A 57,671-nucleotide genomic window follows, 5' to 3' on the forward strand; every position below is an offset into this window, starting at 1 on the left:
AGATCCTGCCCGCACGGAAGGAACCGACGGCGTGTCACGGGGGAAGTGCGAAGCAGTGCAGCGTGCGCGGGAACACAGACCGACCGAGGGCGCCGGCGCCCCGGGCGAGCGGCCCGGGGAAGTCGGAACGGCCCTGGAACTCCTGGTCCACGGGGTGGGCGGCACCACCCCGGAGGAGATGCTGAACGATCCGCGCACGGTGCGGATCACGGGCGACGACGTCGCCGCCGTGTTCCGGCGCGCCGACGACGCCGACGCGGAGCGCCGGCCCGCCGACCGCCGGGACGGCCCGGTCCCCGAGGCGTACGTCTGGTGCAACCTCACCTCCGGCAACGGCACCCGCGCCCTGTGGCTGCTGCTGCTGCCCTTCATGGTGGTCAACCTCGCCCACTGGATGCGCCCGACGGCCCGGGGCCGCGGACGCCTCGTCCGGCTGTACGGACTGCTGGTGCGGCTGGCCGGACTGAGCCTGACGGTGCTGCTCGTCGCGGCCGCCTGCGAGGTCGCCCTGGACCTTGCGGCCTGGCAGTGCGCGGGCACGCACGCGTGCGCCGCGCGGCATTCCTGGCTCGGCTTCCTGTCACCCGAGGCCTCGGACGGCGGCTGGTGGAGCCAGCCGGGCCGCCGACTCGCCCTCGCCGCCCTGGTGCCCACAGCCCTGACCGGGCTGCTGTGGTACCTGTCCCTGCGTACCTGGAGCGCGTACGAGTCCCAGCAGCCGATGACCCACGAGAGCGAGCCCGAGGCCGACGGCGGCCCCACCGCCCTGGGCCGGCCCGGCTTCTGGTACGGCCGTCGCCTGGTTGCCCGGCTGCGCGCCGCACACACCGCCGCCGGACTGCTCACCGTCGCCGCCGCGGTCGGCAGCGCGGCCGCCCGCCACGACCGTGCTCCCGGTGGCCCCGCGGCGCTGGGTGTCCTCGGCCCGCTCCTCGAAGCGGCGCTGTTCGCCGGCGCGGCCGTCGTGGTGTGGGTGGTCTGCCGCCGCGGACGCACCGACCGCCGTCTGGACGGCGAACTCGACACACGCGTGGTGCGCCTGCTGCCCCTCGCCGCGCTCGCCCTGCTCCTCCTGACCCTGGTGTACGCCGGATGGCAGCGCCCCGGCTGGGAGTCGGCGGGCCGGCTGTCCGCCGACGCGACCTTCGGCACGATCGTCCTCGCCCAGGGCCTCCTCGTGATCGTGCTCGCCGGAGTCGCCCACGTCCTGCACCGAAGCATCCCCGACCGGCGTGCCGCCATGCGGGGCCTGGCCGGACCCGCGGTCGCGATGCTGGCCTGCGCACTGGGCGGCGTGATGTCCGGCGGCGTGGCCCAGCGGGTCTCCGACTGGCTGGACGGCACCGGGGCGTCGATTCCCGGACCACCGGTGGTGCTCACCTGGCAGGCGTCCGTGATCCCGCCGCTGCTCGTCCTGCTGCTGGGGCTCTGCGGCTGGCTGGCCCGGCAGGCCTGGCGCATCGCCCGCGACGAGCGCGTCACCGTGGCACACGAGTTCCCGGACGAGACCGGAGACCCCGCCCGTACCCGGCGGATCGCCTACGCCCGCGCCATGGCCACCCTCACCGACCGGGCCCCCCGCATCGTCGCCGTCACCTCCGCCGCGACCCTGCTGCTGGGCGCGGGCGCCCTCGTCGGCGCCCTGACCACGGCCCGAACGCCCGGCCAGGCCGCGCAGGGCACCTACGCCGTGGTGCACGGCGCAGCCGAGACGGCGCAGGCACTGGGCTCCTGGCTGATCGGACTCGGCTTCATCCTGTTCGTCACCTGGGGCCGGCGCGCCTACAAGGACGCCTCCGCGCGGCGCACGGTCGGCATCCTGTGGGACGTCGGCACCTTCTGGCCGCGCGCCGCCCATCCCTTCGCCCCACCCTGCTACGCCGAACGGGCGGTGCCGGACCTGACCTGGCGGATCGAGACCTGGACGCGGTCGACCGGCGGACGGCTGGTGCTCTCCGGACACTCCCAGGGCAGCGTCCTCGCCGCCGCCGCGGCCTGGCAGCTCACACCCGCCACCCGCAACCGCGTCGCACTGCTCACCTACGGGTCCCCGCTGGAACGGCTCTACGGCCGCTGGTTCCCGGCCCACTTCGGACCCGCCGCGCTCGGCGCCCTGCGTCAGGAGGTCGACTGCTGGCGCAACCTCCACCGGCTCACCGACCCCATCGGCGGCCCGATGCGGCTGCCCGGCGACTGCGGCCCCGAGGTGGACCGCCCTCCGCTGGGGGACCCCCTGGCGTACGGCCGCACCGAGGCCCACCCGCTGCCCGCGCCGATCCTCGGCCACTCCGACTACCAGGCGGACCCGGCCTTCGCCGAGGAACGCCGACGGCTGCTGGCCCGGCTGCGGCCGGACGTCCCGGCACCACGGCACACGGAAGAACCCGACGACGGCGTCCGCAGCGGCTCCGGCGCGCCCACCGCGTGAGGCGCGCGGCGCGCGGCGGCGGGATCAGGGCAGCTCGGGCAGGTCGTCGGCGTAGAGCAGGGTCAGGTCGTCCGTACTCGGCTCCGGCAGCTGGGCGACCCGGCTCGCGTGCCGCTCCACCATCGCCTCGAACGTCTGCCGCGCGGTGCGGCCGTTACCGAACGCGGGGCCCTTGGGGATCTCCGCGAAGTACTTCAGCAGTCCCTCCGAGGCACCCGCCGCCAGCCGGTACTCGTGTTCCTCGGCCTGCTGCTCCACGATGCGCAGCAGCTCCTCGGGCCCGTAGTCGCCGAAGGTGATGGTTCGTGAGAAACGGGACGCCACACCCGGGTTGACGGACAGGAACCGCTCCATCTCCGCCGTGTACCCCGCGACGATCACCACGACCGCGTCCCGATGATCCTCCATCAGCTTCACCAGCGTGTCGATGGCCTCCTTGCCGAAGTCCCGCCCGGAGTCCTCGGGGGAGAGCGCGTACGCCTCGTCGATGAACAGCACACCGCCGCGTGCCTTCTCGAACGCCTCCTGGGTGCGGATCGCCGTGGAACCGATGTGCTCGCCGACCAGATCGACCCGGGAGACCTCGACCAGATGACCCTTCTCCAACACGTCGAGGGAGGCGAGGATCTCGCCGTACAGGCGGGCGACCGTGGTCTTGCCGGTGCCGGGGGAGCCCGTGAACACCAGATGGCGCTTGACGGAGGCCGCCTTCAGCCCGGCCTGCTGCCAGCGCTGGCCCACCTCGATCATGTCGGTGAGGGCCCGCACCTCCCGTTTGACACTCTCCAGGCCCACCAGCGCGTCGAGTTCACCGAGCACGGTCTTCGACGGTCGCAGCTCCTTCTCCGGTTCAACGGCGGGGGCGGGCGGCGCCTGTCCGGCACGGGGCCCGGGAACGGCGCCCAGCAGACCGGGGAGGGGGGCACGGTCTGCACGGCCGGCTCCGGTGCCGCCGGTGACGCGAGGTGGCCGCTCTCGTCACTGGTGCAGTCCTCCACCACGGGACCACCCGCGCCGGCCGCTCCGCCGCTCTCGGCGAACTCGTAGCCACCGCGCGCGCAGCGCTCCGTGCGGCACTTCCGCAGCGTCGTACGGCTGCCGTCTATCACGTGGAAGCCGTACCCGCCGCTGCCCGTGACCCGGCAGCCCAGGAAGCTGCCGCGGCCACCGGCCGAGACATAGACACCGGCCTCGGCCGGGGAGCCGATGGTGCAGCGCTCGACGGTCGGATCGGCGCCCTTGGTGACGATCACGCCGGTCTGCATGCCGTCCAGGGTGCAGTTGCTGAGGGTGCCGCCACTGCCGTGGTCCCGGAACCAGGCCCCCGTGGCCGCCTCCCGGATCCGGCAGTCGTCGAGTTGCGCGGTGGCGCCGTCACTCACCGACACCGCGGTGTTGCGCACCTGCGACAGGTCGCTGTCGACCACGTCCGCGCGTGAACCGCGGTCGAGGACGAACAGGGCGTCCGGTACGTCGTGCACCCGGCAGGAGTCCAGTACGACGGTCGCGCCGTCACTCACCCACACCGCCGGATAGTCGCCGGTGCTGTCGAAGATCTCGCACTGGTTGACGTCCGCGCGGGTGCCCGGGTCCCACACCGACAGGCCGTTGCGGCCGAACTGCCGCACCGTGGTGCGGGTCATGGTGAGGACGGAGCGGGAACGCAGATCGACCGCGTTCTCCGGGATGTCGTGGATACGGCAGTCGGCCAGCGTCAGTACCGCGTCGGTGTCGAGAGTGACACCGTCGCCGGTGGTGCGGTGCACATCGCAGTCGGTGAGGTGCGCGGTCGCCCGGCCGGTCACCTGGACACCGCTGCCCCGCACCTCGTAGACCTCGCAACCCACCGCCTCCAGCGCCGAGTTCTCCCCGGTAGCGGTGAGTCCCGAGCCGGCCGCGTGGTGCACGCGGCAGCGCTCGAGCCGAGGGTGCGCGCCCCCGCGCACCGCGACGCCCGCCTGCCCGGCGGCGACGACCTCGCACTCCTCGAACACCCCTCCCCCGCCGTCGAGTACGGCGATGCCGACCCCCGCCGGGTTGTCGACCGTGCAGTGGCGGACCGTCGGCCGGGCGCTGCCGCGCACCTCTATGCCGACAGCCGACCGGGTGACCACCCGTACGTCCCGCAGTTCCGGGGCGCCCTCCTCTATCAGCAGGGCCGGCGCCGCGGAGTCCTGTCCCTCCACATGCAGGTCCTGGACCACCGCCGACGCGCGTACGGTCAGCGGGACCCCGTCCACGGGGGCGATGCGCACCGAGCCGGGCGAGCCCTCGGGGCCGCGCAGGGTCACCGCCCGCCCCACGACGAGGTTCTCCCGGTAGGTTCCGGGAGCGACGGTGAGGATGTCGCCCTCGGCCGCGGCCTCCAGGGCGGCGGCGAGCGACGCGTACTCGCCTGTGCGGCGCCGCCATCGCGATGTGCCGGTGTGCGTCACCTGGACCGTGCCCTGTGCCATGGCGTAGCTGTGCCCCCACCTTGTTGTACGCGGGTTTGTCGTCGAATGCTTCGGCCGGACCACCGTAGCGTGCGCACGGCTGCCGCATTCACCGGAGGCACGGGCCGTCAGCTTCCGGTGCCGGTCCTGCCCCAGTCGGGGCCCGCCCTCTCCCAGGCCTGGTCCAGGCGGACGTACCGGTGGTGGACCATGCGCCGGACGATCAGCCGTCTGACGCCCTCGATCAGAAAAGCCGTCAGCAGGGTCACACCGAAGCCGGCGAGCACGGCGTGCGTCGTCGCCGTCGCCGTGTCCATCGGCCGTGCTGTGATGCGGCCCTCGGCGTTGGTCCACAGGGAAAGCGGTCGTCCGGCCGCGGGTCCTTCAGGCGCGTCGACACCGGGCCGCTGCGCTCGGTGCCGTCAAAGGCGGTCCAGCGGGCGAGGACCCGGATGCGCAGATCCCCGCGGGAGGAGGCCTCCGGGTCGACGGCCGGCGGGGAGGGATCCAACTTGCGTACCACCGTGGCCCGCACCTGATGCCGGGCCTCGTGCTGTGCGCGCACGGAACGCTGGAGGACCTCCTCGGTGGCGCCCCCGACGAGGAACCCGGCGACCGGAGAGGCCAGGACGGCGAGCAGCAGCGCCACGAGCGCCACCCAGCCCTCGGCCAGATCGGTCGGGCGGCACAGCGGGTTGTGCCGCCAGTGCCGAAGTCCCCTGATCGCCCGCACCGGCCGCACCGCCTTCCCGCTTCCATGATTCCCGCTTCCGGGATAACCCCCGGCGGAGCCGTTCGTCCGAGGTTCCGTGGAAGAGAGAGGGACATCACCCTTCGCCCTCGGGTGCGGCCCACGCACGGGATCGGCCGGCGGGGAGGTCAGACGAGGACCGTGACCTGATCGCCGACCCGGATCGTGCCGGGGGAGAGGGGGACCAGGTTCTGCCCGAACACCAGCTTGTCGCCGAACCGGCGGTGCCGGCCGAGCGAGTGCAGGGGCTCCCGGCCGCGCTCGGCGGTGCGCTGGTCGGTGGTCGTCACCACGCACCGTCCGCTGGGCTTGGCGACACGGAAGGCGACCTCACCGACGGCGATGCGCGTCCAGGTGTCCTCGGCCCAGGCGGTGGTGCCCTCGACCACGAGGTTCGGCCGGAAGCGGCTCATGGGCAGGGGCCCCTCGCCCGCGTGGCCGCCCTCGGCGACGAGGACGTTGAGGGCGTCGAGGGACGCGGTGGTGGTGAGCAGCAGGGGGTAGCCGTCGGCGAGGCTGACGGTCTCGCCCGGCAGCGCGAACTCGGGATCGACCGGCCGCCGCGTGGCCGGGGCGTCCAGGTGCACCAGGCGTAGGCCGATGCCGAGGAAGGCGCTGCACCAGGCGTGCACGGCGCCGTCGGCGGCCGGGACCACCTCGACCTCGTCGCGGAAGAGCTGCACCCGCTCGGTGCGACCCGGTGGGGGACGGGCACCGTGACGGGGTCCGCTCCGGGCGCGGACAGCCGGAGACCGCCGCCGGGCAGGAGGTCGGCGGCGGCCAGGGCGAGGCGTGGATGCCTGCGCTGTGTGACGACCCTCCTCCCGTCGTCGATCAGCATCCAGCGCCGGTCCCCGGCCGGTCCCCAGGGCTCCACGGCGACCTCCCGGAGGGACAGGCTCCGGAAGGCCTTGACCGGATGTATGTGAATCGAGTGCAGCAGCGCTTTCCCCATGGAGTCATCGTGCCAGCCGGCGACGACTCCCCTGGGCCGGCGGCCCGCGGAACGGCTCCGTACCCGGAGCTCAGCACCCGGGACGGCTCAGTAGCCGCGGTAATACTGGTTGTTGTACGGGTCCTGGTACGGAGCGGGCGCCGGCCGCGGGGCCGCGGGGCGCATCGCCTCGTAGCCCGCTGCGGGAGCGGCCGGACGCGGCGGCTGCGGCTGGGGCCCGGGGTAGCCGCGCGGCGCGGTCGCCTGCTGCGGGATGTACGGCGAGTGCGCCTGCTGCAGCGGGGCCGGCTGCTGCGCCTGCGGGTAACCGTAGGCGGGCTGGGAGGGGGCCGCCGGGAGGGCGGGCAACGCCGAGGGAAGCGCCGGGAGATGGCTGCCCGGCACGTCGTAGGCGGAGGGGACCCGGATCGGGGCGATCTGCGGGGTGCCCCGCTCGGCCACGAGCGAGTCGTAGATCGGAGTGTCCGGGAAGGAGGCGGAGTGGTAGCCGCCGCCATAAGTGGAGCGGGGGGAGGTCATGGCCATAAGTTAAGCCCACGATGTGCTGGTTGGGGAGACCGATAAGAGGGTTGTTTTCCGTGTCCTCAGCGACCAGGGACCACTAAAACGGGCGAACTTGGAGGAAGTGGCTGTTATTTCGGATGGCTTTCTGGTAAAAGCCGAGTTCCGGGCGGGTTACCGGCTGGTCGTCACTTCTCCGCACATGCCCCGTGGGACTTCCCGCGCGCGGGCACTAGTAGGGCTTTGTTAGGTACCCCGATTGTTCGTGCGTAGGTAGTGTTGTGATCTTCTTTCGGGTGTGACACCGGAGGAGATGGAGACGGTCCGCCCGCGCCTGGAGGCGTTCGCGGCCGAGATGCTGGGCTCGCTGCCGCGGCGGGACCAGCGGGCCAAGGGTGAGCTGTACCTGCGTGGGCTGATGCTGGACGGCAAGCGCAAGTCGATGCAGCCGATGGCCGAACGCCTGGGCGTGGACCACCAGCAACTCCAGCAGTTCGTCTCCTCCTCCACCTGGGACTGGGTCAAGGTCCGTGAGCGGATGGCCCGTTGGGCCGCCGCCCACATCTCGCCGGAGGCGTACGCCATCGAACGACGTGGGCTTCCCCAAGGACGGCTACGACTCCCCGGGGGTGGCCCGGATGTACTGCGGCGCGCTGGGCAAGCGCGGCAACTGCCAGATCGGCGTCAGCGTCAACCTGGTGTCCGACCGCGCCTCGGCGGCCGTCGACTGGCGCCTGTTCCTGCCCGAGAGCTGGGACGACGCCCAGCACGCCGGCGATGTGCTGCTGGCGGAGGCGATCCGGCACCGACGTGCCAGGGCCGGCATCCCCGAGGCCGAGCGGCACCGGGAGAAGTGGCGCCTGGCCCTGGACATGCTCGACGAAGTGCGCGGGGACTGGGAACTGCCGGACCTGCCGGTCGTCGCCGACGCGGGATACGGGGATGCCACCGGCTTTCGCGAGGGGCTGACCGAGCGCGGCCTGGCCTACGCCGTGGCGGTCAAGGGCACCACCACCGCTTACCCGGGTGACGCGGTCCCCGAGCGCCCGCCGTACTCCGGTCGGGGTCGCCCACCCGTCCCGACCTACCCCCAGCCGCACACCACCTTGCGCCAACTCGCCCTGGATGCAGGAAGGTCGGTGGTGCGGACGGTGACCTGGCGCCAGGGCAGCAGGGTCGGCAAGCACAACCCCCGCGCCGAGATGCGCTCGCGCTTCCTGGCGCTGCGGGTCCGCCCCGCCAACCGCACCATCCGCCGCTTCGCCGACGGCTCCCTGCCCGAGTGCTGGCTGCTGGCCGAGTGGCCACCGGGCTCCGCCGAGCCCACCGACTACTGGCTGTCCACCCTGCCTGCCGACACCCCGCTGCGTGACCTGGTCCGGATCGCCAAGATCCGCTGGAGAGTTGAGCACGACTACCGCGAGCTCAAGGACGGCCTGGGCCTGGACCACTTCGAGGGCCGCAACTACTCCGGCTGGCACCGGCACACCACCCTCGCCTCCCTCGCCCAGGCGTTCTGTACCCTGCTGCGACTCGACCCAAAAGTCCCTGCGCCGGCCTGACCCTGTACGCGGTCCTCCGCGAACTCCAGGCCCTCCTGGCCACCTGGGCCGGCGCCTGCTCGATATGCGGCCGGCCCGCACCGACACCAGAACCACACCACAGGACCTAACAAAGCCCTACTAGGTTGGGCGGACGAAATCCGATGGACGCCGGGCGTGACCTGGCAAGGTGACACGTGATGGGGACTTACATGTCAATGTCGAAGGGATCGAACACACCGGTGCCGTCCGCGGCGCTCAGGGTGGAACTGGGGTGGCGCTCGGGCCCCGGCGTACCCGACGCGGACGCCTCCGCGCTGCTGCTGGTCGGCGGCAAGGTCCGCTCCGACAGCGACTTCGTCTTCTACAACCAGCCCGCCCACTCCTCCGGAGCCGTCCGGCACGAGGGCAAGCAGAATGCCGGCGGGCAGGTCACCGACACCCTTCTCGTCGATCTCACGCGGGTGGAGGCCGGCGTCGAGACCGTGCTCCTCGCGGCCTCCTCCGACGGTGGCACCTTCGGCCGGATCCCTGACTTGTACATCGAGGTCAAGGACGCCGCGCAGGGCACCGTCGCGGCCCGGTTCGACAGCATGGGCGCGACCAGCGAGAGCGCCTTCGTGCTCGGCGAGTTCTACCGCCGCCAGGGAGCCTGGAAGTTCCGCGCGGTAGGGCAGGGCTACAGCAGTGGACTCGAGGGCCTGGCCACCGACTACGGCATAACCGTGGACGAGCCGCAGCACGCCGCCCCCGCCGGCCCGGCCCCGGCAACCCCGCCCCAGCTCCCGCCCCCGGCACCCCCGGTCGCCCCGCCTCCGGCCCCCGCGGCCCGGCCGGTCGCCCCGCCCCCTCCCGTCGCGCCGCCGGTCCGGCTCACCAAGGTGACGCTCACCAAGGAGGCCCCGGCCGTCTCGCTGACCAAACAGGGCGGAACCTCGGGCGCCCTGCAGGTGAACCTCAACTGGCAGGTGCGCAAACAATTCTCCGGCTGGGCGGGCAAGCTGGGCCGCCCGGTCGCCATGCACTCCGACCTCGACCTCGACCTGTGCGCCCTGTACGAACTCACCGACGGCAGCAAGGGAGTCGTCCAGGCCCTGGGCAACGCCTTCGGATCGCTGCGGCGGCCCCCGTTCATTCACCTGGACGGCGACGACCGCACCGGCGCCGTCGCGTCCGGTGAGAACCTCACCGTCAACCTCGACCACATGCAGTACTTCCGGCGCATCCTCGTCTTCGTCACCCTCTATGAGGGCGCCCGCTCCTTCGCCGACCTGCACGCCACGGTCACCCTCCAACCACAGCACGGCGCCCCGATCGACTTCTCGCTCGACGAATGCACCGTCCCCTCCACGGTGTGCGCCCTCGCCCTCATCACCCACACCGGTGGCGACCTCGTCGTCCAGCGCGAGGCCCGCTACCTGGTGCCCGACCGGGGAGTGAGCCCCCAGCGCACCGTCGACCACGCCTACGGATGGGGCATGAACTGGACGCCGGGCCGCAAGTGACCCTTGACGGCCGGCGCTCAGCCCTCGTCGGGCAGGGTGCCCGGACGCGGGTAGGTGCGGCCCTTCCAGGCCGCACCGCGCCCGCGGTGGTGCCGCACCGCCGAATCGACCGTCATCAGGAGGTACAGGAACGCGGTGAACGGCAAAAGGGGAGCGAGCCACAGCGGTTGCCGGTAGTGGCGGAGCATCGGGACGTACGTTCCCGCCATCACCAGCCAGGCCGCCGCACCGACGGCCACGGCACCCTGATCCCCGGCTGCCAGTCCCGTGACGACGGCCACCGGCGGCACCACGTACACCAGCGCCAGCCCCACGACCGTCCCGGCCAGCAGCACCGGACTGTGCCGCAGTTGCGCGTACGCGCTGCGCGACACCATGCGCCACAGGTCGTCCAGCCGCGGGTACGGGCGCACACTGTCCACCCGGTCCGCCAGCCCCAGCCAGACCCGACCGCCGCCGGCCTTGACCGCCCGTGCGAGGGCCACGTCGTCGATGACGGCCTGCCGGATGGCGTCGGGGATCCGCGCCCGCTCGGCCGCCTCCGCGCGCAGCAGCACACAGCCCCCGGCCGCCGCGGCCGTCCGCGTTCCCTTCCGTCCGATCCGGCGGAACGGATACAACTGCGCGAAGAAGTACACGAACGCCGGTACGACCAACCGCTCCCAGACGCTCTCCACGCGCAGCCGCGCCATCTGCGAGACGACGTCGAACCCCCCGGTACGGGCCGCCGCGACGAGCCGGCGCAGGCTGTCGGGCGCGTGCGCGATGTCGGCGTCCGTCAGCAGCAGATACTCGGGCGCACGCGCGCGTGCCAGCTCGATGCCGTGTCGCACCGCCCAGAGCTTGCCGGTCCAGCCGTCCGGTGGCTCGCCGGGCGAGTCCACGGTCAGCGGCAGGCCCCCGGGCCGACCCGCCAGCTCACGCGCGAGCTCCCCGGTGCCGTCCGTACTTCCGTCGTCGACCAGGAAGACCTCCGCCCGCCCGGGATAGTCCTGGGCGAGCAGCGACGGCAGGCTCGCGGGCAGCACCGCCGCCTCGTCGCGCGCGGGGACGACCACGCACACCGACGGCCACGCCTCGGGCTCCCGCCCGGGCGGCAGCCGGACATCCGTACGCCAGAAGAAGCCCTGAAAGAGCAGCAGCCACAGCCAGGCGGCGAGGGACACGGCGGCGGTCCACACTACGGCGCTCACGTGCGCAGTCTCCCTCACGGGAGCGGCCGGAAGAGGCTCATCGTCTATCGTGGCCGGGTGAAGATCGCGCTCATGGACTCCGGAATCGGCCTGCTGGCGGCCACCGCAGCGGTACGACGCCTGCGCCCCGACGTCGATCTCGTCCTCTCTCTCGACCCCGACGGCATGCCCTGGGGCCCCAGGACTCCCCAGGACCTCACCGCCCGCGCCCTGGCCGTCGCCGAGGCGGCTGCCGCACGGCGGCCCGACGCCCTGATCGTCGGCTGCAACACCGCGACCGTGCATGCCCTCACCGCCCTGCGCGCCCGCCTCGAACCGGTCCTGCCCGTCATCGGCACCGTCCCGGCGATCAAGCCGGCGGCCGCCGGCGGCGGGCCGCTCGCCATCTGGGCCACCCCGGCGACGACCGGCAGCCCGTACCAGCGGAATCTGATCCAGGACTTCGCCGGCGGCGTGACCGTCACCGAGGTGCCCTGCTGGGGTCTCGCGGAGGCCGTGGAGCGCGCGGACGAGAACGCGATCGACGCGGCCGTCGTCGCCGCCGCCGAACTCACCCCGGAGGACGTGACGACCGTCGTCCTGGGCTGCACCCATTACGAACTGGTCGCCGAACGCATCCGGGCCGTCGTGCGGCGCCCCGACCGGCCGCCGCTCGTCCTGCACGGCTCCGCCGGAGCGGTCGCCGCCCAGGCCATGCGCCGCGTCGGTGAACGGCCGGCCCCGGGGCCCCGGCGACCGGCACCCTCACGGTGCTGTTGAGCGGACGCGAGGGCACGCTTCCGCCGGCCGCCCTCACCTACGCGGAAGGCCGGCTGCTGCAGGAGGTCACTCCCGCCGGGTGAGATCGGTGAGGGACCGGGCACACGCCCGGTCGGCGCAGTGACGCCGTGCGACCCCGTACCCGCCCGGCGAAACCAAAGTAACCTCGAGCGTATGAGGGACCACCCCCGCAGCGCCCACGCCCCGTACCCCTATGTCTGGACCGGTCGCGCGACCAACCGCATGCAGTGGCTCCTGGCACTTCTCGGTGCCGCCTGTATGACGCTCGGCATCGTGCTGGCCGTCGACTCGGCATGGACGACCGGCGTCGCACCACTGGCCATGGCCGTCGTCGGGTGCATCGCCGCCGGGCTGCTGGTCCTGTTCGGCACGCTCGCCTTCGTGCACGTCGCGCTGCGTGTCGACGAGGACCACCTCGAGGTGCGCTGCGGTCACATGGGCGTGCCGCGCCGCCGCATCCCGCTGTCGCACGTCGCCGGAGCCGAGTTCGCACCGCACGTCACCCCGCGGCACTGGGGCGGCTGGGGCTACCGCTGGCGGCCCGAGAAGGGCACGGCGGTCGTCGTACGCCGTGGTGAGGGCATCGTCCTGAGCCTGTGGGACGGACACACCTTCACGATCACCGTGGACGACGCGGAGGCAGCGGTGCGCGTCATCCGCGACCGCCTGCACCCGTACCGGCCGGGCCCGCTCCACTGACCTGCAGGGGGAGAGGAGTCACGGCGTGAGCCGGGTCCCGCGTGCGGGAGTGTCCGTCGGCCGCCCCGGTGTACCGGTGGTGTACCGGCGGGCCGTCGCGAGTCCCGCGAACAGTCCCGCTCGCACGGGGACCGCGGTGAAGCTCAGCGCGGTCCCCACCGCGGCGACGGCCGCGACGGCGTAGGACGAAGGCACCGGCACACGGTAACGGCTGGTGGCCGGTTTGGGGACGTGTGGTGACGAGTCCTCTCCGATGACACCGCTCCGTCCGGCCCAGCTCCCACGCCGGCGGGCCCCGTGCCGGCGGGCCCCGTGCCGCCCGGTGAGCCAGGCCCCGGGCCCCGGCCCCGGCCGGTCCTCCCTCCGCAGCCGGGCGCCCGTGCGGTTGGCGCCCAGGTCACGCGCCGTAGACTCTCCGAGTGACCGTCACCGCAACCTCCGTCGGCGAGTCGGACCCGATACCGCCGCAGACCGCGCCCAGGGCGTGGGGCAGGCGGCTCGCGCGCCTCGTTCCGGCCGCAGCGGCAGCACTCTCCGGACTGCTCCTCTACGTCAGCTTCCCGCCGCGCACCCTGTGGTGGCTGGCGCTGCCCGCCTTCGCCTTCCTCGGCTGGGTACTGCGCGGGCGCGGCTGGAAGGCCGGGCTCGGCCTCGGCTACCTCTTCGGGCTGGGCTTCCTCCTGCCGCTCCTGGTGTGGACCGGCGTGGAGGTCGGACCCGGTCCGTGGATCGCCCTCGCCGTGATCGAGGCGATCTTCGTCGCGCTGGTCGGCGCGGGTGTCGCCGCGGTGTCGAAGCTGCCCGGATGGCCGGTGTGGGCCGCCGCGCTGTGGATCGCCGGGGAGGCGGCACGCGCGCGTGTGCCGTTCCACGGATTCCCCTGGGGCAAGATCGCGTTCGGGCAGGCGGACGGTGCCTTCCTGCCGCTCGCCGCGCTGGGCGGGACCCCGGTGCTCGGCTTCGCGGTCGTGCTGTGCGGCTTCGGCCTGTACGAGATCGTGCGGGTGGCTGTGGACGCCCGCCGCACCGGGACCGCGCGGCGCGTCGCGGCGGCGGTCGGCGCGCTGAGCGTGGCGGTGCCGGCCGTGGCCGCGGTGGCCGCCCGGCCGCTGGTGAGCGACACGGCCGAGGCCGGTACGGCGACCGTCGCGGTCGTCCAGGGCAATGTGCCGCGGCTGGGGCTCGACTTCAACTCGCAGCGGCGGGCCGTTCTCGACTACCACGCGCGCGAGACGGAGCGCCTGGCCGCCGAGGTCGACGCGGGCCGGGTGGAGCGGCCCGACCTCGTGTTGTGGCCGGAGAACTCCTCCGACATCGACCCCTTCGCCAACGCCGACGCGCGCGCCGTGATCGACCGGGCGGCCAGGGCGATCGGCGCGCCCGTCTCCGTCGGCGCCGTGGTGCGCAAGGACGGCAAGCTGCTCAACGAGCAGGTCCTCTGGGATCCGGTGGAGGGTCCCGTCGACACCTACGACAAGCGGCAGATCCAGCCGTTCGGCGAATACCTCCCGCTGCGGTCCCTGGTCGGGGCGATCAACGACGACTGGACGTCGATGGTCCGCCAGGACTTCAGCCGGGGCACCGAACCCGGCGTGTTCACCATGGCCGGAACCGGGGTCGGCCTGGTCACCTGCTACGAGGCGGCCTTCGACTGGGCGGTGCGCGACACCGTCAAGCACGGTGCCCAGCTGATCTCCGTACCCAGCAACAACGCGACCTTCGGCCGCAGCGAGATGACCTACCAGCAGCTCGCCATGTCCCGGGTCCGCGCCGTCGAGCACAGCCGCACCGTCACCGTCCCGGTGACCAGCGGGGTGAGCGCGATCATCCTGCCGGACGGGACGGTCGGCCAGAGGACCGGCATGTTCGTCGCCGACTCCCTGGTGCAGGAGGTGCCGCTGCGCTCCTCGCAGACCCCCGCCACCCGCCTCGGCGTCCTCCCGGAGACCGCCCTCGTCCTGGTCGCAGCCGGCGGGCTGGGGTGGGCCGTCGCCGCCGGTGTGCGAGGGCGGCGCGCCGAGGACGCGTAGTCGTACGGCCGGCACACAGGCCCTGAAGCGTCGCGGACTTGTCCGACCTGCCCGTTAGGGTCGCAGAATGGCTACTCCCGACTTCATCAGCGCCCTGCGCGCCTCCGCCGGTCATCAGCTGCTCTGGCTCCCCGGGGTCACCGCCCTCGTCTTCAACGACGAGGGCAGAGTGCTGCTGAACCGCCGGTCCGACACCCGTAAGTGGTCGGTGATCGGCGGCATCCCCGACCCGGGGGAGCAGCCCGCGGCCTGTGCCGTGCGCGAGGTCGAGGAGGAGACGGCGGTGCACTGCGTCGTCGAGCGCGTCGTCCTGGTCCAGGCGCTGAACCCGGTGACCTACGAGAACGGCGACATCTGCCAGTACATGGACATCACGTTCCGCTGTCGGGCCGTCGGCGGTGAGGCACGGGTCAACGACGACGAGTCGCTGGACGTCGGCTGGTTCGCCGTGGACGCGCTGCCGGATCTCAACGAGTTCGGGCGTTTCCGGATCAAGCAAGCCATGGCCGACGCACCCACATGGTTCGACTCCACTAGTTCCGGCTGAACTGTGGGGCGCAACCATATGGGGTGGGGTAGGGGCGCTGACTAGGGTCGGGACATGACCGCGCCCCACGCCCGTTACGCCCCCCTGCTCGACCTCGGTGGCCGTACCGCTCTGGTCACCGGCGCCGCCGGCGGCATCGGCCGCGCCTGCGCGCTGCGGCTCGCGGCCGCCGGGGCCAGGGTGAGAGCCGTCGACCGGGATGCCGTCGGCCTGGAGGCGCTGGCCGAGCAGGCCCAGGGCCTCGGGGGCGGCGTCGAGCCCCAGGTGCTCGACCTCATGGACCTGGACGCCGCCGAACTCGCCGCCGTGGGCGCGGACGTGCTGGTCAACAATGCCGGACTGCAACTGGTACGGCCGATCGAGGACTTTCCGCCGGATGTGTTCCACACGGTGCTCACCGTGATGCTGGAGGCGCCGTTCCGGCTCATCCGCGGTGCCCTGCCCCATATGTACGGACAGGGCTGGGGCCGCATCGTCAATGTGTCCTCGGTCCATGGGCTGCGCGCCTCGGCCTACAAGTCCGCCTATGTAGCCGCCAAACACGGGCTCGAGGGGCTGTCCAAGACCACCGCCCTCGAAGGCGCACTCCACGGTGTCACCTCGAACTGTGTGAACCCCGGCTATGTGCGCACCCCACTGGTCGAACAGCAGATCGCCGGCCAGGCCCGTGCGCACGGCATCCCCGAGGAGCAGGTCGTGGCCACGGTCATGCTGCAGGGCAGCGCGGTCAAACGACTCATCGAACCGGAGGAGATCGCCGAGGCGGTGGCGTATCTGTGCGCTCCGCAGGCGTCCTTCGTGACCGGCACCTCGTTGGTACTGGACGGTGGCTGGACCGCGCACTGAGCCACCGCCCGGCTCACGCCGGCCGCCCCCGGACGTCACCACTGCCACCGCGTACCCGGTCGGCCATGTCGTCCACAGGCCCACGGCCCCATCGGTCGAGTTGTCCACAGGGCTGACGGGGCGGCCGTGGGATGAGGAATCCTGAGACCATGTCCCGCGATCACGTACAGTCCGCCGAACACCCGGCCCCCGGTTCCGCAGCGCCGGGCCGGGCCCGTCCCGCGTCCGGCAGTGCGGAGACGCCGTTCCTGGAACTGCTGGCCCGGGGCGCGTCCGCCGAGGCCTACGAGCAGCCGGTGCTCCTGGCCCGCGCCGAGGGACTGACCGCCGAGCGGATCGCCGCCCTCGAACAGGCCAGGCGGCTCGCCCTGCGCGTCCGCTCCGACCTGGAGGGACGGCGCCGCAGGGAGGCCGAGCTGTCCGCGCTCTTCGAGACCGCGCACGACCTGGCCGGACTGCGCGACCTGGACGCCGTGCTCCGGGCGATCGTGCAGCGCGCCCGCTCGCTGCTCGGCACCGACGTCGCCTACCTCAGTTTGAACGACCCGGCCCGGGGCGACACCTACATGCGGGTCACCGAGGGCTCGGTCGCGGCCCGCTTCCAGCAGCTGCGCCTCGGCATGGGCGAGGGGCTGGGCGGCCTGGTCGCCCAGACCGCCCGTCCCTATGTGACCGACGACTACTTCCGCGACGACCGCTTCGAGCACACCCTCACCATCGACACCGGCGTGCGGGACGAGGGGCTGGTGGCCATCCTCGGGGTGCCCCTCATGCTCGGGCACACCGTCATCGGCGTGCTGTTCGCCGCGGACCGGAGGGCCCGGGTCTTCGAGCGCGAACAGGTCGCCCTGGTCGGCTCCTTCGCCGCGCTCGCCGCGGCGGCCATCGACACGGCGAACCTGCTCGCCGAGACCCGCTCGGCCCTCGCCGACCTGGAAAGCGCCAACGAGATCATCCAGGACCGCAGCGGGGTCATCGAACGCGCCTCCGACGTGCACGACCGGCTCGCCGAACTCGTCCTGCGCGGCGGCGGGGTCCATGACGTGGCCGCCGCCGTCTCCCAAGTCCTGGACGGCACCGTCGAGTTCACCGAGGCCGCCACCGCACCGGCCCAGGCCCTCGAGGCGTCCCGCGCGGAAGGACACGCGGTACGGCACGGCCGCGACTGGGTCGCCGCCGTGGCCGCGGGCGGCGAACTCCTCGGTGCCCTCGTGCTGCGCGGCCACCCCGGACTGGACCCCGTCGACCAGCGCACTCTGGAACGCGCCGCCATGGTCACCTCGCTCCTGCTGCTCGCCCGCCGCTCCGCCGCCGAGGCGGAGCAGCGCGTCCGCGGCGAACTGCTCGACCACCTGCTCGACGCCCGCGACCGCGACCCGCGCCTGCTGCGCGAGCGCGCGGCCCGGCTGCACGCCGACCTCGACGCCACCCATGCCGTACTCAGCGCCCGCCTGGAGGGCGCCGCCGCCGACGCCGACCAGGAGGCGGACGCCCGTCGGCGCCTGTGGGCCGCGGCGTCGCACCTCGCGGCGACCCGCCACGGTCTCGCCTCCGCGCGTGACGGCGGCACCGTCCTGCTGCTGCCCCTCGCCCCCGGTGACACCGCCACCGACCTGGCCCGCCGTACCGCCCGGCACCTGGGAACGGCCGTACACGAGCCGGTCACCGTCGGTGCGTCCGCTCCGGTCGAGCACCTCACCGCCCGCCCCGACACCGTGGCGGCGGCCTACGCGGAGGCCCGGCGCTGTCTCGACGCCCTGCGCGTGCTGGGCCGCTCCGGCGACGGTGCCGCCGCCGAGGACTTCGGCTTCCTGGGTCTGCTCCTGGCCGGGGAGCGGGACATCGCGGGCTTCGTCGACCGCACCCTCGGCCCGGTCGTCGCGTACGACGAACGACGCGGCACCGAACTGCTGCGCACCCTCGACACGTACTTTGCCTGCGGCATGAGCCCGGCCCGTACCAAGGACGACCTGCACGTGCACGTGAACACGGTCGCCCAGCGCCTGGAGCGCGTCGGCCACCTCCTGGGCGACGACTGGCAGAGCCCGGCCCGCGCCCTGGAGATCCAGCTGGCCCTGCGCCTGTACCGGTTCTCGGCCCCGGCAGACCCATCGACGCCCGGACGGAGCTGACCACCGTACGCGCCGTGCGGGCGTAGGGGAGTCGGTGACAGCCGCAACCGGTTCACGGCCCGCCGGGGACGGCGCGCGGACACCGACAGGATCGGAAACCGGGCGGTGGCGACGGGTGGGCCTCTCGCGTGTTACTTGACAGTACGGAATGATGCCGGGCAACCATCCGTACGGCCGGGAGCTGAGGTAGCGGTGACGACTTTCGAGGAACGGAGCGCGGTGCACGCCTTCCGGGACGACGCCCTGGGGGAACACGACGCCGTCGGTCTCGCTGCGGCGATCCGGCGGGGTGAGGTGAGTGCCGTCGAGGTCGCCCGGGACGCGGCGGAGCGGGTGCGGGCGGTCGAGGCGAGACTCAACGCGGTCCAGACGCACGCCGGCCTCCCGGCGCACGCCGGCGGGGTGGGCGGAGCCTTCGCCGGGGTGCCGACATTCGTCAAGGACAACACCGACTACCTGGGACTGTTCACCGGCCACGGCAGCGCAGCTTTCACTCCGAGGGCCGCGCGGTGGCACGCGCCATTCGCCCGGCAGTTCCTGAGCACCGGCGTCACGGTGCTGGGCAAGACCCGGCTGCCCGAGTTCGGGTTCAGCCCGACCACGGAGTACGAGAGCGCCGAGCCCGTTCGCAACCCGTGGAACACGGGCTACTCGGCGGGCGGTTCGTCGGGCGGCAGTGCGGCGCTCGTCGCCGCCGGGGCGGTGCCGATCGCACACGCCAACGACGGCGGTGGCTCGATCCGGATCCCCGCCGCCTGCTGCGGACTCGTCGGTCTCAAGCCGACCCGTGGCCGGGTCGTGGCGAATGCGCAGGGCCGCCAACTTCCCCTTGACATAGTCTCCGACGGCATCGTGAGCCGTTCCGTGCGCGACACCGCCGCGTTCCTCGCCGCCGCCGAGACGTACTGGCGCAACCCCGAGTTGCCGCCGCTGGGCCTGGTCGAAGATCCCTCGGGGCGGCGGATGCGCATCGGATTCCTGCTGGACTCGCCGAACGGTGTCCCCTCCGACACCGCCACCCGGGAGGCCGTCACAAAGACCGTGGCGACACTCGAACGGCTGGGCCACACCGTGGAGCCCGTGGAGTTGGCCATCGACCCCCGCTTCACCGAGGACTTCCTCACCTACTGGGGGCTGCTGTCGTTCCTCCTCGGCGTCACGGGCCGGACCCTCGGCGCGGACTTCGACCGGCGCCGTATGGACGGCCTCAGCAGAGGGCTGCGCGAGGCATACCTCAAGACCTGGCGGCGCACTCCGGGCATGCTGCGGAGGCTGAAACGTACCCGAGAGGCGTACGCGGCGGCGTTCCGCGGGTTCGACCTCGTCCTTTCCCCCGTGCTCGCCCACACCACGCCGCCGATCGGTCATCTCAGCCCGGCCGTGTCCTACCCGACACTGATCGAACGGATTCTGGCGTACGTCGCGTTCACACCGGTCAACAACGTCGTCGGTGCACCGTCGATCTCGGTGCCCGCCACGAGTGCGACAGAGGACGGATTGCCCGTCGGCATCATGTTCTCCGGTCGCCCCGGCAGTGAACGGGCGCTGCTGGAGATCGCGTTCGCGCTGGAGACGGACCGCCCTTTCCGACGTATCCAGGACGTGTGAGCGCGGCCGTCCTCCGCGCCACCACTCAGCGGCCCGACGGGCCTGACGCCTTGTCCGTTCCTGATCGGTTGAGGGTTGTTACCTTTCCGAACAGGCGATTTCCGCCCCGGCTGGGTCGAATTCATGAAATGCGGGGTGATAGCTCCTCGTGCCACGCTCATGTTGGCGGCCGTCGCGATGTTCCTGGCCGTGACGTCCGGGCGGGGGAACGTGAGAACGAGTGTGAAAACAGTTCTGTTCGTTCACGGAACGGGCGTTCGGTCGAAGCGTGAGCGGGAGCGCTCGACAACATCGGGGACGGTTTTCGGAAGGTGCTGCCGGACACCGTGGTGGAGACGTGCTCCTGGGGAGACATCCTCGGTGTCGCGCCGGACGGGTCAGGGATGTCGCCGTCGACACCCGGGAGCCGTTCCCCGGGCGCACGGCGCCTACTGGGCCACACCGCGGGTGTACGATGCGGTCCGCACGGCCGGCGAGGAGTGCTGATCGATGGTCGTACGCGCTCTGGTGGTGTGCCCGGAGACGTACGAGGGCTCGTCGCTGCGGCCCATGCCCGGCTCCCTGGCCTCCGGCGTCCGCTTCGCCTTCTGGCTGGTGAGCCATGCCGCCGAACCGTGCTCCCTCACCATCCTGACCAACGCCGGACCGCAGCCCGACCCGCTGCCGACGCGGCTGAACGCCGCCTCGGCTGACCTGGTGGCGGCCGATGTCCGTTCGGTGGTCGATCTCTTCGGCCGGCCAGCCTCCTGGACGATCCAGTGGAGGACGACGCCTTCGTCCTCCACTGGATCGGGCACGGCACGATCAGCCGGGAGAGCCCAGCCACTTCCTGTACCTCCCCTGCAACCAATGCGTCGAACTCGAGGGCCCGCAGCGCGGAATGGCCGGTCCGGGCGGACCCAGACGCCCCGCACAGCCTGCGGTACGTCGCCCTGGGGCGCACGGAGCCGTGGACCCGGAACGTCCGGCTGCTCCTCGACGTCGGCGGTGCCAAGCACACCCGGCAGAGCACGACCGGCCGGCTGACCGACGCGGGCCTGGCCCTCGGAGACGTCCGCCCCGTCACCGCCTACCTGCACGCCTTCGAGTGCGCCTTCCCCGCCTGATCCGCACACGGCTCAACCCCGAGGCCGCCGGCTCCGCGACGTACGCGGCACCGGCGGCCTCGGGGTTGTTCGATTCGCCCGCTCAGGAGCCGGCGCCGCGCTCCCAGTGGTAGAAGCACTGCGCCATGGCGTCCTTGGGGCTGCGCCACGTCGCGGGGTCGTACGGGCTGACGTACGCCTCCAGCTGCTCACTGATGCCGCGGAACTCGGGGTGTCCGGCCACCTTCGCGATGGCGGGTGCCGGGTCCTGCTCGGACTCGATGAGGTGCAGATACACGTCGTCGCCGAACTGGAAGAGCTTGCGGCGGTTCACCCCGACCAGGCGGGGGAGTTCGCCCCGGTCGGAGGCGGCGAAGACGTCGGCGATCCGCGGCGCCGAACCGGGCGCCATACGGGCGACGATGAGTGCGTGATGCATCGACGGTCCTTTCCGGGTCGGTCGGCGGTCAGCCGGACGTGACGGACGCGCCCCGGCGGTCGCGGGCGGCCTGCTCGATCCGGTCCCGGATGAGCGCCATCTGCGTACGCGAGTTGCGGTTGATGTTGTCCGTCATCCAGTCGTCGTCGACCGGGGCGTCGGGCTTCATCGCGAAGTCCTGAGTCCAGCGCATCTGGACGCCGCCCGGGACCTCCTCGTACTCCCACAGGATGTCCATGTGGGCGAAGGGTCCCGTTTCGACGCGACGGGCGCGCACACTCCTCGTGGCGCGGTCGGGGGTGCGCTCGGACACCCAGCTCCACACCTTTCCGGTGTCGTCCGGGTGCATGGTCAGCCGGAACGTCGTGGTGTCCCCCTCGCGGGAGAGCACCTCGACGGACGCGTACTCGCTGAACAGGCGCGGCCAGTTCTCGAGGTCGTTGGTCATCTCCCAGACGAGGTCGAAGGGAGCGTCGACGGTGATGCTGTTCTCGGTGTGTCCTGCCACTTCAGGCTCCAGCCTTGAGGGTGTTGTTGACGAGGTCGAGGAATTCCCGGGGCGTCCTGCAGCGCTCCGAGTCGGGGGAAACGACCCGCTGTACCGGTTCTCCAGCTCGCCGACGATGCCGAGAAGGCCGAGCGAGTCGAGACCGAAGGAGTCGAAGGGGGACTCCGCTGCCTGCCTGAGTTTCTCGGGGTCGACGGTGATGCCGGCCGCCTTCTTCATCAGGGCGGCCAGTTCGTCGAAGGTCACTTCGGTGGTGATCATGGGTTGTCTGCTCCTTCCCCGCCCGGCGTTACCGGGCGGATTCGCCACCGCGGCGCACGACCAGCGCCGCATTGGAGCCCATCAGTCCCCTGCTGAGAACGAGGGCCGTGCGCAGCTCGGCGGGCCGAGCACGCGACATCACCAGGTCGAGGTCGTGGCAGATGTCGGACACGTTGGGGGTGGGGGGCACCTGACCGTGTTCCATGGCGAGCACCGCGGCCACCGTGTCCAGCACGGGCGCCGCGCAGTGGGCCCGGCCGAAACCGGTCTTGGGCGCCGTGACGGGCACCCGTGCGCCGTGCGTGCCGAGCGCGTCGGCGATCGCCAGCGCCTCGGCGCGGTCCGCCTCCGGGACGCCCATGGCGTTGGCGAACACCACGTCGATCTCCTCCGGGGCCGCGCCCGCCTCGTCGAGGGCACCGCGGATCGCGCGGGCCAGCCCCTCCCGGGACTCCTCCCAGCGGGACGCACCGGTGAAGGTGGCGGCATGGCCGGCCACGGTGGCCCGCACCGGCGCCCCGCGTCCGCGGGCGCGGTCCTCGTCCTCGACGACGAGCAGCGCGCCGCCCTCGGCGGGCACGAACCCGCAGGCCTTCGTGGTGAACGGACGGTAGGCGAGGTCCGGGTCCTCGACGGTGCTGAGCTCGGGGTAGCCGAGCTGGCAGACCATCGAGTAGGGGGCGAGGGGTGCCTCCGCGGCGCCGACGACCATCGTGTCGGTGCCGCGCCGGACCTCCCCGGCGGCGTGCGCGAGGGAGTCGAGACCGCCGGCCTCGTCGCTCGCCACCACCCCGCACGGGCCCTTGAAGCCGCCACGGATGGAGATCTGGCCGGTGCTCGCGGCGTAGAACCAGGCGATGGACTGGTACGGGCCGACGAACCGCGGACCCTGCCCCCAGAGTTTCTGCAGCTCCCGCTGCCCGAACTCGCCGCCGCCGGAACCGGCCGCGGTGACCACGCCGATGGAGAACGGCTCCGCGGTATCCCCGCTGCCGAGCCCGGCGTCGTCGAGGGCGAGGGCGGCCGCCGCCATCGCGAAGTGGCTGAACCGGTCGGTCTGGACCAGGAACCGGTCCTCGATGAGGTCCGCCGCGTCGAAGCCCCGGACCTCACCGGCCACCCGCAGCGGCAGATGCCCGCAGCCCTCGCGGGTGATCCGGTCCAGCACGCCGATGCCTTCGCTGACGGACTTCCAGTAGGCATCGGTCCGCAGTCCGTTGGGCGCGATCACACCGATGCCGGTGATGGCCGCGCGGCGGGGGCGCTGAATGCTCATCGTGTCCTCCCACCCGGCCCGGTCAGCAGCACCGCGGACTGGAAACCGCCGAACCCGCTGCCGACGGAGAGCACGTTCCTCAGCCTCCGCGGGCGGGCGGTGCGCGGCACGTAGTCCAGGTCGCACTCGGGGTCGGGGGTCTCGTAGTTCGCCGTCGGCGGCACGGCCTGGTGCTTCAGGGCGAGCACGCAGGCGACCACCTCGATCGCGCCGATCGCGCCGAGCGAGTGCCCCACCATCGACTTGATGGAGCTCATGGGCGTCTCGTGGGCGTGGGCGCCGAGGGACCGCTTCACCGCGGCCGTCTCGTGCCGGTCGTTCTGCCGGGTGCCGGAGCCGTGCGCGTTGACGTAGTCGATCAGTGTGGGGTCGAGACGGGCCTGGTCGAGCGTGCTGTCGATGGCCCGCGCCATTTCCAGCCCCTCGGTGGTCAGACCGGTCATGTGGTAGGCGTTGCCGTACGTGGCGTACCCACTGATCTCGCAGTGGATCTCCGCGCCGCGGGCCCGGGCGTGCTCGTACTCCTCGAGGACGAGGACCGCCGCGCCCTCGCCCATCACGAAGCCGTCGCGGTGGGCGTCGAAGGGCCGGGAGGCGTGCTCCGGGTCGTCGTTGTTCGGTGAGGTCGCCTTGATGGCGTCGAAGCAGGCCATCGTGATCGGCGAGATCGGCGAGTCGGACGCCCCGGTGATGCAGACGTCGGCCCGGCCTTCGGCGATGGTGTGGAAGCCGTAACCGACCGCGTCGAGCCCGGAGGTGCAACCGGTGGAGACGGTCTGCACGGGGCCCCGCGCGTCGAACCGCTCGGCGATGACCGAGGCGAGGGTGCTCGGCTGGAACGCCATGTGCAGTTTCGGGTCGGCCTGCCGATGGTCCACGTCCCAGCGCTTGCCGTGTTCGCTGACCCGCACGTAGTCGTGCTCCAGCCGGGTGGTGCCGCCGACCGCGCTGCCCAGCGACACCGCGGTGCGCCAGGGATCGTCGGTGGCGGGGTCGAGCCCGGAGTCGTGGACCGCCTCCGCGGCGGCCACCGCGGCGAACTGGATGTACCGGTCGGCGTGCTGGCACAGATCCGGGTCGAGGCCGTGGGCGAACGGGTCGAAGTCGCACTCGGCTGCTATCCGGGAGCGAAGACCGCTCGGATCGAACAGGGTGATGCCGCGGGTCGCGGTGCGGCCCGCGGCGAGCAGGTCCCAGAACGCCGTCGCTCCGGTGCCGCCGGGAGCGACTACACCGATGCCGGTGACGGCCACTCGCCGGGTCATTTTATGGCCTCACTTCGATCGGCCGGCCGGTCCTGCCCCGGCCCGGACACACCCGGCCCGCCCACGGTCAGCTGGGGACCGGCCACGGAACTGGCGTTCTCCTCGGTGTCGACGTGACCGAGACTCGGATGCGGGGCGAGCGGACCCAGGTGGAACACCATGCGGGCCTCGGCGTCGGAGACGTTGCGGAAACGGTGCCGCATGTCGATCGGGATCATCAGAGCCTGCTCGGCCCGGAGCGCGAACGGTTCCCCGTCCAGGTCGACTTCGAGGGCGCCGCTGACGACGTAGACGAACTCCTCGGAGTACGGGTGGTAGTGCTCGCCGATGCGCTCGCCGGGCTGGATGACGGCCAGCCCCATGAAGCCGCTGGTGGAACCCACCGTGGCCGGGGTGAGCAGGGTTCTGAGGTCGCCTCCGCGCCGTCGGTTGGGTTCCGTCTCGCTCAGGTCCACGATGCGTGGATGCTGTTTGGACATGGTTGGTACCTCCGGGTGTGGCGGGGACGTCCGGGCGTGCGGGCCGTGGACGTCCCCACGGTTTGCCGTCAGGAATCCGTCGCGCTGCGGTCGGCGACAGACAGCATGTCGGCGTGCGACAGCAGCCGGTTGATGTTGCGCTCCGAGTCCAGCGGACCCTCGACGCCGACCGCGGCGCCGTCCAGGAGCCGCTCCAGCTCCGCCGCCTTCCCCGCGCCCTTGATGCCGAGCGCCGAGAGGGGGTCGAGGTCGAGGTCGCCGGTGGCGTCGATCAGACGGACCACGACGTCGTCGCGCTGGAAGATGGTGCTCGAGTACACCGGGCTGTCCGGCTCGTCGGCCGCGGCCTCGTCCTGATGGGAGAGGAACCGGGCCAGTTCCAGCCCCTGGCCCTCGACGGCCGGGTAGTACAGCGCGTGCCGCCGCAGACCCGCGGGCCGAGGCCCGTCTCCGTCGACGTGGTGCACGGCGGGGAGCGCGGCCCTGGTGGAGAACACCCGCGCGGAGCCGGGATCGGCGAGATCCCGGGCATGCTCCAGATAGGGGTTTATGGCCTCCTCGACCGCTCGGAACCCGGGCTGATTGGCCGCGTGGCGCAGCGCCGTGGCCAGGTCGCCCTCCACCTCGACGGCCCGCACCACGCGGTTGCCGTGCATGAACACGGAGGTGCGGCGCAGCCGCGTGTTGTCGTCCAGCGAGGCATTGGGGGACGCGTACCCGGCCAGGTGCTTCACGACCTTGGACTCGGTGCCCGGCTTGACGGTGAAGGTGAAAGCGTGGCGGGCCACGCCCTCACCCACGCGGGCCTGCTCCTGGAGGCCCGCGGTGGTCTGCCTGGTGAGCGGCAGGCCGTCCTGCATCTCGCGCAGGACGCTGTAGCGCATCGACCGGGTGTCGCGGACGCAGCTGTGCAGCGGGCGAACGGTCTCGATGTGCTCCTCGCTGTTCACCCAGGCGAGGAAGGGCGGGGCGCTCTCCCATTCGCTGGTGATGAGCCACTGCGAGGGGTTCTCGATCGACTGGCAGAGCTGGTCACTGATGTGACCGGGGACGGACGCGACCATGCTGCTCATGTGGTCGTACGCGTCGAGGAACTGCTCCTGGGCCCCGTCGTACAGGTCGAGCAGCAGGATCACCCGCAACCTGGAGCCGTCGAATGCCGACTGCGGTATACGTCCCGCCATACGGCCCGTCGTGCGTTCCGTCGTGCGTCCCGTGGTGGTCATCCGGCGCACCTCTCCTCTTCTTCACGGAAGGTTCTTCACTGGAGGTCGGGAACGGCCGCCGTATCCGAAGGTCCGGGGTCGCCCTGCATCGATCGTTGACGCACCCCGCGATGTGCGCGAGCGCCACGGGGCAGGTGGGTGAACCGTGCGTCAACCGGGTGTCGCCGGGACGCGGAGCGGCCCGTAGCGGGCATGGATTCGGCATCCTTTTCCACCGCCCGCCGCGGGCGACGCTGGAGGCAGTTCAATGAACCGTTTGGAAACGGCCGACGAGATCGGCCACCGCACGCCCGTCCTGATCGTCGGCGGCTCCCTGGTGGGCCTGTCCATGTCCGTGTTCCTGGGGCGTCTGGGCGTGCCGCACACGCTCGTCGAACGTCACCCGGGCACGTCGATCCACCCGCGCGGGCGGGGGAACAATGTGCGCACCATGGAGCTGTACCGGGTGGCCGGAGTCGAGCAGCGGATCAGGGAGGTCGCGTCGGTCCTCGCGGACAATCACGGGATCATGCAGACGCCGAGCCTGGTGGACGGCGACGGCGAGTGGCTTTTCAAGGAGATCGACCCCGGCGGCGGGCTGGCCCGGTTCAGCCCCGGCGGGTGGTGCCAGTGCAGCCAGAACGACCTCGAACCGGTGCTCCTCGCCCACGCCCGCGAACTCGGCGGCGACCTGCGCTTCGCGACCGAGATGGTGTCGTTCGACCAGGACGGCGACGGTGTGACGGCGCGGGTCAAGAGCCGGGAGACCGGCGAGCACACCACCATCCGGGCGGACTACCTGGTCGCCGCGGACGGCCCCCGCAGCCCCGTCCGGGAGCGGCTCGGCATCGGCCAGGACGGACCGGGCGACCTGTTCCACAACGTGAGCGTCACCTTCTCCTCCCGCAACCTCGCGGGCATCGTCGGCGACCGGCGGTTCATCGTCTGCTACCTCACCAACCCGGAGGCCGACGGGGCGCTGCTGCCGGTCGACAACGCCGAGAACTGGGTGTTCCACGCCCCCTGGCACCCCGAACACGGCGAAACCCTCGAGGAGTTCACCGACGAGCGGTGCGTCGCCCACATCCAGCGGGCGATCGGAGCACCCGACCTCGACGTCAAGATCACCGGTCGGGCCGCGTGGCACGCCGCCGAGCGGGTCGCCGAACGCTACGCCGACGGCCGGGTGTTCCTCGCCGGTGACTCGGCCCACGAGATGTCGCCCACCGGGGCGTTCGGTTCCAACACCGGTATCCAGGACGCGCACAACCTGGCCTGGAAACTGGCCGCCGTCCTCGGCGGCTGGGCGGGACCCGGACTGCTGGATTCCTACGACGCCGAGCGCCGTCCGGTCGCGGAGGCGACCAGCGCCCGCGCCTCGAACCGCTCGGTCGAGCACAGCCACCCCGGCTACACGCCCGCGGCGGGCGCCGGCAGCAAGGGCCCGAAGGGCGGAATCCTCAACGTGGCGCTGGGCTACCGCTATCGGCGGGGCGCGGTCCTCGGCAGTGACCCGGCGGCGCCGGTCGTCCCCGACGGCCTGCAACTGGCGGGGGAGCCGGGCAGCCGGGCCCCCCACCTGTGGCTGGACCGCGCCGGCGTCCGCGTCTCCACCCTCGACCTCTACGAGCGGTCACTGGTGCTGCTCAGCTCCGAGGACGGCGCCTGGCACACCGCGGCGGAGCAGGTGGCCAAGCGCCTGTCGGTGCCGCTCGACTCGTACCGGATCGGCAGCGGCCCGACCGCGGACCTGACGCCGGACGCCGACGTGAGCTGGGCGCAGGCCCACGGCGTCACCGAGGACGGCGCGGTCCTGGTCCGCCCCGACGGGTTCGTGGCGTGGCGCTCCGAAGGGGCCGCCCCGGACGCCGCGACGGCGCTGCACGACGCCGTCGCGGACATCCTGGCCAGGGAGCGGGACTGACGAGGCGCGTGGAGCGGGGGCGTCAGGTCCCTCCGACGCCGCCCTGCCGCCCCCGCTCCGCCTTGGCCTGGTGCTGTTCGAACCGCTGGACCGCCGGCCCGTCGTCGTTCCACGGCCACGGGGTCACCGTGCCCTGAAGCACCTGGAACACCGGGTGAGCGTCGGCGGCCCGGCCGGCCGCGCACAGCGCGTACGCCAGTACGTTCAGATCCGCCTGGGCCGCCGCGTGCTGGAAGAATCCCGGCTTCGCCCAGAGGGAGGCGGCCTGCTCCAGTGAGGCCGCGATCTGTCCGCCCTCCCACAGCTGACTTGCCGTCATGGCCCGGACACCGCCCTGCGCCGCCAGCCCCTGGTACTGCCGCACGGCCGCGGTCACCTCGATCGCGGCGCACGGCGCGTTGGCCGGTATACGGGTGCGCACCACATCGATGAAGTCGAGGACGGCCGCACTCGAACCGCCTTCCTCCGGCGACAGATGGGCGAGCATCTGCAGATATGCCTCGCGGTGCCAGCGGTCGCGTCCGGTGGTCTCCCGCCAGATGGCGTTGACCTCGCTCTGCGCGTACCGCTCGATCCGGGCCATGCCGAGCAGGGTCACCCAGGGCAACGGATCCGCCGGATGCAGCTCCGCGGCCCGATGACACTGGGTCACCAACTGTCCCGCTTCCTCCAAGTGCCTGTCCCGCAGGCCGCGGGCCAGGCCGACCCTGGAGTGGAACACCAGCGCGTCGGGGTTCTCCGGCTCCTTGGCCAGCCAGGCCGACGCCAGCTCCGAGCCCGATTCGGCCGTCGCGTCGGCCAGTACGGAGACACGGTGGCCGCGTCGGTCCCAGTCGCCCCCGGTCTCCTCCAGAAGCGTGGCGACGAGTGTCACCTCCGCCGGCTTGACGCCCCCACCGCGCTTGCTCAACTGCCGAAGGACGCGCGCGAGGTCGGCGTCGTCGAGGGCCGGGACGATTCGGGGACGTTTACTGGTACGACTGCTGAAGAGGGACATGCCCGCAGACTAGGAACTTCGCCGGGTCCGGCAACCGGTACGTAGCGATCGTTACCGATCCGGCCTTCTGGGTCACGCCGCGCGTCCACCAGGTCGGCACATGGGGCCGGAGCAGGGCGAACACCCACAGGCAGGTGGGGGGTGCCGAGGCGGGTGACGCGGGAAGCGAGGGGGTGGGTCACGCGGGAACGACGGGGCGGGGCCGGACTGCTTGCCGGCCCCGCCCCGTCGTTCCGTGGGCAGGTCAAGGAGCCGGCGCCGGGAAGGTCGGGTACTCCACTCCCGAGACGTACTGCACGACCCGGACGACCTGGCAGGAGTAGCCGAACTCGTTGTCGTACCAGAGGTAGAGGATCGCGTTGTCGCCCTCCACCTTGAGGGCGCCGGCGTCGACGATCGACGCGTGCCGCGAGCCGATGAAGTCGCTGGAGACCGCGTCGGGGGCGCTGATGAAGTCGATCTGACGCTTCAGCGGTGAGGTGAGCGACACCTCACGGAGGTGGTCGAGGACCTCGGCGCGGTTGGTCGCGCGGCCCAGCTGGAGGTTGAGGATCGCGATGGACACGTTCGGTACGGGGACCCGGATCGAACTGCCGGTGATCGTCGCCTCGAGGTCGGGCAGCGCCTTGGCGACGGCGGAGGCGGCACCCGTCTCGGTGATCACCATGTTCAGCGGCGCGGAGCGGCCGCGGCGCTCGGACTTGTGGTAGTTGTCCAGCAGGTTCTGGTCGTTGGTGAACGAGTGGACGGTCTCCACATGGCCGCGCAACACACCGTACTCGTCCGCCATCGCCTTGAGCGGCGGGACGATCGCATTGGTGGTGCAGGACGCGCAGGACAGGATCTGCTCGTCCGGCTTGAGGGTGTCGTGGTTGACGCCGTGCACGATGTTGGGCACGTCGCCCTTGCCGGGCGCGGTCAGCACGACCTTGTCGACACCGGGGCGCAGATGCTGCGAGAGGCCCTCGCGGTCGCGCCACTTGCCGGTGTTGTCGATGAGGATGGCGTTCTTGATGCCGTACGCCGTGTAGTCCAGCTGGGACGGGTCGTCGGCGTAGATCACCTTGATGGTGTTGCCGTTGGCGACGATCGTGCTGTTCGCCTCGTCGACGGTGATCGTGCCCTGGAACTGGCCGTGCACGGAGTCGCGGCGCAGCAGCGAGGCCCGCTTGACGATGTCCTGCTCGCCGCCCCGGCGGACCACGACGGCACGCAGCCGCAGGCCGTTGCCCGAGCCCGACTTCTCGATGAGCAGGCGGGCGAGGAGCCGGCCGATGCGGCCGAAACCGTAGAGGACGACGTCGCGCGGCTCACGACGGTCGATCTTGTGGGCACCGGTGGCGCCTGCCACGGCCTCGGCGGTGAATTCCGCCACCGACAGTCCCCGGTCGTCGGTCCGGTAGGTCGCGGCGAGCATGCCGAGGTCGATCTGGGACGGACCGAGGTCGAGCGTGGTGAGGGCCTGGAGGAACGGCAGCGTCTCGGTGACCGAGAGTTCCTGGCCGGCGATCTGACGGGCGAAGCGGTGGGTCTTGAGGATGGAGACCACCGACTTGTTCACCAAGGAGCGGCTGTGCAGCAGGACGGTGACGTCCCGCTCGCGGTGCAGCTTCCCGATGATCGGGATCATCGACTCCGCGATTTCCTCGCGGTGCTTCCAGTTGGTGAACGAGTCTTCGTTGACAGTCACAGGATTATCTTTCGAGCTAGGCGGCGCTCATATGATAACCATGCGGGTCAAGGGGCTCTCAGGGGGTCTCCTTCAGGCAGGGTTGCGTCCCGCGCGATCGGGTACGCGTGCAGGACAGCGCCCGGAGCGGATCTTGTTCCGACCACCGACCACCGATCCCGTCCGGGGCGGTCCGTACGACCACCGCTACGAGGGAAACAGCCATGGAGACACCCGCGCACGAGAACAACGGACCCACGCCCGCCCAGCGGGCTCTGGACGCTCTCTCGGAGAACACCGAGGACACGGCGGCCCTGAACGCCCTCGCCGACAGTGACGTACTGATCCCCGTGCCCGACGACACGGGTGACGAGGCGGCCGCCGACCCCGGCGTCGTCGCGCTGCCGGTGATGGAGCAGCCGGACGGCATCCAGGTGGTGCCCGTGTTCACCTCGGAATTGGAGATGTCGGGCCTGCTGCCGTTCGTCTCCCGTTACCGTCTGGTGCCGCTCGGCGCCCTGGCCGCGCAGTGGCCGGCCGACGAGCTGTCCCTCACCATCGACGGCAGTTCCGAACACCGCCTCACGCTGACGTCCGAGGGGGTACGCACCCTGCTGGCCCGCCCCTAGGCGTGCCGTCGCGGCCGCCCCCTGCATGGCGGCGGGGCTATCCGCCCAGCGCGCGGGTGAGGGCCGCGCGCTGCAGCGGCAGTACCTCGGCGTGCAGGTCGCGGCCCTTTCGGGTGAGTGTCACATATACGCCCCGCCGGTCCTCCGCGCAGACGCTCCGGGCGACCAGACCGTCCTTCTCCAGCCGGGCGATGAGACGGGACAGCGCGCTCTGGCTGAGGTGGATCCGCCCGGCCAGGTTCTGCACTCTGCACTGCTCGCCCTCCGCGGGCGTAGCGGTCGCCAGGATGTCGAGCACCTCGAAGTCGGAGGCCCCCAGGCCGTACGGATGCAGCGCGCGGTCGATCTCGCCGAGGGTGCGCGCGTGCACAGACAGGATCTCCCGCCACCGCTCCTCGAGCCGCGGGTCCACCGCCTCAGCCGCCATAGGTGAACGGTAGCACTCGTTGGATTTTCAACGACCGGGTGAGTTCCCCCGGCGGCCGGCGCCGGCGTGCTACGCCGGCTCGCGCTTCACCAGTTCCGTCGGGAGGATCACCGTGGCCGGGTCCTCGCCGCCGATCTGGGCCAGCAGGACCCGCACCATCTCGGCGCTGATGCGGTCCCAGGGCTGACGGATCGTGGTGAGGCCGGGGCTGGTGGCGACGGCGGCCTGGGAATCGTCGAAGCCGCCCACCGCCAATCCTCCGGTACCCGGCGTCCCGCGCGGTGCAGCGTCGTCAGCACCCCCTGTGCCATCAGGTCGGAGGCGACGAACATGGCGTCCATGTCCGGCGCGCGGGCCAGCAGCCGCTCTGCGCCCGCCTCACCGCCGGCCCGGCTGTAGTCGCCGGAGACGATGAGCCGCTCATCGGTCTCGATGACGGCCTCGGCGAGCACCTCCTTGTACCCGGCAAGGCGCTCCACCCCGCCCGGGGTGTCGAGCGGTCCTGTCACCACACCCACCCCGCGCCGGCCCAGGGCCAGCAGATGGCGCACCATGTCACGAGCGCCGTCCCGGTCGTCCGCGGCCACGTAACTCACCATGGAACCCAGCCCGATGGGCTTGCCGCGGGCCGCCCCGCCGTCACCCGGCACCGCCTTGGCGAGGGCAACGCCTGGTACGTCTCCACCCGTCTGGGCGCCGAGGACCTGGACGCGTTGCTCGGCCGGGCCGTCGAGGACACCCGGATCACCCCGCGCGACGACCTGCCCCGCGATGTGGAAGTGGTGCACCGCACCGGGGAGTCGGGCACGTTCCTGTTCGCCATCAACCACACCGGCACCGACGCCAAGGTGCCGCTCGACACCCCGGCACCGAACTGCTGACGGGTGAACGCGCCGCGGGCCGTCTGGCGGTCCCGGGCGGAGCCGTCCGGGTCGTCCGGCTCGACGGCTGAGCCAAGACTCCCTCCGCCGCGGTGAGCAGAGCACACCGCGGGCGGAGGGGCCCCCGGCCACCGGCCTCCCCGCCGGGGCGACCCCCTCCCACGTCGAAGGGACGACGAACACCCATGTTCCATCCCAGACGCACACTCCGGGTCCTGCTGCTGCCGCTCGCCGCGGGATTCTTCCTCACCGCACTCCCCGTCCGGACCGCGACCGCGGCGAGCACCCTCACCAACGGCGGCTTCGAGGCCGACGGTTCAGGAGCGGCCACCCCGGGCGGCTGGTCGGAGTACGGCGACACCGGCACCTCGTACACCGAGTCCGGCGGCCGCGGCGGCGGTCACCGCCTGTCCCACTGGCCGTCCTCGGCCTACCGGGCGGAGACGTACCAGCACCTGCCCGCGCTGACCAACGGCACCTACAAGCTGACCGCCTGGGTGCGCTCAGGCGGCGGCCAGAACACCGCCCACCTCGCCCTGAAGAACTGCGGCGGCACCGAACAGCGCACCGATCTGCCGGTGTCCGCGAGCGACTGGATACGGATCGTCGTGCCCGTCAGGGTGACGAACAACCAGTGCACGATCAGCGTCCACAGCGACGCGAACGCGGGCAACTGGATCAACGTCGACGACCTGACCTTCACTTCGGGCACCTCCGGCCTGACGATCAAGGGCGCCGACATCTCGTCCCTGCCCAAGAGCGAGGACAGGGGCGGTGTCTACCGGACCGCCTCCGGCAGCGCCGGCGACGGCGTCGCCCTCCTGAGGTCCGCCGGCATGAACTACGCCCGCCTGAAGGTCTGGGTGAACCCGGCCGACGGCTACAACAACAAGGCGCGCGTCCTCGCCAGGGCGAAGCGCGTCAAGGCCCAGGGCATGAAACTGCTGTTCGGATTCCACTACTCGGACACCTGGGCCGACCCGGGCAAGCAGGCCAAGCACGCAGCCCGGTCGGGGCACTCCTACGGCCAGTTGAAGACGGACGTGTACCAGCACACGTACGACGTCCTCAACGCCCTCAAGGCCCAGGGCACCACGGCGGACATGGTCCAGGTCGGCAACGAGATCAACGGCGGCATGCTGTGGGACGAGAGGTCCACCAGCAACTGGACGCAGCTCGCGAGCCTGCTCAACTCCGGCTACGAGGCGGTGAAGGCGGTCGCCCGGCCACCACCGTCGCGCTGCACCTCGCCGAGGCGGTGACCTCGACGGCACCCGCTGGCGGTTCGACAACGCCGCGTCCCACGGCGTCCGGTTCGACACCATCGGCCTGTCGTACTACGGCTACTGGCACGGCACCCCGCACGGCTTCCAGACCGCCCTGGACGACGCGGCCTCCCGTTACGGCAAGCCGGTCTTCGTCGCCGAGACGGCCTACCCGTTCCGGCCGGACAGCGAGGACGGGCTCGAGGACATCATCGACCTCACCGAGGAACTCGTCCCCGGCTACCCGGCGTCCCCGGCGGGGCAGACCCGGTGGATGAACGACGTGGCGAGCATCGTCGAGGCCGTCCCGAACGGACGCGGCCTCGGGGTCTTCTACTGGGAGGCCACCTGGACCGTCCGCACCGGCAACGGCTGGGACCCGGCCGACCCGGCCTCCGGCAACGGCTGGGAGAACCAGGCGCTGTTCGGCTACGACGACCGGGTGCTGCCGGCGGCGGCGTGGTTCCGCCACCGGTGATGTGCTGTTCAACCACCTTGTGATCAGGGGGTCGGCTCTCGGACAAGGTGCCGGAGCGCATGACACGGGGGCTCCGGTTGCGGGACAGTGGAGGTACCCGGAGCGGACGCCGGGGCGGAGGTGGACGGCATGGTGGGGACTCCCGCCGACGGGACACGGCTGCACATCCTGACGTGGCTGAGAGAACCCGGCCACGCCGCACACGGCGTCACCGCGGAAGCCGTCGCCGCCCGGTTCGGCATGCCCCACCCGGTCGCCCTCACCCACCTCCGGCTGCTCACGGCCGTCGGCCTGCTGCACACCAGCCACCTTGCCGGACGCCCCCACTACCGGCGTGACGAGGTACGGATCGCCGAGGTCGCGGCGGTGTTCGAGAAGGGCTGGGGGCACACACCACCGCGCGGCGACCCCGGCAGCGTGAAGTGACCCTCTCGCGCCCCCAGGCGTAGGGCCGGCCTTCGGCCGCGAGCGCGTCTCGCGGCGCGGCGGTGGGGCCCGCCGTACCCGCACCGCGACACGCCGCCGCCAACGGTCCCTACTGGTGGAGGCGCGCCCGCACGTCCGGGCCGGGGGCACCCTTGCGCTGCCTCACCGACCGCGCGGTGCGGTCCCGGCACGACTCGGTGTTCCCCGGGGGACCTTCACGGTGAACGTGGCCGGCTGCCTGACGCTCGGCCTGCTCACCGGCGAGGTGGCGGCGGGCGCCGCGGGTTCGCAGGCCCAGCTGCTGCTCGGAACAGGTTCATGCAGCGCCCTGGCCGCGTACTCCGCCTTCTCCTGCCTTTTCCTATGCGACCCTCCGCCTCGCCGAGGCGGGAGCCGCCCGCTATGCCGCCGCGAACGTCGTGGCGAGCGCCGCGGCCGGTCTGGGCACGACGTTCGCCGGCGCGGCCTTGGCCGACGCGCCGGGGGCGTGACGGACGTCCCGGCCGCTCCGTCGCCGCCGGACGGGCCCTGGCCGCGCCCCCGTCAGCGGACCTCGCGCAGTGGTCCCCCCACACTCCTGAGGTGGCGCAGAGCCGTACCGTACGAGGCGAACAGCCCTGTCCGGCAGTACGGGATGTCCAGCTCCGCGCAGTACCGCTCGGTGAGGACCTGGGCCCGGCCGAGGGCGGGCGTGGGCATGCTGGGAAGAGAGGGTGCTCGATCCGGTGGTTCAGCCCGCCCATGAAGACGTCGACGAACACATCGCCCCGACGTTGCGGGAGGTGAGGACCTGACGGCGCAGGGAGTCCAGGCGCTTCCTCTCCCCGATCATCGGCATGCCCTTGCGGGGAGAACACCTGGCGGTGCGCCAGGTCGTGCGCGGCGAGTGCGAGCTGCCCGAAGACCACGGACAGGGCCGCCGCGACGAGCAGGTGGCCCCAGCTGTCGCCCAGGACGAGGAAGGCGGTCACACCTCCCGCGAGCGGGAGGCCAGGGCCCCGAAGCGCAGGGCGCAGTGGAGCGGGCGGCGCCTGAGCAGCCCCTCGGCGGCCATGCGCCGCGACAGTTCGGCGAAGTCGCTCCCCTTCTCGCGGTCACGCGTGGGTGGGGATTCCGGGAGCGCCGTTGGATCGGCCGTGTACTTCAGTATGTGAATGGTTTCCCGGCGGCAGCATGATGTCGACCCCAGAACGTGGGGGTGGACAGCACTCCCGCGAGTACCGGGCCTGCCCCGCTTGACAGCCCTCGCGTTCGCCGCGCACGATCACTTCCGTGAACCTGTCAGACAGTCAGACAGGTGGCAGGGGACCGCGGCGTGTGAGCGCGAGGGAAGCGGTTCTCTCCCACCTCCGCGACGCCATCGAGCGGGGCGCGTACGCGATCGGCGACAAGCTCCCCTCCGAGGGGGAGCTGTGCCGCACCCTCGGGGTCTCCCGGCCCGTGCTGCGCGAGGCTCTGCGGGCACTGCAGACCATGGGCCTGACCGTTTCCAGGACCGGCAAGGGCACCTTCGTCGTGGCCGACGCGGTGGGGGACCCCACGTTCGGCGACTACGCGGCCGGCGACCTGCTGGAGGTGCGCCGCCACGTCGAGCTCCCGGTCGCCCGGTACGCGGCCCGGCGGCGCACCCCCGAGAACCTCGACCTGCTGAACCACCTGCTGGACCGGATGGACCGGGAGACCGACACCACCGCGTGGGTCGCCATGGACACCCTCTTTCACCTCGCCGTGGCCGAGTCCACCCAGAACCCCGTGTTCCGCCGGGTCATCGAGGAGATCCGGGACGCGCTGGCCCGCCAGTCCGCCTTCCTGAACCAGCTGGGGGACCGCCGCGAGCAGTCCAACCGCGAGCACCGGGCGATCGTCGAGGCGCTGACCGACGGCTCCGAGGACGACGCCCTCGCGGCCATGTCCCACCATCTCGACCGCGTCGAGACGACCCTTGCCGCCATCGTGCGCCCGCTGCGCGCGCACGCTCCCACGGACACCACCACGGAAGACCGATCCTGATGAACACCCCCTCCCGCGCAGCCGCACCCCCGGTCCGCGACCCCTTCCACGCCCCCGTCGCCCACCTCGTCCGCGGTGGGGTCGTCGAAGGCGTCCACTACGGTTCCGTCGTCGTCCTCGGAGCCGACGGCGAGGTCCGACTCCGGCTCGGCGACATCGAGGCCGCCTGCTACCCGCGCTCCGCGCTCAAGCCCGTCCAGGCCGTCGCCATGGTGCGCGCCGGGCTGCCGCTCGACGGCGAACTGCTCTCCCTCGCCGCGGCCAGCCACTCCGGCGAGGAACGCCACCTCGCCGGCGCCCGGCGCGTCCTCGCGGGCGCCGGACTCACCGAGGACCACCTGTGCAACGTCCCGGACCTGCCGCTCGGCCCGGCCGTGCGGGACGCCTGGGTGCGCGACGGCCGCCCGCCCTCCCGGCTCGCCCAGAACTGCTCCGGCAAGCACGTCGCCATGCTGCTCACCGCGAAGCTCAACGGCTGGCCCCTGGACGACTACCTCGACCCCGCCCATCCCCTCCAGCGGGCGATCGCCGCGAGCGTCGAGGACCTCACCGGGCAGCGCGTCGCCCGGGTGACCGCCGACGGCTGCGGCGCACCCCTGTTCGCCGTCTCCCTGCACGGACTCGCCCGTGCCGCCGCCCGCATCACCACGGCCGCGCCCGGCACCCCCGAGGCCCGGGTCGCCGACGCGATGCGGGAACACCCCGAGATGGCCTCCGGATCCGGCCGGGACGTCGCCGCCCTGATGCGGGCCGTTCCCGGGCTGCTCGCCAAGGACGGCTTCGAGGGCGTCCAAGTCGCCGCCCTGCCCGACGGACGTGCCGTGGCCGTGAAGATCTCCGACGGCGCCGGCCGGGCGCGTGTCCCGGTGACCGCCGCCGCCCTCGCCCGGGCCGGTGTCGACCCGGCCCTGCTCACCGGATTCGCGGGCGAACCGCTGCTCGGCGGTGGCCGCCCGGTCGGCGACGTCCGCCCCGTTCCCGCGCTCGCCCCGCTCGACCTCTCCGGTGCGCAGGGAGCGGTCCTCGCGGGCCGGGGGATCAACCCGGCACGGCCGGACCCCTCCTGAGCCGCAGGAACAGCGCCACGCCCGCCACGCCCAGCAGCGCGGCGCCCGCGACCGTCCACGCGACCGTCCACTCCGGCTCGTCGCCCCGTACCGCGGAGGCCGAAGCCGGGGCCGGACCGGCCGCGGGCCGGCCCGGGGCTCGGCAGCGACGTGGTCCGCAGGGCGTCCAGCGATCCCACCGGATCGACCCGGCCGGACGCCTCGAAACCCCAGTCCAGCAGCGCGCGTGCCTCCTCGTACACGGCCTCCCCGCCGCCCGATCGGGGATTGAGGACCGTTGCCACGAGAGTGTGCCCGTCCCGGCGGGCGGCCGCCACGAGGGTGTTGCCGGCGTTGCTGGTGTAGCCGTTCTTGATCCCGACGAGGCCCGGGTAGCGATCCACACCGCCGGCGCCGGTGAGCAGCCGGTTGGTGTTGAGGATTCCGTACGATCCGCCGTCACGGCCGGGGAACGTCGCCTCCACGCGGGAGCAGTACCGTGCGAAGTCGGGGCTGTGCAGTCCGGCACGGCCGAAGACCGCCAGGTCGAACGCCGAGGACACCTGGCCGGGAGCGTCGTAGCCGTCGGGCGACTTCACCCGGGTGTCGCGGGCACCCAGGGCGCGGGCCTTGTCCTGCATTCGCTCGGCGGTGACCTGCCAGCCGCCGTTGAGCGCGGCCAGGACGTGCACGGCGTCGTTGCCGGAGCTCAGGAAGACCCCGTTCCACAGGTCGGAGATCCGGTAGGTACGGTCCTCGGCGACCCCGACGCGGCTGCTGCCGGGGCCGATGCCCGCAAGTTCCTCCTCACCGACGGTGTGCCGGAGGCCGCCCGGCAGGACGGGCAGCACGGTGAGGGCGAACAGGGTCTTCAGCGTGCTGGCGGGCGGCAGCCTGCGGTGCGCGTCGTGCGCCGCGAGCACCTCACCGGAGTCGGCGTCGGCCACCAGCCACGATCGGGCGGACAGCTCCGGGACCTCGGGTGCTCCGGCGTGCGGGCGCACCTGTGTGCCGGAGCGGTACAGCAGCGAGTCCGGCGCGGCCCGTGACCCGGAGCCGGGCTGCGGCGCGGGGTTCGGACGCGTACCGGCGGTCGCCGCGGCGGGCGCGAGCGCCAGCAGGCCCGCCGTGCAGAGCGCACAGGTGGACACGGCAGCCCGCGAAGCAAATCCGATAGTCATACCGCAAACGTAGGAAGGGAACTCCGGAGGGCCGTGGTGACCGGGCCGGAGGCCCTCCGCGAGCACCCGGATGCCGCACGCCGTTACACCGGTCAGCCACCGGGCAGGGTCGGCTGGACGCGCCGGAGGAAGGTCGCGTTGTCGGGGGTCTCCCGCATCCGCTCCAGCAGGGTTTCCAGGCCGGCCGCCTGCCCGTCCCGGGGCTGCAGAACCCGCCGCAGGCCGCGTGCGGCAGTCAACTCCGCGGGGGTGAGCAGCCGTTCCTCGCGACGGGTGCCGGACGGGACGATGTCGACGGCCGGGAACAGCCGACGGGAGGCCGCTTCGCGGCTCAGCCGGAGCTCCATGTTGCCGGTGCTCTTGAGCTCCTCGAAGTAGAACTCGTCGGCGCGGGAGCCGGTCTCCACCAGGGCCGAGGCGAGAATCGTGAGCGAGCCGCCTTCCTCTGCCTTGCGGGCGGCGCCGAAGAACCGCTTCGGCCCGATCAGCGCGGACGTGTCGACACCGCCGCTCATGGTGCGGCCGCCGGAGGGGGCGGCGTTGTTGTACGCCCGGCAGAGCCGGGTCAGCGAGTCGAGCAGGATGACGACGTCCTCGCCCGCCTCGACCAGCCGCTTGGCCCGCTCGATCACCAGCTCGGCAAGGGCGATGTGCTGTTTCGCGGGCCGGTCGAAGGTCGAGGCGTACACCTCGCCGCGCACCGAGCGCCGCATGTCGGTGACCTCCTCGGGACGCTCGTCGAGCAGTACGACCATCAGCCGGCACTCGGGGTGGTTGCCCGCTACGGCCGCCGCGAGCTGCTGGATCAGAACGGTCTTGCCGGTCTTCGGCGGGGCCACGAGCAGGCCGCGCTGTCCCTTGCCGACGGGCGCGAGTAGATCGACGACGCGCCCGGCCAGACCGGACGCGGGGTGCTCCAGGCGCAGCCGCTCCCGGGGGTGGAGTGGTGTCAAATCCCCGAAACGGGGCCGGCCGCGCAGCGCGTCGGGCGTACGGCCGTTGACCCGGGCGACCTCGGTGAGGCCGTGCCGGTCGCCGCGCAGCCCCTCGACGTGGTCGCCCTTGCGCAGGCCGTGCCGGCGGAGCAGCGCGGGGGAGACGGCGAGGTCGGAGGTCGAGGGCAGGCAGGTACCGGCCCGCAGATGCCCTTTCCCGGCCGTGTCGATGTCGAGGACGCCGCTGACGGGCTGGGGCTGCTGGTGGACGGAGGGGCGGGCGAGTGTGGTGAGGGTCATGGAGGTCGGGCCTTTCGCGGACGACGGGGGAAGTGCATGTGGCGGAACGGACATACGAAGGGAAGAGGGGAACCGTGCCGGAGGGTGCCTCTGCGCCCCGGGGCTGCGGGAAACAGCACCTCGGCTGTGGCGATGAAGCCCTGCTCACGAGGTGGTGTGGAAAGCCGGACGGCCGGTCGGAAACGACGGGCGGATCGGCGAACCGATGAAAAAACCGAGAGAAGAACTGGCACCGACGCCTGCGGCATGCATGTGGGCGCTATACGAGTGCTTCTCCCAAGATACCATGGAGTGCAGGGCGTACGAGCCGGAGAAGGGCACGCCGGGACGGTCGGCGGGCCCTGGGGCGAAGCCGGTCGGGCGATCGAGTGGTATTCCGCCGTTCCCGCGCGCGTTCAGGCCGAGCGGTCCTGCGCCTCACGCGCGATCATCTCGAACTGCGCGCCCATGGCAGCCGCGAGCGCCTGCGCACCGGACAAGGGGCGCACCATCACGGAGAGTTCGTCGATACGGCCGTCGTCGTCGACATGGATGAAGTCGCAGCCCTCGATCTCGCGGTCGCCCACCCGGGCGGCGAAGACGAGCGCGTGGTCGCGGCCGTTCACGTCGTTGATCTCCCGGAGGTACCGGAAGTCCTCGAAGACCCCCGCCACCGCGCGCAGGATCGCCGCCGTGATCGGCTTGCCGGTGTAGGGCTTGAAGACGAGCGGGCTGGTGAAGACGACGTCCTCGGCCAGCAATGCTTCGGCGGCGTCCATGTCGTGCGCCTCGACAGCCTCGCGGAATGCCCGCATCACAGCTCCTCACCTCAACGGATCGCACAGGTGCGGACGAGGCTAGCCCTTCGGCCCCCCTTCGGGCAGGACTTGGGTCTAGGCTGGTCCGATGTTCAGCCCCGAAGGCCCGCGTCTGCGTGAACTCGCCGTCCAGGCGCTGTCGTCCGTGGAGCGCGGGTACGACCTCCTCGCGTCGAAGTTCGACCACACCCCCTTCCGTACGCCCGACTCGGTGCTCGACGCCACCGCCGGGACGCTGCGGAGGCTGGGACCGTTCGACGCCGGGCTGGATCTGTGCTGCGGCACCGGTGCGGGCATGGACGTCCTGGCGCGGGTGTGCCGTCGAAGCGTCACCGGCGTCGACTTCAGCGCGGGCATGCTCGCCGTCGCGCGCGAGCGGACCCGGCCCGGGGGACCGCCGACCGGTCATGTGCGGGCGGACGCGCGGGCGCTGCCGTTCGGGCCCGCCTTCGACTTGGTGGTGAGCTTCGGGGCATTCGGCCACTTCCTGCCGCGCGAACTGCCGGAACTGTTCGCCCAGGTCCACCGCGTGCTGCGGCCGGGGGGACGGTTCGCCTTCCCGGTGGTCGCTCCGCCCCGGCCGGGCTCACTCGCGTACTGGATGCTGCTGGGCTTCGACGCGGTGATGCGGGTGCGCAACGCGGTGTGGCGCCCGCCGTTCGTCATGTACTACCACGCCCTCCGCTTCGGCGACCTCCGGCGTGAGCTGGACCGGGCCGGATTCCGGGTCGAGCTCCACCCGCTGCCCGGTTTCGGGCAGCGGCCGGACGGCAGCCCCCGGGTCCGCCTGGTCGTCGCCCAACGGCCCGAGGAGTAGCCGGAGCGCGCCTTCTCAGAGGTACGAGCGCATCCAGCGGAGCTTGACCGCCTCCTGGAAGGGGCCGCCGCCCTCGTGGTCGTTGAAGTCGTACACCTCGATGGACTTGTCGTCGTGCGTCCAGGCGTTGAAGGCGGCGAAGACCGTCGAGGGCGGGCAGGTCTGGTCCTCGAGGGCCGCCGAGAACAGTGCCGGGGCGCGGCCGCGGGCGGCGAAGTGCACGCCGTCGAAGTAGGACAGGGTGCGCAGGGCGTCCTCGGTGCGGCCCCGGTGCGTTCTGAGGAAGAGCCCGATCTCCCGGTACGGGTGCCGGTCGGTGAGCGTTGCGGCACGCGGGAAGTCGCACAGGAACGGTACGTCCGGGGCGACGGCCGCCAGGTCCGGGACCAGGCCGCCCACCGCTAGGGTGACGCCGCCGCCCTGACTCGCGCCGACGGCCGCGGTGCGGGCCGCATCGGTCAGCGGGTGCGCGCGGGCCGCCTCCACCGCGCGCACCGCGTCCGTGAACACCCGACGGTAGTAGTAGTTCTCGGGCGCGTCGATGCCGCGCGTCATGAACCCGGGGTACGCCGGTGCGCCGCCCACCGGGTCCGCCGTGCCGCCGCCGGCGCCCCAGGCGCTGCCCTGGCCGCGGGTGTCCATCACGAAGTGCGCCCGGCCCGTGGACGCCCACAGCAGATGCTCGTGGGGCAGACCGCGGCCACCGCCGTAGCCGACGAACTGCACGACCAGCGGCAGCGGTTCCTCGGCCCCGGCGGGCAGCGTCAGCCAGCCCTTGACCGGGTGGCCCCCGAAACCGGCGAACGTCACATCGAAGACCCGCACCGTGGACAGGCCCGTGTCGACCGGCTCGAAACGGGCGTCCAGGTCGTGCTCGCGTGCCTCCGCGAGCGTCTTGGACCAGAACGCGGCGAAATCCTCCGGAGCCGTGGACGCGCTCCGGTACTCGCGCAGTTCGTCGAGCGGAAGGTCGAACAGGGCCATGAAGCACCGCCTTTGTACGGAGACAGTACGAAGCGATCACACCGTACGTGGGCCGCGGGAGCAGTCGCCAGACCACGTGCGGGACTCCGTCCGCGCTCGATGCGAGAACAGAGACCCACAGGTAAAGGGCATGGAAAGCGCTTGTGCTCGAGGGGGCGGCCGTCCTACGGCGGCCCAGGCGCGGCGCGGGTCAGCCGAAGCGCTCGATACGGATCCGGTCCACGGGCTGGCCGGCCGCGACAAGCAGCCTGGAGGCATGCTCGGCAAAGGAGTTGGAACCGCACACATAGGCTTCCCACCCACCCTCAGGGGCATCGGCCAGGAGCGGCGCCACATGTGCGGCCGCCATCCGTCCCACAGCCACACCCTCCGGCGCGCTCCGCGTGAACACGGGCTGGGTCTCCGCGCCGAACTCGCCCCGGTAGATCAGCTCCTCGGGGCTGCGCGCCGACACCAGCAGCCGCAGGGGCAGGGACAGGCCCCGGGCCCTGTGGTGCCGCACCATCGACATCAGCGGGACCACGCCCGAGCCGGCTCCACCAGCAGCGCGGGCCGATCGCCCGGCCAGGCGAAGAAGCCGCTCAGCGGGCCGCGCACCTCGACCCGGTCACCGGGCCGGGCCACCGAGTGGAACCAGCCCGAGACCTCGCCGCCCGCCACATGGTCCAGGGTCAGCTCGATGTGCCCGGAGTCGTCCGGCGCGGACGCGATCGAGTAGTGGCGCTGGGCCACATAGCCGTCCTCGGCGGTCAGCCGCAGCAGCAGATGCTGACCCGGCACATGTCCCGGCCAGCCGGGCACGGCGAAGCGGAAGGTCGCGGCGCGTGGGGTCTCGCGGCGGATCCCGGTCAGTGTCGCCGTCCGCCACACCGAGGCCGTCTGCTCGCTCACACCGATGCGTCCGGGCACGGCGAACCGCGTCGGCGGAGCGAACCGGGTGGGCGGAGCCAAACCCTCCGGCCCTCGCGGCAGTGTCACTCGCTCAGTCACCGGAGTACCGCTGCTCCTCCCAGGGATTGCCGCGCGCGTGGTAGCCGTTGCCCTCCCAGAAACCCGGCTCGTCGTGGTCGAGGATCCGCAGGCCCGCGATCCACTTGGCGCTCTTCCAGAAATACAGGTGCGGCACGATCAGCCGGGCCGGGCCGCCGTGCTCGGGCGGGAGCGGCCGGCCGTCGTACTCCCAGACGATCCAGGCCCGCCCGCCGGTCAGGTCGGCGAGCGGCAGGTTCGCGGTGTAGCCGGTGTGCGAGTAGGCGACGGCATGGGTGGCGGACCCGTCGGGCCGGACGAGCTCCATGAAGGCGTCCAGGGAGACGCCGCCGAACCGCACCCCGAACTTCGACCAGCCCGTCACACAGTGGATCGCGCCCTCGTACGCCGAGGCCGGCAGGGCGTGCGCCTGCTCCCAGCTCCAAGTACGGGGCTCGGCCACCAGCCCGTCGATCCGGAATGTCCAGTCGGCGGGCGCGAGGTCGGGGGTGACCTCGGCGGACAGCACGGGCCATTCGTCGCCCGCGTCGTACTGGCCGGGCGGCAGACCGGGATGGTCCACGCGGGGGCGGCCGGTGAAGCCGCGGGTGATGTTCACGTGATCGGCGATTCCGTTGCGAGTGGTACTCAGGTGATTCCGGCTTCAACCGTACGGGGTGCCGGAGACCATCCGCACACCGATCCCGCCCGCCGGCCCCGGCCGAACCGTCGGCACCCCCGCCCGCCCCACCGGCCTCGATCACGCCCCGCCGTGTGCACCGCGCCGTACGAAAACGCGCCGCACGGCCGGCCACGTCGTCGGGTAGTGTGGCGAACCGGCTGCGGACGGTCCCGGCCGTCGACGGCCCAGGGAGGTGAGACCCATCACCGCTGTGTCAGGTCGGGTGCTCTCACCTCGAAGCGACGCGGATCACCCGCAGTAGGTGACCGCGGGAGCGCCCTTCGGCTCCCGAAAGGCTTTCGCCGCCATGCCGTCCCAGTCCCCCTCGCCCGTCCCGCAGTCCTCCCCCGGTTCTCTCCCGCCCGTCGGCCGCCCGCCGGGCCGCCCCCCGCCCCGCCTTCCGCGCCCGTCGATCGGGATTCCGTCGTGGTCGCGCTGCGCGCCGCGGGCTGTGTCTTCGCCGAGGAGGAGGCCGAGTTGATCCTCGCCGCCGCGCACACCCCGGACGACGTGACCCCGATGGTCGCGCGCAGGGTGCGCGGGCTCCCGCTCGAACTCGTCGTCGGCTGGGCCGAGTTCCGGGGCCGGCGGATCGCCGTGACCCCCGGTGTCTTCGTACCCCGGCGCCGTACCGAGTTCCTCGTGACGCAGGCCCTCGCCCAGGCACCCGACGCGGCCGTCGTCGTGGACCTGTGCTGCGGTTCGGGCGCCGTCGGTGTGGCTCTGGCCGACGGGCTCGGCGCGGTCGAACTGCACGCCGCCGACATCGACCCGGCCGCCGTGCGCTGTGCCCGCCGCAATGTCGCGGACGCCGGCGGCCAGGTGCACACCGGAGACCTGTTCGAGGCGCTGCCCGGAACGTTGCGCGGCCGGATCGACATCCTCGCGGCCAATGTGCCGTACGTGCCCAGTGGCGAGATCGGTCTGCTCCCGCCGGAGGCCCGTGACCATGAGCCGCGCGTCGCACTCGACGGTGGCGCGGACGGGCTCGACGTGCTGCGCCGGGTGGCCGCCGGGGCCCCCGACTGGTTGGTGCCCGGCGGGTGCCTCCTGGTCGAGACGAGCCGCCGACAGGCGCCCGAGGCCGCCGCCGTCCTCACCGGTGCCGGACTGCGGACCCGCCGGGCCGCATCCGAGGAGGAATACGCCCATGTCGTGATCGGCGTCAGACCGTAGGACCGCCCGCGCGTTCCGCACCGCCGGGAGCCGTCGCGCGGGCGATGAGCAGGGCCACGTCGTCGAAGTTGTCGGGCTCGTGCAGCGCGCGCAGCAGCAGGTCGCACACGTCCTCGAGGGAGCGGTCGGGGCCGTGCAGCAGCGTGAGCAGGCGGTCGAGACGTTCGTCCAGCGGGTGCCGGCGGGTCTCGACGAGGCCGTCGGTGTAGAGCACCAGCCGGTCGCCCGGCTCGATCCCGACGACGGTCGTGGAGAACTTGACGCCGCCCACCCCCAGCGGCACCCCGGTGGGCAGATCGAGCAGTTCCGGGGTGCCGCCGGCCCGTACCCGTACCGGCGGCAGATGTCCCGCGTTGGCGATCAGGCACTGGCGCTCACGGGGGTCGTGGACGGCGTAGACACAGGTGGCGATGGCATCCTCCAGCTCGCCGACGATCCGGTCGAGGTGCTTCAGGAGCACCGCCGGATCGAGGCCGAGCGAGGCCAGCGTGTTCGTCGCCGTGCGCAGCCTTCCCATGGTGGCCGCCGCCGGGATGCCGCTGCCCATCACGTCCCCCACCACGAGGACCGTCCTGCCGCCGCTCAGCGGGATCACGTCGAACCAGTCACCGCCCACCTCGCTGGTGCTGCCCGCCGGCTGGTAGCGGGAGGCGACCTCGAGCCCGCCCGTGACGGGTGGGTGGCTGGGCAGCAGACTGCGCTGCAGGGTGAGCGCGGCGTCGCGGGCGCTCTGGTACCAGCGGGCGTTGTCGATCTGCACCGCCGCGCGGGCGGCCAGTTCCCGGGCCAGCAGCAGATCGTCCTCGTCGAACGGCCGCGGATTGCCGGTGCGTTTGAGGTCGAGCGCGCCCAGCACCTCGCCGCGCGCGGTGAGCGGCACGGCCAGATACGAGTGCACACCCGCCCGGCCCAGCAGTTCGGCAGCCTGGGCGGAGCGGGCGATGCGGGTGAGGTGCTCGTCCTTCACGTGCGGCAGCATCACGGGCAGGCCGGTGCGTACGCACTCGGTGACCAGCCGGTCCGGGCCGTACCGGGCCACCCGGCCCGGCGGATCGGCCGCCCGCAGGGCGTCGTCCGAGCCCACGCCCCGGAGCGCCAGCGCCCGGATCATCGCCGGCTCGGCCGGGGCGAGGGTGCTGCGGTAGCCGCGGACCACCGAGTCCAGCAGATCCACGGCCGCCACGTCGGCCAGCTCCGGCACGGCCACGTCGGCCAGCTCACGGGCCGTACGCTCCAGGTCCAGGGTGGTGCCGATCCGCACCGAGGCGTCGGCGACGACGGCCAGCCGGCGCCGGGCCGTCTCGGCCTCGACGGCCGCCCGGTGCTGCTCGGTGATGTCCACCACGGACACGGCCACGCCCAGCACCGAGCCGAGCGCGTTCTCCAGCCGGTAGAGCGAGACCGACCAGGCGTGGTCCTCCTCGGGGTCGGCCGGGGTCCGGCCGATCATGGACCGGTCGACGACCGGCTTCCCGGTGTCCAGGACCCGGCGGGCCGCGGCCTCGATGGCATCGGCGTTCAGCCGCGGCAGCGCCTCGCGGACTGTGCGGCCCAGATGGTCGTCGGCCGGCATGCCGTTGATCTGTTCCAGTGCGGGGTTGACCGAGACGTACCGCAGACCGGTGTCCAGTACGGCCAGCCCGATCGGGGACTGGGCGACGATCCGGGTGGACAGCGCCACGTCCCGCTCCAGCCGGCGCACGGTCGACTGGTCGACCGCGAGGCCGAGGGCGTAGACGGCGCCGCGCTCGTCCGTCAGCCGCGTGTTGCGGAACTCCACCATCCGGGTGCCGCCGTCCTTGCGCCGGATGGGGAAGGCCCCTGCCCAGCTCTGCCCGGTGCGCATGACGTCGGAGAACAGCTTGACCACCAGGTCCAGATACCGCTCGTCCACCATGATACGGGCGGCGTACCGGCCCAGCGCCTCCTCGGCGCTGTACCCGAACAGTTCCTCGGCCTGAGGGCTCCACAGGACGATCCGCCCCTCGGGATCCAGCACCACCGAGGCCACACGCAGCACGTCGAGCAGCCCGCTGGGACGGACCGGCCCCGATGCCGTTCCGTCGCCCTCGACCAGGGGTGACTCGGCTGCACTCATCGCACGCCCCGCCTTCGCCGATTCTCACGGCACGCCGTCGCTGTGCCGACATCCCTTGTTCTACCGCGCGTGGGGGGCGATTTTCCGCTGCTCCGACTGACTCCTCCCCTCAGGCGGGGACCCCGCGCTCCCCCGGGCACGCCGGTGGTGCGCGGGTAGTACTCCCGCGCGGGCGGTGTTTCCCCGGGGAGGGGCGGGGAAGCCGGTGTGGCGACGAGAGGAGCGATCACGATGGGCAGTGAGCGAGCGCACCCGGAATCCGTCTCGGTCGAGATCAGCGGGTGCGACAAGCGTGACGCGCGGATCGTGCTCGACACGCTGTGTGCGTGCTACGCGTCCGACCGGTGCCCCGACGACGTACCGGAGAAGTTCCACGAGACTCGCCCGATGGTGTGGCTCGGCACGTTCGACGTCGCCGCCCCGCAGGAGGGCGGCGCCCGCCCGGCCCGGCTGTCGTCGTCGGTCGACGCCGACGTGTACGGCGGCTACTGGGCTGTCGACCAATTCCGTACCACCCTGGACTCCCTGTTCACGGTGCACGACCTGAGCACGGTCTCGGGCGACCAGGAGGAGGAACTGCACATCCGCCTCGAAAGCCGGTGACCTGCCGGGGCACCCCCTGGACACGGCGGCGCGCACGGACACCCCCGACGGTCCTCCGCGCCGCCGGCCCACTGTGCTCTCCGTCATGTTTGTGCAACTAGTTGCATAAGCAGGTGCGCGTCCTCTACAACAGAGGCAAGACACCGCGCACGGAGGGCCCGATGAGCCGTTACCCGCACCTGTTGACACCTCTCGACCTGGGCTTCACGACCCTGCCCAACCGGATCCTCATGGGCTCCATGCACATAGGCCTCGAGGAGGCCGAGGGCGGCTTCGCGCGCATGGCCGAGTTCTACGCCGCCCGCGCCCGCGGCGGCGTGGGCCTCATCGTCACCGGCGGCGTCGCACCCAACGACGAGGGGCGGCACTTCGAGGGCGGCGCGAAGCTCACCACCGACGCGGAGGCCGAGCAGCACCGGGCCGTCACCGAGGCCGTGCACCGCGAGGGCGGGCGGATCGCCCTGCAGATCCTGCACGTCGGCCGGTACGCCTACCACCAGGACCTGGTCGCCCCCAGCCCGCTCCGGGCGCCGATCAGCCCCTTCACGCCCCGCGAACTCACCGACGCCGAGGTCGAGCGCACCATCGACGACTACGTCCGCGCCGCCCGCCTCGCCCGGCAGGCCGGCTACGACGGCGTCGAGATCATGGGTTCCGAGGGATATCTGATCAACGAGTTCATCGTCGAGCAGACCAACCGGCGCACGGACCGCTGGGGCGGCTCGTACGAGAACCGGACGCGCTTCCCCCTCGAGATCGTCCGCCGGGTGCGCGAGGCGGTCGGTGAGGACTTCATCGTCATCTACCGGCTCTCCATGCTGGACCTCGTCCCCGGCGGCTCGACCCTGGACGAGGTGATCACCCTGGCTCGCGCCGTCGAGGCGGCCGGCGCCACGATCATCAACACCGGCATCGGCTGGCACGAGGCTCGCATCCCCACCATCGCCACCTCGGTGCCGCGCGGTGCGTACACCTGGGTGACGAAGCGTCTCATGGGTGAGGTCTCGGTCCCGCTCGTCACCACCAACCGCATCAACACCCCCGAACTCGCCGAGGAACTGCTCGCCGAGGGACACGCCGACATGGTGTCGATGGCCCGCCCGATGCTCGCCGACCCCGACTTCGTCGCCAAGGCCGCGGACGGCCGGTCCGAGGCGATCAACACCTGCATCGGCTGCAACCAGGCCTGCCTGGACCACACCTTCAGCGGGCAGATCACCTCCTGTCTGGTCAATCCGCGTGCCTGCCACGAGACCGAGCTGGTGCTGTCACCGACCAGGCACCGCAAGCGCGTCGCGGTCGTCGGCGCCGGCCCGGCCGGGCTCGCCTGTGCCGTCAGCGCCGCCGAACGCGGCCATGAGGTCACCCTGTTCGACGCCGCGAGCGAGATCGGTGGCCAGCTCAACGTCGCGCGGAAGGTGCCCGGCAAGCAGGAGTTCGACGAGACCCTGCGCTACTTCCGTACCCGGCTCGCCGAATTGGCCGTGGACGTACGCCTGGACACCCGGGTCACGGCCGACGACGTCGCCGGCCACGACGAGGTCGTCGTGGCCACCGGCGTCAGCCCCCGCGTGCCCGCCCTCCCCGGCATCGACCACCCGAGCGTGCTCGGCTACCTCGACGTGCTGCGCGACGGCGCCCCCGTCGGCGACCGGGTCGCGGTCCTCGGCGCGGGCGGCATCGGCTTCGACGTCGCCGAGTTCCTCACCGACGGCGGCGACAAGGCGCACGAGGACCCCGAGACGTATCTCCGTCGGTGGGGCGTCGACCTCGACCACCGCACGCCCGGCGGTCTCGCCGCACCCGAGCGGCCCGCCCCGCCGCGCACCGTCCACCTGCTCCAGCGCAAGACGTCCAAGGTCGGCGCGGGTCTCGGCAGGACCACCGGCTGGATCCACCGCACCGAACTCCGCCACCGCGGTGTCACCATGGTCTCCGGGGTGCGCTACGACCGTATCGACGACGCCGGTCTGCATGTCACCGTCGACGGCGAGAGCACCGTCCTGGAGGTGGACACGATCGTCCTGTGCACCGGCCAGGAACCGCGCCGCGACCTGTACGAGGAGCTGGTCGCCGCCGGGCACGCCGTCCACCTGATCGGCGGCGCCGACCTGGCCGCCGAACTGGACGCCAAACGCGCCATCAAGCAGGGCACGGAGCTGGCGGCGGCCCTGTAGAGCGGCGCGGCCCGTACCTAGGATTGAGTCCATGTCACTCCCGCACGCGATCCTCACCGCCCTGCTCGAGAAGCCGTCGTCCGGGCTGGAGCTGACCCGGCGCTTCGACAAGTCGATCGGCTACTTCTGGTCCGCGACGCATCAGCAGATCTACCGCGAGCTGGGCAAACTGGAGGCCGAGGGCCTGATCCGAGCCCTGTCCGCCGAACAGCCCACCCGCGGGCAGAGGAAATCCTACGAGGTCCTGCCGGCGGGCCGCGCCGAACTGGCCCGCTGGACCTCCGCCTCGCAGGATCCCAAGCCGCTCCGCGACGCGCTGCTGCTCCGGCTGAGGGCGGCGGTGGTGGTCGGCACCGGGGGGCTCGAGGCCGATCTTCGGCGTCATCTGGAGCTGCATGAAAAGCAGCTGGCGGAGTACAGGGGCATCGAGCAGCGCGACTTCCCGCCCGGCAGGGACGGCAGGGACGACCGGCTCCGGCATCTGGTGCTCCGGGCCGGCATCGACCTGGAGACCTTCTGGACCCGGTGGCTCGAGCATGCGCTGACGGAGTTCGCGGAGCTGTCGGACACCGAGCGGAAGGAGCGGACCGGGCGGGCTCGACCGACCAACTCGCCGGGCTTCGCCCCCACGGATCCGTCCGACTCCGGGCGTGCGGAATCGGACGGTTCGGGCTCCGGAGGGAAGTGACGCCGGCCGCCCGACCGGAGCGCGTCGGACGTGGTGGCGGCCGGCGCCGTCTCAGAGGCGGTCCGGCTTGCTGCGTCGCCGCAGGTACCAGGCCGTGGCGACGAGGCCGGTGCCGACCAGCGTGCCGCCGGCCACCAGTGTCACCGTGCCGTAGTCCGTGGAGCCGCCGCCTATGCCGCCCAGCACCCCGAGGGACGGCGAGGGCGAGGCGGAGACCGTCGGACCGGGCGTGGGAGTGGACGCGGAGGCGACGACGACGGACTGCGTGCCCGCGGTGGTCCCGTTCGAGCACATCACGATCACCGTGTGGGTTCCCGAGCCGACGCCCGACCAGGCGGCGGACTGCCCCGAGCTGGTCCCGGACAGCGCCACCTGGCGGCCCTGGGAGAAGTTCGACTGGCTGCTGTCGAGCAGTGAGGCGGTGCCCCAGCTGCCATTGAGCTGGGCGCACGCGGTGGTGGTGACGGAGACCGTCGAACCGGTGGTGCTCACGGAGATCCCGGGGCCCGAGGCGGCCGGGCCCGCCAGGGTCAGCGGCAGCGCGGCGGCGACTGCCACGGTCAGACCGGAGCGGAGCAGTGGCTTCGAATAGCGCATGTGAACTGCCTTCCGGCGGCACGGTTGGCGGTACATCCCTTGCGCCGCCGAGGATCGGGGAACGCCCGTGCTGCCACGGGCCCAGCCAATGCGCACCCGACCCACGGCGCATTCCGGCCGCCGCCGGGCAGGTGACGACTGCAGTCGCCCGGACGAAGGCAGGCTCAGCGGCGCGTGCCCGTCGTCACCGTGCGCTCCGCCGAGAAACCTCCCCAGGTCCCGTCCGGCAGCTTGGCCCGGATCCGTATCCGATGGGTGACCCCCGCCTCCTCGCCCGCGTAGAAGCTGTACGTCGCCCGGCCGCGCGGCGCGTCCCCTCCGTAGACGAGTGAGGTGGCCGCGCGGCCGTCCAACCGCACCTCGTACTCGGTGATCACCCCGTCCACGCGCGGCGGCACCCAGCTGAGGTCGATGCGGTACGCCCCCTCGGACCGGTGACTCGTGGCGCGGAAGCCGGTGGGCGCCGCGGCGCGGCCGTCGTCCCGGCCCGGTGTGGTGAGGCGGACGGTGGCGCCGGCGGGGGAGAGGTTGTCGGCGGCGTCCCGCGCCCGGACGATGAAGGCGTAGCGGGTGCCGGGCCGCAGCCCCGTCACCACGGTGGCGGTCCGACCCCCGCCGACGCTGTGGATCTTCGTCTCTCCCTGGTGGACGTCGTACGAGAGCACGCCCCGGTCGTCCGTCGAGGCCGACCAGGACAGCTGGACCGCCCGACTGCCGACCGCTGTACCGCGGACGTCCGTGGGACGGCTGGGCGCGGACCGGTCGGCCGCCGTGGCCGAGGGTGTCGTCGCCCGGACCTCCTGGCTGCGCGGTCCGAGCCGCCCGTCCGCGTCCCGCGCCCGCACGGTGAAGGCATACATGGTGGCGGGCCGGAGCCTGGTGACATCCACCATGTGTTCGGAACCGGGTACTTCCTTGACCTTTGTGGTGCCCCGATACACCTCGTACCGGCTCACCTCGGTGCTCGCGGCGGCGACGGTGTTCCACATGACATGCACGCTGGTGGCGCTGCCGGCCTCGGCCGTGACACCCGTCGGAGCTCCGGGCGGCCGTTCACCGCCGCTCCCGCTCCCGGATCCGCTCCCACCGCAGGAGACGATCAGCAGGAGCCCGCCGCAGAGCGTGCCACGGAGCACCCCGCGCAGCGTGCCACGTCGGCGCGGGGGCACGGCGACAGGAACGCCTTGCACGGCTCTGCCTCCCGAGGACACAGGAAACGGCAATATGGTCCATACCAATATGGCGTGGCTGGCGCGATCACATCAAGAGGGCACTGCGGGGCCCTGCGAGGAAGTCGAACGTGCACCGTACGGCCCTGCTTCGGTGGCCGCGGCACCACTCCCGGACGAGATTGGGCCGAGTGCCGTCAGTGTCCCCCACGAGAGGCCCGTATACCATGACTCCTGTCCATTCGCTCGCACTGGCCGTGGCCGGCGTCGCCCTGCTTGCCCCCGCGACGTTCCACAGCACCTCGTCCCAGGCCCGCGCGGAACAAGCGGCGAACTCCGTCAGCGCCGCCGACCTGCTGGCCGAGGTGCGTCACTGCGCCCCCGTCTCCCACGGCAACTACCGGAGCGACCAGGGCGTCCGCGCCACCATCCCGGTGTGCGGCACCCGTGACGCCGTGTTCTGGAAGGCCGACATGGACATAGACTGCGACGGACAGCCCGGTGTCCGTTGCAACACCCGTACCGACCCGTACTTCTCCACCTCCACCGCCTTCGCGCAGTCCGACGGCCGCCCGCTGAACTCCGAGACCCTGCCTTTTGTGGTGGTGCCGGTGCCGAGCGGGCTCTGGGACTACCGGGCGTACGGCGTCCGAGGCGGCTCGGTGGCGGCCGTCGTGTACCGCGACCGGGTGCAATACGCGGTCGTCGGCGACACCGGCCCCGCGGGCCTCATAGGCGAGGCGTCCTACGCGACGGCCGAAGCGCTCGGTATCGATCCCAACCCGCAGGGCGGCGGCACCTCCTCCGGTGTCACCTACATCGTGTTCAGGGACAGCCGGGTGACCCCCGTCGAGGACCGCCGGGCGGCGAGGAGGGCGGGGAGGAGCTCGCCCGGCAGTTCGTGAACGGCGACTGAGCCGAAGCCTCCTCTTCACACCTTCCGATACGTGTACGCGTCCGCCGCGGCGGCCTCCACCGCCGCGAGGTCCGCTCCCGTCCCCGCCGTGACCACCGCGGCCACCGCTCCCTCCACGAACGGCGCGTCCACCAGTCGGGTGTGCTCCGGGAGTTCGTCGCCCTCGGCGAGCAGCGCCTTCACGGTGAGCACCGCACTGCCCAGGTCGGCCAGGACGGCGACCCCGGCGCCGTCGTCGACGGACGCCGCCGCGGCGGCGACGAGTTCGGCGCTCGTACCGAGACCTCCGTCCTCCGTGCCGCCCGCCGGGGCGACGGCCACCGCGGTACCGGCGCCGGCCAGGCCCGTCGCCAGCTCGGCGACCGAGGCCGCCACCTGCGCGCTGTGCGACACCAGGACGATCCCCACCAGCTTCCCGTCACTCACCGGTTGCCTCCCCGGCTCCGGCGGGGGCGGAGACATCGGCAAGGCCGGCGATCAGCAGCGCCGCCGACGTGGCCCCGGGATCCTGGTGCCCGATGCTCCGCTCGCCCAGGTAACTGGCCCTGCCCTTGCGGGCCCGCAAGGGCGTCGTGGCCACCGCGCCCTCCTCGGCGGCGGCCCGCGCCGCGGCGAAGGAATCGCCGAGCGCGTCGACCGCGGGTACCAGGGCGTCGATCATCGTCTTGTCGCCCGGCGCCGCGCCCCCGAGCTGTCGGACCGCGTCCACTCCGGTGCGCAGCGCCTCGGCCAACTGCTGCCTGCTCACCTCTGTGGCCTCTCCGAGGGCCTTGCCGGTGCGGCGCAGCAGCGTCCCGTACAGGGGCCCGGACGCGCCGCCCACGGTGGAGATGAGCAGGCGCCCGGACTGGGTCAGGACCGCGCTGGGCGTGGCGGGCGGCTCCTTCTCCAGGGCGGCCCGCACCGCGGTGAACCCGCGCTGGAGGTTGCTGCCGTGGTCGGCGTCCCCGATGGGCGAGTCGAGGGCGGTGAGCCGCTCCGCCTCACGGTCGACGGACGCGGCGGTCACCCTCATCCAGCGGCGGAAGAATTCGGCGTCGAGCACTGGAACTCCTTGCGAAATAGGCACAGTGAACCCATACCCCGGTGTCCGTCACATGCCCCAGCGCAGCCCCGGGGTACTCACCGGCGCGTCCCACAGCCGCAGCAGCTCCTCGTTGATCTGGCACAGGGTGACCGAGGCACCGGCCATGTCGAGCGACGTCACGTAGTTGCCGACGAGGACACGGGCGACGGGGACACCACGCTCGCCGAGCACCCGCTGCACCTCGGCGTTGAAGCCGTACAGCTCCAGCAGTGGGGTCGCACCCATGCCGTTGACCAGGACCAGGACCGGATTGCGAGGGGTGAGGTCCTCGAGGACCGCGTCGACGGCGGCCTCGGCGATCTCGCCCGAGGTCATCATCGGCCGCCGCTCCCGGCCCGGCTCGCCGTGGATGCCGATGCCCAACTCCAGCTCCCCGGACGGCAGATCGAAGGTGGGGCTGCCCTTGGCGGGCGTGGTGACGGCGCTCAGGGCCACGCCGAAACTGCGGGAGTTCTCATTGACCTGCCGGGCCACGGCCTCCACGCGTTCCAGCGGCTGGCCCTCCTCGGCCGCCGCACCTGCGATCTTCTCCACGAACAGCGTGGCGCCGGTGCCGCGCCTGGCGGTGTAGAGGCTGTCGGTCACCGCGACATCGTCGTTGACCAGCACCTTCGCGACCTGGACGCCCTCGTCCTCGGCCAGTTCGGCGGCCATGTCGAAGTTGAGCACGTCACCGGTGTAGTTCTTCACGACGAACAGCACCCCGGCCCCGCTGTCCACGGCCGCCGCCGCCCGCACCATCTGGTCGGGCACGGGGGAGGTGAACACCTCGCCGGGACAGGCCGCCGAGAGCATCCCGGGTCCCACGAACCCGCCGTGCAGCGGTTCGTGCCCCGATCCGCCGCCGGAGACCAGACCCACCTTCCCGGCCACGGGAGCGTCCCGCCGGACGATCACCCGGTTCTCCACATCCACCGCGAGCTCGGGATGAGCCGCCGCCATCCCGCGCAACGCGTCCGCGACCACGGTCTCCGACACGTTGATCAGCATCTTCATGGGTGCCTCCTAGGGAGCTTAGCAGGTGGGTCTTCCACCTGCGTTTTTGCTGGTCAGAGTAGGTAGGGGAAGTTCTCGATCTTGACGGTCCGTGGCGGCCGGAAGCGGGCTGTGGCGGTACTGATGCTGACTTAATGCTGACTTTGGTGACGGTCCGTCAGGTCTGCTGGGTGGTTGGATGCGGGTCGGCTGAAGTCCTCTTGTCTGAAGTATTGACCTTGCAGGAGCGAAGGTCACGTACGCGGGCGCTCAGGTGTGCCCGGGAGGTGGGACGGCCCGCCGCCTGCGCCGTGCGGGGGGCGATGAGGGTGGGGCCTGCGCGGCCGACGCGGCGGTGCCGGGGAGAGGCTCTGCCGTGAAATTCAGGAAAAGAACGCTCCAATCTCTCGGTGACCCGGTGTGTGAAAACCTCGGCTCCGACGATCCCGGCAGCTCATCGAAACCGAAATGCTTCCTTTATCGGTCTGGCATGTACATCACTAAATTCTTCGCTGGGTCAGCATGAACTGGGTACACGACGGCTCGCCCCGGCACCGTCGGGTGGCCGACGTCCTTGAAACGATGCAGGCCGAGCCGCACGGCGGTCCTGCTCAGCCCCGGAGTCCTTCCGTAGGCTCATCGACCACCGGATGAGTCCTGTCGACGCCCTCACCAGGGGGCCGAACCGGCTGACCGCGCTACGCCTGCTCAATCAAGCACTCGTCCGGGAAGGTTTCGAAGCGTTCTACGCTGCCGATGGACACTGCTGTCTCCGCCACCTCGGGACGAAGACCGTCCCGGCCCTGGCGGCACACCCGCACCGCCCCTTTACTGTTGCAGAGGTGCATCGCTGTGCCGACCTTGCCACGTGCCTCGACGGGTGCAGTGAGGACGAGCTCATCGAGAAAGCGCTGCTTCCACTGTCGGCAGGGTTGCGTCTTCTTGGTCAACTCCGTACCTGGGACTGGTGATGCAGATATGGGGAGCCACCCCGCATGCGCGGGGACCACGCGAACGACGGCGGCACTGGGGGCATGTCGTCGGGGTTATTCCTGGATGCGCGGAGATCACGCCTCGAACATGATCCAGTTGTTCTGGAACTGGATCGGCCGGACCCAGGAGGAGATCGAACAGGCCCGCCGGGACTGGATGGAAGGCACCCGCTTCGGCGAGGTGAAGGGCTACGACGGCGCTCCGCTGCCGGCCCTCGAGCTGCCGCCAGTGCCGCTGAAGCCGCGCGGAAGGGTGCGTTGATCTGCGGAAACGCCTGAGCGTCGGTGGTCGGCGGGGGAGAGCTCG

At 72.1% G+C, this 57,671-nt stretch carries 42 protein-coding genes and 16 pseudogenes; 26 read left to right on the forward strand and 32 right to left on the reverse strand.

The annotated features are described in order from the left end of the window. Positions 1-55: 55 nt before the first annotated feature. Positions 56-2,428 (forward strand): hypothetical protein, encoded by a 2,373-nt coding sequence (locus WJ438_RS35390; RefSeq protein WP_406729907.1) that lies wholly within the window; start codon positions 56-58, stop codon positions 2,426-2,428. 24 nt (positions 2,429-2,452) lie between these two features. Here the strand turns inward: WJ438_RS35390 and WJ438_RS35395 are convergent. From WJ438_RS35395 to WJ438_RS35410, 4 genes and pseudogenes are all read right to left on the reverse strand, one after another. Beyond that, positions 2,453-4,884 (reverse strand): annotated as a pseudogene (locus tag WJ438_RS35395) (right-handed parallel beta-helix repeat-containing protein). A gap of 107 nt (positions 4,885-4,991) precedes the next feature. Next, positions 4,992-5,596: pseudogene (locus tag WJ438_RS35400) on the reverse strand (hypothetical protein). A gap of 146 nt (positions 5,597-5,742) precedes the next feature. Further along, positions 5,743-6,569: pseudogene (locus tag WJ438_RS35405) on the reverse strand (MOSC domain-containing protein). Between the two features lie 87 nt (positions 6,570-6,656). Further along, on the reverse strand, positions 6,657-7,088 hold the full coding sequence (locus WJ438_RS35410) for a DUF6643 family protein (RefSeq protein WP_406728815.1): 432 nt from the start codon (positions 7,086-7,088) through the stop codon (positions 6,657-6,659). Between the two features lie 280 nt (positions 7,089-7,368). Between WJ438_RS35410 and WJ438_RS35415 the strand changes: the two are divergent. Both WJ438_RS35415 and WJ438_RS35420 read left to right on the forward strand, forming a co-directional pair. After that, positions 7,369-8,632: pseudogene (locus WJ438_RS35415) on the forward strand (IS701 family transposase). Between the two features lie 197 nt (positions 8,633-8,829). Next, positions 8,830-10,116, forward strand: coding sequence for a TerD family protein (locus tag WJ438_RS35420; protein ID WP_406729908.1), 1,287 nt, complete (start codon positions 8,830-8,832; stop codon positions 10,114-10,116). Between the two features lie 17 nt (positions 10,117-10,133). Here WJ438_RS35420 and WJ438_RS35425 read toward each other — a convergent pair whose 3' ends face one another. Beyond that, on the reverse strand, positions 10,134-11,327 hold the full coding sequence (locus tag WJ438_RS35425) for a glycosyltransferase (protein ID WP_406728816.1): 1,194 nt from the start codon (positions 11,325-11,327) through the stop codon (positions 10,134-10,136). Positions 11,328-11,366: 39 nt separating this feature from the next. Between WJ438_RS35425 and WJ438_RS35430 the strand changes: the two are divergent. Together WJ438_RS35430 and WJ438_RS35435 are read left to right on the forward strand one after the other, a co-directional pair. After that, a pseudogene (locus WJ438_RS35430) lies at positions 11,367-12,151 on the forward strand (glutamate racemase). A gap of 91 nt (positions 12,152-12,242) precedes the next feature. Next, positions 12,243-12,788: a hypothetical protein gene (locus tag WJ438_RS35435; protein WP_406728817.1), complete on the forward strand. Its 546-nt coding sequence runs from the start codon at positions 12,243-12,245 to the stop codon at positions 12,786-12,788. 18 nt (positions 12,789-12,806) lie between these two features. Here the strand turns inward: WJ438_RS35435 and WJ438_RS35440 are convergent, their stop codons facing one another. After that, on the reverse strand, positions 12,807-12,983 hold the full coding sequence (locus tag WJ438_RS35440) for a hypothetical protein (RefSeq protein ID WP_406728818.1): 177 nt from the start codon (positions 12,981-12,983) through the stop codon (positions 12,807-12,809). A gap of 224 nt (positions 12,984-13,207) precedes the next feature. Between WJ438_RS35440 and lnt the strand changes: the two genes are divergently transcribed. The 5 genes from lnt to WJ438_RS35465 all read left to right on the forward strand — a co-directional run bounded on the left by lnt (position 13,208) and on the right by WJ438_RS35465 (position 19,951). After that, on the forward strand, positions 13,208-14,818 hold the full coding sequence (gene lnt, locus WJ438_RS35445; RefSeq protein WP_406728819.1) for an apolipoprotein N-acyltransferase: 1,611 nt from the start codon (positions 13,208-13,210) through the stop codon (positions 14,816-14,818). A 67-nt stretch (positions 14,819-14,885) separates the two neighbouring features. Further along, positions 14,886-15,365: an NUDIX hydrolase gene (locus WJ438_RS35450; protein ID WP_406728820.1), complete on the forward strand. Its 480-nt coding sequence runs from the start codon at positions 14,886-14,888 to the stop codon at positions 15,363-15,365. Between the two features lie 54 nt (positions 15,366-15,419). After that, the gene (locus WJ438_RS35455; RefSeq protein ID WP_406728821.1) at positions 15,420-16,211 is read left to right on the forward strand and encodes a 3-hydroxybutyrate dehydrogenase; all 792 of its coding nucleotides are present in this window, start codon (positions 15,420-15,422) and stop codon (positions 16,209-16,211) included. A 149-nt stretch (positions 16,212-16,360) separates the two neighbouring features. After that, positions 16,361-18,343, forward strand: a complete 1,983-nt coding sequence (locus WJ438_RS35460; protein WP_406728822.1) for a helix-turn-helix domain-containing protein — start codon at positions 16,361-16,363, stop codon at positions 18,341-18,343. A gap of 192 nt (positions 18,344-18,535) precedes the next feature. After that, positions 18,536-19,951 carry an amidase gene (locus tag WJ438_RS35465; RefSeq protein WP_406728823.1) on the forward strand — a complete coding sequence of 472 codons (1,416 nt, stop codon included), beginning with the start codon at positions 18,536-18,538 and terminating at the stop codon, positions 19,949-19,951. Between the two features lie 428 nt (positions 19,952-20,379). Here the strand turns inward: WJ438_RS35465 and WJ438_RS35470 are convergent, their stop codons facing one another. Next, complete coding sequence (locus WJ438_RS35470) at positions 20,380-20,589, reverse strand: hypothetical protein (RefSeq protein WP_406728824.1); 210 nt, start codon at positions 20,587-20,589, stop codon at positions 20,380-20,382. A gap of 330 nt (positions 20,590-20,919) precedes the next feature. Here WJ438_RS35470 and WJ438_RS35475 point away from each other — a divergent pair. Then, positions 20,920-21,057: pseudogene (locus WJ438_RS35475) on the forward strand (methyltransferase); the annotation flags it as partial. 82 nt (positions 21,058-21,139) lie between these two features. Here the strand turns inward: WJ438_RS35475 and WJ438_RS35480 are convergent. The 7 genes and pseudogenes from WJ438_RS35480 to WJ438_RS35510 form a co-directional block, all read right to left on the reverse strand. After that, a complete protein-coding gene (locus WJ438_RS35480; RefSeq protein ID WP_406728825.1) occupies positions 21,140-21,475 on the reverse strand; it encodes a TcmI family type II polyketide cyclase in 336 nt (111 codons plus the stop codon). A gap of 28 nt (positions 21,476-21,503) precedes the next feature. After that, positions 21,504-21,983: an SRPBCC family protein gene (locus tag WJ438_RS35485; RefSeq protein ID WP_406728826.1), complete on the reverse strand. Its 480-nt coding sequence runs from the start codon at positions 21,981-21,983 to the stop codon at positions 21,504-21,506. Position 21,984: 1 nt separating this feature from the next. Next, a pseudogene (locus tag WJ438_RS35490) lies at positions 21,985-22,244 on the reverse strand (acyl carrier protein). Positions 22,245-22,272: 28 nt separating this feature from the next. Next, the gene (locus WJ438_RS35495) at positions 22,273-23,520 is read right to left on the reverse strand and encodes a ketosynthase chain-length factor (RefSeq protein ID WP_406728827.1); all 1,248 of its coding nucleotides are present in this window, start codon (positions 23,518-23,520) and stop codon (positions 22,273-22,275) included. Next, positions 23,517-24,785, reverse strand: coding sequence for a beta-ketoacyl-[acyl-carrier-protein] synthase family protein (locus WJ438_RS35500; protein ID WP_406728828.1), 1,269 nt, complete (start codon positions 24,783-24,785; stop codon positions 23,517-23,519). The genes WJ438_RS35495 and WJ438_RS35500 overlap by 4 nt, the downstream gene beginning before the upstream one ends. Further along, entirely contained in the window at positions 24,782-25,264 is a 483-nt protein-coding gene (locus WJ438_RS35505) for a cupin domain-containing protein (protein ID WP_406728829.1), read from the reverse strand. Before WJ438_RS35505 ends, WJ438_RS35500 begins: the two co-directional genes overlap by 4 nt. A gap of 68 nt (positions 25,265-25,332) precedes the next feature. Further along, the gene (locus WJ438_RS35510) at positions 25,333-26,490 is read right to left on the reverse strand and encodes a SchA/CurD-like domain-containing protein (protein ID WP_406728830.1); all 1,158 of its coding nucleotides are present in this window, start codon (positions 26,488-26,490) and stop codon (positions 25,333-25,335) included. Between the two features lie 247 nt (positions 26,491-26,737). Between WJ438_RS35510 and WJ438_RS35515 the strand changes: the two genes are divergently transcribed. Next, on the forward strand, positions 26,738-28,393 hold the full coding sequence (locus WJ438_RS35515; RefSeq protein WP_406728831.1) for an FAD-dependent oxidoreductase: 1,656 nt from the start codon (positions 26,738-26,740) through the stop codon (positions 28,391-28,393). 22 nt (positions 28,394-28,415) lie between these two features. Here the strand turns inward: WJ438_RS35515 and WJ438_RS35520 are convergent, their stop codons facing one another. Both WJ438_RS35520 and WJ438_RS35525 read right to left on the reverse strand, forming a co-directional pair. Next, on the reverse strand, positions 28,416-29,390 hold the full coding sequence (locus WJ438_RS35520) for a hypothetical protein (RefSeq protein WP_406728832.1): 975 nt from the start codon (positions 29,388-29,390) through the stop codon (positions 28,416-28,418). A gap of 244 nt (positions 29,391-29,634) precedes the next feature. After that, positions 29,635-31,080, reverse strand: a complete 1,446-nt coding sequence (locus tag WJ438_RS35525) for a glyceraldehyde-3-phosphate dehydrogenase (protein ID WP_406728833.1) — start codon at positions 31,078-31,080, stop codon at positions 29,635-29,637. Between the two features lie 203 nt (positions 31,081-31,283). Between WJ438_RS35525 and WJ438_RS35530 the strand changes: the two genes are divergently transcribed. After that, positions 31,284-31,688: an SseB family protein gene (locus WJ438_RS35530; protein WP_406728834.1), complete on the forward strand. Its 405-nt coding sequence runs from the start codon at positions 31,284-31,286 to the stop codon at positions 31,686-31,688. Positions 31,689-31,725: 37 nt separating this feature from the next. On the opposite strand, the gene WJ438_RS35535 is transcribed toward WJ438_RS35530, so the two are convergent. Both WJ438_RS35535 and WJ438_RS35540 read right to left on the reverse strand, forming a co-directional pair. Beyond that, on the reverse strand, positions 31,726-32,115 hold the full coding sequence (locus WJ438_RS35535) for a MarR family winged helix-turn-helix transcriptional regulator (RefSeq protein WP_406728835.1): 390 nt from the start codon (positions 32,113-32,115) through the stop codon (positions 31,726-31,728). A 69-nt stretch (positions 32,116-32,184) separates the two neighbouring features. Beyond that, positions 32,185-32,738, reverse strand: a pseudogene (locus WJ438_RS35540) (LacI family DNA-binding transcriptional regulator); the annotation flags it as partial. Between WJ438_RS35540 and WJ438_RS35545 the strand changes: the two are divergent. The 4 genes and pseudogenes from WJ438_RS35545 to WJ438_RS35560 all read left to right on the forward strand — a co-directional run. After that, positions 32,685-33,067: pseudogene (locus tag WJ438_RS35545) on the forward strand (Beta-galactosidase C-terminal domain); the annotation flags it as partial. The pseudogenes WJ438_RS35540 and WJ438_RS35545 sit on opposite strands and share 54 nt — an antisense overlap. Before the next feature lie 114 nt (positions 33,068-33,181). After that, positions 33,182-34,739 (forward strand): annotated as a pseudogene (locus WJ438_RS35550) (arabinogalactan endo-beta-1,4-galactanase). A 129-nt stretch (positions 34,740-34,868) separates the two neighbouring features. After that, positions 34,869-35,165: a helix-turn-helix domain-containing protein gene (locus WJ438_RS35555; RefSeq protein WP_406728836.1), complete on the forward strand. Its 297-nt coding sequence runs from the start codon at positions 34,869-34,871 to the stop codon at positions 35,163-35,165. Positions 35,166-35,317: 152 nt separating this feature from the next. Continuing rightward, a pseudogene (locus WJ438_RS35560) lies at positions 35,318-35,656 on the forward strand (fluoride efflux transporter FluC). Positions 35,657-35,708: 52 nt separating this feature from the next. Here the strand turns inward: WJ438_RS35560 and WJ438_RS35565 are convergent. Further along, positions 35,709-36,312: pseudogene (locus WJ438_RS35565) on the reverse strand (fatty acid desaturase family protein). Positions 36,313-36,437: 125 nt separating this feature from the next. Here WJ438_RS35565 and WJ438_RS35570 point away from each other — a divergent pair. Together WJ438_RS35570 and WJ438_RS35575 are read left to right on the forward strand one after the other, a co-directional pair. Continuing rightward, a complete protein-coding gene (locus WJ438_RS35570; protein ID WP_406728837.1) occupies positions 36,438-37,175 on the forward strand; it encodes a FadR/GntR family transcriptional regulator in 738 nt (245 codons plus the stop codon). Next, positions 37,175-38,242: an asparaginase gene (locus WJ438_RS35575; RefSeq protein ID WP_406728838.1), complete on the forward strand. Its 1,068-nt coding sequence runs from the start codon at positions 37,175-37,177 to the stop codon at positions 38,240-38,242. The genes WJ438_RS35570 and WJ438_RS35575 overlap by 1 nt, the downstream gene beginning before the upstream one ends. A gap of 323 nt (positions 38,243-38,565) precedes the next feature. On the opposite strand, the pseudogene WJ438_RS35580 reads toward WJ438_RS35575, so the two are convergent. The 3 genes and pseudogenes from WJ438_RS35580 to WJ438_RS35590 form a co-directional block, all read right to left on the reverse strand. Further along, positions 38,566-39,402, reverse strand: a pseudogene (locus tag WJ438_RS35580) (D-alanyl-D-alanine carboxypeptidase family protein); the annotation flags it as partial. Between the two features lie 92 nt (positions 39,403-39,494). Further along, positions 39,495-40,637, reverse strand: coding sequence for a transcription termination factor Rho (rho, locus tag WJ438_RS35585; protein ID WP_406728839.1), 1,143 nt, complete (start codon positions 40,635-40,637; stop codon positions 39,495-39,497). A gap of 395 nt (positions 40,638-41,032) precedes the next feature. Beyond that, positions 41,033-41,431, reverse strand: coding sequence for a nuclear transport factor 2 family protein (locus WJ438_RS35590; RefSeq protein ID WP_406728840.1), 399 nt, complete (start codon positions 41,429-41,431; stop codon positions 41,033-41,035). Between the two features lie 91 nt (positions 41,432-41,522). Here WJ438_RS35590 and WJ438_RS35595 point away from each other — a divergent pair, with 91 nt between their 5' ends. Further along, on the forward strand, positions 41,523-42,251 hold the full coding sequence (locus tag WJ438_RS35595) for a class I SAM-dependent methyltransferase (protein WP_406728841.1): 729 nt from the start codon (positions 41,523-41,525) through the stop codon (positions 42,249-42,251). A 15-nt stretch (positions 42,252-42,266) separates the two neighbouring features. On the opposite strand, the gene WJ438_RS35600 is transcribed toward WJ438_RS35595, so the two are convergent. The 3 genes and pseudogenes from WJ438_RS35600 to WJ438_RS35610 form a co-directional block, all read right to left on the reverse strand. Next, on the reverse strand, positions 42,267-43,235 hold the full coding sequence (locus tag WJ438_RS35600; RefSeq protein WP_406728842.1) for an acetylxylan esterase: 969 nt from the start codon (positions 43,233-43,235) through the stop codon (positions 42,267-42,269). A 190-nt stretch (positions 43,236-43,425) separates the two neighbouring features. Next, a pseudogene (locus WJ438_RS35605) lies at positions 43,426-44,144 on the reverse strand (ferredoxin reductase). Positions 44,145-44,217: 73 nt separating this feature from the next. Then, positions 44,218-44,823 (reverse strand): sulfite oxidase-like oxidoreductase, encoded by a 606-nt coding sequence (locus WJ438_RS35610; RefSeq protein ID WP_406728843.1) that lies wholly within the window; start codon positions 44,821-44,823, stop codon positions 44,218-44,220. A 489-nt stretch (positions 44,824-45,312) separates the two neighbouring features. Here WJ438_RS35610 and WJ438_RS35615 point away from each other — a divergent pair, with 489 nt between their 5' ends. Continuing rightward, on the forward strand, positions 45,313-46,062 hold the full coding sequence (locus tag WJ438_RS35615) for a putative protein N(5)-glutamine methyltransferase (protein ID WP_406728844.1): 750 nt from the start codon (positions 45,313-45,315) through the stop codon (positions 46,060-46,062). Here WJ438_RS35615 and WJ438_RS35620 read toward each other — a convergent pair. Continuing rightward, positions 46,052-48,160 carry a SpoIIE family protein phosphatase gene (locus WJ438_RS35620; protein WP_406728845.1) on the reverse strand — a complete coding sequence of 703 codons (2,109 nt, stop codon included), beginning with the start codon at positions 48,158-48,160 and terminating at the stop codon, positions 46,052-46,054. The genes WJ438_RS35615 and WJ438_RS35620 overlap by 11 nt on opposite strands. A 231-nt stretch (positions 48,161-48,391) precedes the next feature. Here WJ438_RS35620 and WJ438_RS35625 point away from each other — a divergent pair, with 231 nt between their 5' ends. The 3 genes and pseudogenes from WJ438_RS35625 to WJ438_RS35635 all read left to right on the forward strand — a co-directional run. Continuing rightward, entirely contained in the window at positions 48,392-48,763 is a 372-nt protein-coding gene (locus WJ438_RS35625; protein ID WP_406728846.1) for a hypothetical protein, read from the forward strand. A gap of 161 nt (positions 48,764-48,924) precedes the next feature. Then, complete coding sequence (locus WJ438_RS35630; RefSeq protein WP_406728847.1) at positions 48,925-50,940, forward strand: FAD-dependent oxidoreductase; 2,016 nt, start codon at positions 48,925-48,927, stop codon at positions 50,938-50,940. Positions 50,941-50,971: 31 nt separating this feature from the next. Beyond that, a pseudogene (locus tag WJ438_RS35635) lies at positions 50,972-51,514 on the forward strand (PadR family transcriptional regulator); the annotation flags it as partial. Positions 51,515-51,679: 165 nt separating this feature from the next. Here WJ438_RS35635 and WJ438_RS35640 read toward each other — a convergent pair. Continuing rightward, on the reverse strand, positions 51,680-52,225 hold the full coding sequence (locus WJ438_RS35640) for a hypothetical protein (RefSeq protein WP_406728848.1): 546 nt from the start codon (positions 52,223-52,225) through the stop codon (positions 51,680-51,682). 164 nt (positions 52,226-52,389) lie between these two features. Then, entirely contained in the window at positions 52,390-53,370 is a 981-nt protein-coding gene (locus WJ438_RS35645) for a fibronectin type III domain-containing protein (RefSeq protein WP_406729909.1), read from the reverse strand. Between the two features lie 251 nt (positions 53,371-53,621). Here WJ438_RS35645 and WJ438_RS35650 point away from each other — a divergent pair, with 251 nt between their 5' ends. After that, a complete protein-coding gene (locus WJ438_RS35650; RefSeq protein ID WP_406728849.1) occupies positions 53,622-54,299 on the forward strand; it encodes a glycoside hydrolase family 75 protein in 678 nt (225 codons plus the stop codon). A 26-nt stretch (positions 54,300-54,325) separates the two neighbouring features. Here the strand turns inward: WJ438_RS35650 and WJ438_RS35655 are convergent, their stop codons facing one another. The 4 genes from WJ438_RS35655 to WJ438_RS35670 form a co-directional block, all read right to left on the reverse strand. Beyond that, positions 54,326-54,736 carry a PTS-dependent dihydroxyacetone kinase phosphotransferase subunit DhaM gene (locus tag WJ438_RS35655; RefSeq protein ID WP_406728850.1) on the reverse strand — a complete coding sequence of 137 codons (411 nt, stop codon included), beginning with the start codon at positions 54,734-54,736 and terminating at the stop codon, positions 54,326-54,328. Next, positions 54,729-55,355, reverse strand: a complete 627-nt coding sequence (gene dhaL / locus WJ438_RS35660; protein WP_406728851.1) for a dihydroxyacetone kinase subunit DhaL — start codon at positions 55,353-55,355, stop codon at positions 54,729-54,731. The genes WJ438_RS35655 and dhaL overlap by 8 nt, the downstream gene beginning before the upstream one ends. A 48-nt stretch (positions 55,356-55,403) precedes the next feature. Further along, a complete protein-coding gene (gene dhaK, locus WJ438_RS35665; protein ID WP_406728852.1) occupies positions 55,404-56,393 on the reverse strand; it encodes a dihydroxyacetone kinase subunit DhaK in 990 nt (329 codons plus the stop codon). A 677-nt stretch (positions 56,394-57,070) separates the two neighbouring features. Further along, positions 57,071-57,322: a hypothetical protein gene (locus WJ438_RS35670; RefSeq protein ID WP_406728853.1), complete on the reverse strand. Its 252-nt coding sequence runs from the start codon at positions 57,320-57,322 to the stop codon at positions 57,071-57,073. A gap of 139 nt (positions 57,323-57,461) precedes the next feature. Between WJ438_RS35670 and WJ438_RS35675 the strand changes: the two are divergent. Further along, positions 57,462-57,626, forward strand: a pseudogene (locus WJ438_RS35675) (pirin family protein); the annotation flags it as partial. Positions 57,627-57,671: the final 45 nt, after the last annotated feature.

The sequence above is a fragment of the Streptomyces sp. GD-15H genome (genome assembly GCF_045291515.1).
GTDB lineage: Bacteria > Actinomycetota > Actinomycetes > Streptomycetales > Streptomycetaceae > Streptomyces.

Coding starts and splice junctions, on each gene's coding strand:
- WJ438_RS35410 (WP_406728815.1), bottom strand. CDS start 7,088: ATGACCTCCCCCCGCTCCACTTATGGCGGCGGCTACCACTCCGCCTCC.
- WJ438_RS35420 (WP_406729908.1), top strand. CDS start 8,830: ATGTCGAAGGGATCGAACACACCGGTGCCGTCCGCGGCGCTCAGGGTG.
- WJ438_RS35435 (WP_406728817.1), top strand. CDS start 12,243: ATGAGGGACCACCCCCGCAGCGCCCACGCCCCGTACCCCTATGTCTGG.
- WJ438_RS35450 (WP_406728820.1), top strand. CDS start 14,886: ATGGCTACTCCCGACTTCATCAGCGCCCTGCGCGCCTCCGCCGGTCAT.
- WJ438_RS35455 (WP_406728821.1), top strand. CDS start 15,420: ATGACCGCGCCCCACGCCCGTTACGCCCCCCTGCTCGACCTCGGTGGC.
- WJ438_RS35460 (WP_406728822.1), top strand. CDS start 16,361: ATGTCCCGCGATCACGTACAGTCCGCCGAACACCCGGCCCCCGGTTCC.
- WJ438_RS35480 (WP_406728825.1), bottom strand. CDS start 21,475: ATGCATCACGCACTCATCGTCGCCCGTATGGCGCCCGGTTCGGCGCCG.
- WJ438_RS35495 (WP_406728827.1), bottom strand. CDS start 23,520: ATGAGCATTCAGCGCCCCCGCCGCGCGGCCATCACCGGCATCGGTGTG.
- WJ438_RS35500 (WP_406728828.1), bottom strand. CDS start 24,785: ATGACCCGGCGAGTGGCCGTCACCGGCATCGGTGTAGTCGCTCCCGGC.
- WJ438_RS35505 (WP_406728829.1), bottom strand. CDS start 25,264: ATGTCCAAACAGCATCCACGCATCGTGGACCTGAGCGAGACGGAACCC.
- WJ438_RS35510 (WP_406728830.1), bottom strand. CDS start 26,490: ATGACCACCACGGGACGCACGACGGAACGCACGACGGGCCGTATGGCG.
- WJ438_RS35515 (WP_406728831.1), top strand. CDS start 26,738: ATGAACCGTTTGGAAACGGCCGACGAGATCGGCCACCGCACGCCCGTC.
- WJ438_RS35520 (WP_406728832.1), bottom strand. CDS start 29,390: ATGTCCCTCTTCAGCAGTCGTACCAGTAAACGTCCCCGAATCGTCCCG.
- WJ438_RS35530 (WP_406728834.1), top strand. CDS start 31,284: ATGGAGACACCCGCGCACGAGAACAACGGACCCACGCCCGCCCAGCGG.
- WJ438_RS35535 (WP_406728835.1), bottom strand. CDS start 32,115: ATGGCGGCTGAGGCGGTGGACCCGCGGCTCGAGGAGCGGTGGCGGGAG.
- WJ438_RS35555 (WP_406728836.1), top strand. CDS start 34,869: ATGGTGGGGACTCCCGCCGACGGGACACGGCTGCACATCCTGACGTGG.
- WJ438_RS35575 (WP_406728838.1), top strand. CDS start 37,175: ATGAACACCCCCTCCCGCGCAGCCGCACCCCCGGTCCGCGACCCCTTC.
- rho (WP_406728839.1), bottom strand. CDS start 40,637: ATGACCCTCACCACACTCGCCCGCCCCTCCGTCCACCAGCAGCCCCAG.
- WJ438_RS35590 (WP_406728840.1), bottom strand. CDS start 41,431: ATGCGGGCATTCCGCGAGGCTGTCGAGGCGCACGACATGGACGCCGCC.
- WJ438_RS35595 (WP_406728841.1), top strand. CDS start 41,523: ATGTTCAGCCCCGAAGGCCCGCGTCTGCGTGAACTCGCCGTCCAGGCG.
- WJ438_RS35600 (WP_406728842.1), bottom strand. CDS start 43,235: ATGGCCCTGTTCGACCTTCCGCTCGACGAACTGCGCGAGTACCGGAGC.
- WJ438_RS35620 (WP_406728845.1), bottom strand. CDS start 48,160: ATGAGTGCAGCCGAGTCACCCCTGGTCGAGGGCGACGGAACGGCATCG.
- WJ438_RS35625 (WP_406728846.1), top strand. CDS start 48,392: ATGGGCAGTGAGCGAGCGCACCCGGAATCCGTCTCGGTCGAGATCAGC.
- WJ438_RS35630 (WP_406728847.1), top strand. CDS start 48,925: ATGAGCCGTTACCCGCACCTGTTGACACCTCTCGACCTGGGCTTCACG.
- WJ438_RS35640 (WP_406728848.1), bottom strand. CDS start 52,225: ATGCGCTATTCGAAGCCACTGCTCCGCTCCGGTCTGACCGTGGCAGTC.
- WJ438_RS35650 (WP_406728849.1), top strand. CDS start 53,622: ATGACTCCTGTCCATTCGCTCGCACTGGCCGTGGCCGGCGTCGCCCTG.
- dhaK (WP_406728852.1), bottom strand. CDS start 56,393: ATGAAGATGCTGATCAACGTGTCGGAGACCGTGGTCGCGGACGCGTTG.